Raw genomic sequence first — 57671 nt, forward strand, 5'->3', positions numbered from 1 at the left:
GACGGCGGTCGGCCAGCCGCCCCAGCGGCAGCGCCACCAGCATCGGCACCAGCGCGAAGGCGCCGGTCAGCAGGCCGACCGCCAGCGCTCCCGCCCCGAGGTCGATCGCGCGGTAGGTGGTGACCGGTCGGGCCACCGCGATCCCGGCCTGGACGAGCACCATGACGGCGAGGAGCTGGGACAGCCAGCGCGGGGCCCCGTCCCGGCCGGGCGAGCAGGTCATGGGATCGCAGCCCCGCTCCGGGCCTGCACGTGACGGGCAGCACGGCGGCCCCCCTGCAGGGGCCCGTCGGGAGCCTGCGGGTGGCGGGAGGCCGTGAGGTCCTTCCTCAGTGCGGGAGTCGCAGGCCGGTGCTGGTGGAGAAGACGTGCTCCTCGCCGCTCCGGATGGTCAGGCGCACCTGCTCCCCCTTGGTCGGGGGGCGTCGCCCGTCCACGCGCGCGACGATCTGCTCGGTGTCACCGCCGTGCAGGTGCTCGGCCAGGTCCTCGTCCAGGAGGGACGCGAAGACGTAGGCGTCCGAGCCCAGCTCCTCGACGAGGTCGATGCGGGCCGCGAAGCCCTCACCGGTCGGCGAGACCTCCAGCGCCTCCGGCCGGAAGCCCAGCGTCAGGGTGCGGTCCCCCGCCGCGGCCGACAGCGTCTCGCGGGACAGCGGCACGAGCGTGTTCCCCAACCGCACGCCCCCGTCGGTGATCGGCACCTCCGCGAGGTTCATCGCTGGCGAGCCGATGAAGCCGGCCACGAACACGTTGCGGGGACGGTCGTACATCTCCCGCGGGCTGGCGACCTGCTGGAGCACGCCGTCCTTGAGCACCGCGACCCGGTCGCCCATGGTCATGGCCTCGACCTGGTCGTGGGTGACGTAGACGGTCGTGACGCCGAGCCTGCGCTGCAGGGAGGCGATCTGCGTGCGGGTCTGCACCCGGAGCTTGGCGTCGAGGTTCGACAGCGGCTCGTCCATGAGGAACACCTGCGGCTGGCGCACGATCGCCCGCCCCATCGCGACGCGCTGCCGCTGGCCACCGGAGAGCGCCTTGGGCTTGCGGTCCAGGTACGGCGAGAGGTCGAGCAGCGTGGCGGCCTCCTCGACCCGCCTGCGCCGCTCGTCCCTGCCCACGCCGGCGATCTTCAGCGCGAAGCCCATGTTGTCCGCGACGCTCATGTGGGGGTAGAGCGCGTAGTTCTGGAAGACCATCGCGATGTCGCGGTCCTTGGGCGGGGCGTCGCTGACGTCGCGGTCCCCGATGCGGATGGCGCCGCCGTCGACGTCCTCCAGGCCGGCGAGCATCCGCAGCGAGGTGGACTTCCCGCAGCCGGACGGGCCGACGAGCACCAGGAACTCGCCGTCCTCGATCTCGAGGTCGAGCTGGTCGACGGCCGGCGTGTCGCTGCCGGGATAGAGCCGGGTCGCCTGGTCGTAGGTGACCGATGCCATGTGAGCTCCCTTGATCCGGTGCCGGGCGTGCCGGCCCCTGTGACTGGCCCCACAGTAGGGCAAGCGCTTTCCGAGGGTCAACGTCCGGGCGGGCTCAGTCCATCTCCTGGAGGCGGTCGGTGGCGAAGGCCAGGCCGTGGCCCGGCCCGGTCTCCGCCCGCAGCACCCCGTCGGCGATGGTGACCCCGCTGGACGAGGCCAGTGCGCCCAGCGCGGCGAACGAGGCGTCCTCGACGTCCTCGACCATCGTCGCGTCCGGCAGGCACAGCGCGAGCTGCCCGGAGAGGTCGGGCAGGAGGTGCGGAGCCACCGGCACGCTCGATGCGCGGGCGAGCTGCGCGATCCGGAGGAACGGCGTGATGCCACCGACCCTGACGGCGTTGGGCTGCACGACGTCGGCGGCGCCCGAGGCGAGCAGCTGCCGGTACTGGAAGGCGGTGTAGACGTTCTCCCCCACCGCGATCGGCACGCCCAGCCCGGCGTCGTGCAGCCGGGACAGCGCCGGCAGGTCGTCGGCGACCAGCGGCTCCTCGACCCAGGACAGGTCGAACCGCGACAGTGCCCGGACCGCGCGCATCGCCGTAGGCAGGTCCCACCGCTGGTTGGCGTCGACCATCAGTCGCCGGTGCGGACCGATCACCTCACGGACGGCGGCGACCCGCTCGACGTCCTCGGCGAGGTCGGGCCGTCCCACCTTGATCTTCACACCGGCGCATCCCGCGGCGACCCAGCGGCGGGCCTGCTCGCGCAGCTCGTCGAGCGGGTAGTGGAGGTTCACTCCGCTGCCGTAGACGGCGACGTGGTCCCGCCGGCGACCCAGGTGGTCCACCAGGCTCTGCCCGGCCGACCTCGCCGCGAGGTCCCACAGCGCGATGTCGACCGCGGCGATCGCCATGGTGGTGAGCCCGCCACCGCCCGCCTCGTGCAGGTGCCACCACAGCCGGTCCCAGACGACGCCCGGGTTCGTCGGCCCGCCGACGACGACCGGCGCGACGTCGTGGTCGACCAGCGCCCGCACCGCGCGGGCGCCGATGGACGGCGTCCAGCTGAACCCGGTGCCGGTGCGGCCGTCGTCGGTGGTGAGCTCGGTGACCAGCAGGTGCAGCGCCGGGACGTCCTCGCCCCACGGCCGCGACAGCGGCAGCCGGAACAGTCGGCTGGTCAGCTGCTCCACCACGGGCGGCCGGGTGCCCACGGTCAGCGTGGTCACCGCAGCTCCGTGCGCCAGCTGCGTGACGCCGCCCAACCGAGCAGCTTCTCGGCCTTGGCGGTGCTGAACGCCGGCGCCGTCCCGGTGAGGCCCGCGGCCACCTCCGGCTCGACCCCGGAGTACCGGGGCAGGAGCTCCGCCAGCGGGGCGTCGGCCAGCGCGTCCTGGGCGCCGACGAAGAAGACCTCCCCGTTGGGGACGTCGCCCGCCTTGCGGAGCAGGGTGTCGAGGAAGTCCGCGGCGTCCCGGGCGTCGACGTAGTTGAACAGCGCGACGGCGCCGTGCCGCGGGTCGGCGATGCGCTCGCGGACAGTGTGGCCCTGCTGGGTCGGCGCGCCGTCCCACTCCTCCGGCGCGATGACGAAGCACGGCCGGAAGGCGGCCAGCCGCACCGCGTCCCCGTACCGGGCGGCGAACATCCGCATGGTCTGCTCGGCGGCCAGCTTGGACAGCCCGTAGGCGTTCCACGGCCGGGGCGGGTGGTCCTCGTCCAGGGGCAGGTGGGCCGGCGCCCAGCCGGCCGGGCTGCCGTAGCCCATGACGGTGGGACTGCTCGCGGTCACCACCGTGCCGACGCCCAGGTCGACGGCGGCCTGCAGGACGTTGTAGGCCAGCGTGGTGTTGGTGACGTGGATGACCGACTCGGGTCGGCTGAACGGGACGGCGATGGCGGCCAGGTGCACCACGGCGTCCGGGCGGTACCTCGCGACCACGCCGTAGGCCTGACCGAGGTCGGTGAGGTCGGCGGGGAAGGTCGCCTCCGCCCTGTCCTGCGGCGCCGTGACGACGTCGACCGAGACGACCTCGTGGCCGGCGTCGGCGAGGCCGTCGACGACGCTGCGGCCCAGCCGCCCGGCGCCTCCGGTGACGAGGACCCTCATCCCGGCACCACCACGGCGAGGTAGCGCTGCTTCACCGTCTCCACGACCTGGGCCTTCGGCTCGGCCCAGACGTCGGCGTTGAAGATCTCGACCTCGACCTCGCCACGCCAGCCGGCGGCCTCGACCGCGGCCACGAACGGCGGGAAGTCGATCACGCCGTCCCCCATGTAGCCGCGGGCCAGCAGCACGTCGGCCGGGATCGGCATGAGGAAGTCGCACACCTGGAACGAGGCGATCCGGTCACCGGCCCGGTCGATGGACCGCCACACCTCGGGGTCCCACCAGACGTGGAAGGTGTCGACCACGACGCCCACCTGCTCGACCGGAAACGGCTCGGCCAGGTCCAGCGCCTGCCCGAGGGTGGAGATGACCGCCCGGTCGGCGACGTACATCGGGTGCAGCGCCTCCAGGGCCAGCCGCACGCCACGCTCGCCGGCGTACGGAGCCAGCTCGGCCAGTGCGTCGGCCACCCGTTCCCGGGCACCGACCAGGTCACGCGAGCCGTCGGGCAGCCCGCCGGCGACGATCACCAGCGTCGGCGCGCCCAGCGTGGCGGTCTCGTCGATCGCCCGGCGGTTGTCCTCGATCGCCGCGGCGCGGGCCGCCGGGTCGGTCGCGGTGAGGAAGCCGCCGCGGCAGTGCGAGGTGACCCGCAGGCCGGCGTCGCGCACCAGTTTCGCCGCCCGGTCCAGTCCGTACTCGGCCACCGGCTCCCGCCAGGTGCCGATGGCCTGCAGCCCCGCGGCGGCGACGCCGTCCACGAGCTCCGGCATCGACCAGCCGTCGACCGTCTTGTGGTTGATCGACAGCGCCGCCAGCCGCGGGTCCACGCTCACTGGTCCACCCCGGCGGTCCGCAGGTAGGTCCGCATCCGCTCGGCGGCCAGCTCCGGGTCCGGCAGCAGCCCGGCCGCGTCGGCCAGCCGGAACACCTCGGCCAGGTGCTGCGGGCTGCGGGCGCTCTCCAGCCCGCCGACCATCCGGAAGCCGCGCTGGTGGCCGGCCAGCCAGGCGAGGAAGACGATCCCGGTCTTGTAGTAGTAGGTCGGCGTGCCGAACAGGTGCCGGGACAGCGCCACGGTCGGCTCGAGCAGCCGGTCGTAGGTCTCCAGGTCACCCCGGTCCAGCGCCTGCAGCGCGGTGGAGGCGGCCGGCGCGATCGCGTCGAAGATGCCCAGCAGGGCGTGCGAGTGCGAGTCGCCGTCCCCGCGCACCAGCGTCGGGTAGTTGAAGTCGTCGCCGGTGTAGAGCCGGACGCCGTCCGGCAGCCGGCGGCGCATGTCCACCTCGTGCGCCTCGTCGAGCATCGACACCTTGATGCCGTCGACCCTCGCGCTGTGGTCGGCGATCACCTGCAGCACCGTGTCGGTGGCCTCGGCCAGCTGTGCCGAGCCCCAGTAGCCGGCCAGCGCCGGGTCGAACATGGGGCCGAGCCAGTGCAGGATGACCGGCCGGGACACCTGCTCCAGCAGCCGGCCGTAGACCTTCGCGTAGTCCTCGGGACTGCGGGCCACCCGGGCCAGCTGCCGGCTGGCCATGATGATCACGTTCGCGCCTGCGCCCTCGATCACCTCGATCTGCTCGAGGTAGGCGGCCAGCACCTCGTCGGTGCCGGCCGGCTCGGCCGGCGCCTGGTCGGTGCCCGCGCCACAGGCCAGCAGCCCGCCGCAGGCCTGCGCCTCGGCGGCCGACCGGCGGATCAGCTCCGCGGTGGTGCTCCACGGCAGGCCCATGCCGCGCTGGGCGGTGTCCATCGCGTCGGCGACGCCCAGGCCGTAGGACCACAGGTGCCGGCGGAAGGCGAGGGTGGCCTCCCAGTCGACGTCCACCGGGGCACCCGGGGTGTTGTCGCCGAACGGGTCGGCGACGACGTGCGCCGCGGCGTAGGCCGTGCGGCTGGTGATCGGCCCGTCGGGTCGGGGGAAGGCGCCGGGCTCGCCGAGCCGGTGCTCGGCGACGGTGCCGTCGGGGCGTGGGAGCCGGACGGTCGTCACACCGTCACCTCGGGGATCTCGATGCGACGCCCCTCCTCGGAGGAGCGCAGCCCGAGCTCTGCCACCTGCACGCCGCGCGCGCCGGCGAGGAAGTCGTAGGGGTGCGGGGCGTCCTCGAGCACGTGCCGGAGGAACTGCTCCCACTGCGCCCGGAACCCGTTGTCCAGGTCGGCGTTGTCCGGCACGACCTGCCACTGGTCACGGAACCGCTCGGTCACCGGCAGGTCGGGGTTCCACACCGGCTTCGGCGTGGTCGCCCGGTGCTGGATGCGGCACTCGCGCAGGCCGGCGACGGCGCTGCCCTCGGTGCCGTCGACCTGGAACTCGACGAGCTCGTCACGGAACACCCGCACCGCCCAGGAGGAGTTGATCTGGGCCACCACACCACCGGGCAGCTCGAAGATGCCGTAGGCGGCGTCGTCGGCGGTCGCGGTGTAGCGCTGGCCGTGCTCGTCGATGCGTGTGGGGATGTGGGTGACCGCCTTGGCGGTCACGGCCTCCGGCCGGCCGAAGAGGTTCTCCAGCACGTAGGACCAGTGGCAGAACATGTCGACGACGATGCCGCCGCCGTCCTCCTTGCGGTAGTTCCAGCTGGGCCGCTGGGCCTCCTGCCAGTCCCCCTCGAACACCCAGTAGCCGAACTCGCCGCGCACCGACAGGATCCGGCCGAAGAAGCCGCCGTCGATCAGCCGCTTCAGCTTGACCAGGCCCGGCAGGTAGAGCTTGTCGTGGACGACGCCGTTCTTGACGCCGGCCTCCGTGGCGAGCCTGGCCAGGTCGAGGGCGCCGTCCAGCGACTCCGCCGTCGGCTTCTCGGTGTACACGTGCTTCCCGGCGGCGATCGCGGCCTTGATGGCCTTCTCCCGCGCCTGGGTCACCTGGGCGTCGAAGTAGATCGGCGCGGAGTCGTCCCGGAGCGCCTCGTCGAGGTCCGTCGTCCAGTGCTCGACGCCGTGCTGGGCGGCGAGGTCGGCGAGCTTGCGCTCGTTCCGGCCCACCAAGATCGGCCGGGGCACGATGCGACGGCCGTCGGAGAGCTCCAGGCCGCCGGAGTCGCGGATGGCCAGGATGGAGCGGACCAGGTGCTGGCGATACCCCATCCGTCCGGTGACGCCGTTCATGATGATGCCGAGCGGGGTGGACACGGTGTTCTCCTCCGAGAGGGTCATCGGGCGCTCCCGGCGGGAGCGGGGACGGGCGCGGCGCCCAGGGGGACGCCGAAGTCGGCGAGGTGGACGGCCTGGCCGGTGGCCAGGGAACGGTTGGCGGCGGCGCCGACGAGCACGCTGCGCACGCCGTCGAGCCAGCCGGCGGCCTGCCCGAGGGGGTCGGGCCGCCTGCCCGGGCGGAACACGTCGTCGAGCAGCAGCGCGTCGCCGCCGCCGTGGGCGCCGGGGCCGTCGGCGATCGGCACCCGCTGGGCGACCTCCCACCGGCGCTGCAGGACCAGCTCGGTGCCCTCGGTACGCGCGCCGGAGGCGGCGGCGACCGCCTCGGGAGTGGCGCTGGGGTCGACGGCGACCCCGAAGCCGCGGATGACGTCGTCGGAGGCGAGGACCGCGGCCCGCTCGACGACGGACAGCTCGATCCGGCCCTCGGTGCCGTTGATGCTCACCCGATAGCCCTCCCAGGGGCCGTGGGCGTTGAGCGAGTAGCTGAGCATCGCGCCGCCGCCGTAGCGCAGCAGCAGCGCCATGTTGTCCTCGATGGTGATGCCGGGAGCGAACACGTCCTGGTCGCGGATGTAGCCGTCCTCGGCCTCCGCCTCCAGGTAGAGCCGGCGCAGCCGGTCGTCGCCGGCCAGGTCGAGGGCGAACGGGTCACGGCCCAGGTCGGGCGAGCCGTGGCTGCGCGCCGGGCGCTCCCCCAGCCCGCGCTCCTCGGCGTTCACGTCGCCGTAGAAGCGCAGGTCGCCGAGGGCGAAGACGGTCTCCGGGACCTCCCCGGTCCACCAGTTGACCAGGTCGAAGTGGTGGGTGGCCTTGTGCACGAACAGCCCGCCGGAGCGCGACTTGTCGCGGTGCCAGCGGCGGAAGTAGTCGGCGCCGTGCACCGAGTCGAGCACCCACTCGAAGTGGACGCCGGTCACCTGGCCGATGGCGCCGTCGGCGATCAGCTGCCGCACGGCGGCGTTCCGCGGCGAGTACCGGTAGTTGAAGGTGACGACGAGGTCGCGGGCGGTCTCGTCGACGGCGTCGACGACGGTGCGGCAGCCCTCGGCGTCGATGGTGAGCGGCTTCTCGGTGACCACGTCCCGGCCAGCGCGCATCGCGCGGGAGACGTACTCGGCGTGGGTGGAGTCGACGCTGGCGACGATGACGACGTCGGGCTGCTCCCGGTCGAGCATCGTGTCGAAGTCCTCGGTGCCGTAGGCCGGCAGCGGCGCGGCGCCGGGGTGGGTCTCGGCGTACTGGCGCTGGTAGTAGGCCATCCGGGTGCGGTTGGGGTCGCAGAGCGCGACGAGCTCGCCGACGTCGGCGTGCGTGCGCAGCAGGGCGGCGATGTACATCTCCGCGCGGTGGCCGGTGCCGACGACCGCGTAGCGGCGGCGGGGCGCGGACGGGTCGGTGGAGGTCACGACTCCCTCTCCGGTGGTGAGGCGTGGTGGCGCAGCAGGAGGCAGGGCCAGGGGGCGGCCGGCGGACGCGCCGCCCCCTGGCCTGCGGTCACGCGATCGCGGACTGGACCTCGGACATGAACTGCGAGGCCGCGTCCTCCACCGAGATCTGGTCGAACAGGATCTGCTCGGTGTAGCGCTGCATGATCGCCTGCACCTCGCCGGCACCCTGCGGCGGCAGCGCCGGCGGGTCCTGCAGGTCCGGGGTGATCTCCTCGACGAAGGCCACGGCTGCCTGGCCCGGTGCGTCCAGGGTCGGGGCGATCTGCTCACGCAGCTCGGTGTTCACCGGCAGCCCGCGGTCGGCCTTGACGATCTCGACCGCGTCCTCGGAGTTGATCAGCCAGTTGATGAGCAGCGCGGCCTCCTTCGGGCTCTCGCAGTCGCTGCTGATCGCCCAGAACATGGCCGGCTTCAGGTACATGCCGGTCTCGCCGTTCCCCTCCTCGGTGGGGAACTGCATGAACTGCAGCTCACGACCGGCTCCGGCGGTCAGCGCCGGCAGCTCGTTGGTCCACCAGAAGCCCGAGGCGCCCCGGCCGGTGGCGACGAGCGCCTGGTCGACGCCACCGTTGAAGACCTCGACCGTGGTGGACGGCTCCGGCTCGGCGCCGGACTCCGACGCCTCCTTCTCGATGTTCCACCAGTCGACGAGCGTCTCCTCGGTGAAGCCGATCTGGCCGTCCTCGTCGAACAGCGCCTCACCGTGCTCGCGGGCGTAGACCTCGAAGTTGGTGTCACCGCCGTTGAGGCCCATCGCCTGCATCCCGTAGACCTGGCCGCCGGTCGCCTGCGTGACCTGCGCCGCGGTCTGGACCATCTCGTCCCAGGTCCACGAGGAGTCGTCGGGCACCGGGACCCCGGCGGCGGCGTAGGCCTGCGGGTCGACGACCAGGGTGAACGCGTTGACGCCCGTCGGGATGGCGTACGTGGCGTCCTCGACCTGGCCGGTGGTGGCGACCGCCTCGTCGAGGTTGCTGGTGTCGATGGTGCCGTCCTCGATGTACGGCGTCAGGTCCAGCAGGGCGTTGCGGTCGGCGTACTCGCGGACGTAACGGGTGTCCTGCTGCTGCACGCAGGGACCGTCGCCGCCGGCCGTGCTGGTGGCCAGCCGGTCGAAGTAGTCGGCGAACCCCGTGAAGTCGCCCTCGACGGTGACGCCCTCGTTCTGGGACTGGTACAGCTCGATGAGCTGCTGGGTGGCCGCATGCCGCGTGTCGCTGCCCCACCAGGACATGCGCAGGGCGACCGGCCCGTCCTCGCGGGTGGTCCCCTCCTCGGCGGCCTGTCCGCCGCCGCCGCCGCCGCTGTCGCCGCCGCACGCCGCGGTGGTCAGCAGCAGGCCGAGCACGCCGCCGGCCACGCCCACGCGGGTGGGCAGGCTGCGGCGCACCCCGCTCCTCCGGATCGTTCGCACGTTCGGTACCTCCTTGTTGGTGGTGGTCACTCGGGCGTTGCTGGTGGTCACTTGAGCCCCGTGGTGGCGATGCCCCGGACCAGGTAGCGCTGGCCTGCCAGGAAGAAGCCGAAGACCGGCGCCAGGGCGACGATCGACATGGCGAAGACCGGACCCCACGGCGTCTGGCTCGTCGCGTCGACGAAGGTCCGCAGGGCGACCGGGACGGTGTACATGTCCGGGTCGGTCAGGAAGATCAGCTGGCTGAAGAAGTCGTTCCAGGTCCAGATGAAGGTGAAGATCGCCGTGGTGGCCAGGGCGGGCACCGACAGCGGGATGATGATCCGCCAGAAGATGGACCAGTGACCGCAGCCGTCGATGCGTGCGGCCTCGTCGAGTTCCTTCGGGATGCCCCTGATGAACTGCACCATCAGGAAGACGAAGAAGCCGTCGGTGGCCAGCAGTTTCGGCACGATCAGCGGCCAGTACGTGTTGATCCAGTCGAGCTGCTGGAACAGGATGTACTGCGGGACGATCACCACGTGGATCGGCAGCATCATCGTGCCGAGCATCACCGCGAACCAGAACTTCTTGAACCTGAACTCGAGCCGCGCGAATGCGTAGGCGGCCAGGGAGCAGGCCAGGAGGTTGCCGATGATGGATCCGGCGACGATGACCGTCGAGTTCAGGATGTAGTGCCCGAAGTCGTGAGGCAGTGCCGTCCACCCGTCGGGGTAGTTCTGCCCGGTGACGCGCTCGGGGACCAGCCCGGTCTGACTGAAGATGTCCTCGGTGAACTTGAACGAGCTCGAGATCATCCACAGCAGCGGGTAGAGCATCAGGACGGCGCCCAGGATGAGCACGGTGTGCGCCAGCCACCGGGGCCGCTGCTTCTTCTGACGGCGGGCGGGGAGCTTCTCCGTGGCGGCCAGCGGCTCGGCCACGGTCAGGTCAGTCGCCATAGAACACCCAGTACTTCGAGGCGATGAAGTTGACCGCGGTCAACCCACCGACGATGAGCAGGAGGACCCAGGCCAGCGCCGACGCGTATCCCATGTCGAAGTTGCCGAAGCCGCGCTGGTAGAGATAGAGCGTGTAGAAGAGCGTCGAATCCGCGGGGCCACCCGTTCCGCCACTGACGATGAACGCCTGCGTGAACGACTGGAATGCGTGGATGATCTGCAGGACCAGGTTGAAGAAGATGATCGGCGAGAGCAGCGGCAGGGTGACCTTGAGGAACTGGCGCACCTTTCCCGCACCGTCCAGAGACGCCGCCTCGTAGTACATCGTCGGGATCTGCCGCAGGCCGGCCAGGAAGATCACCATCGGCGCGCCGAACGTCCAGACGTTGAGGATGATCAGCGTGCCCAGCGCGTAGCTGGGGTCGGAAACCCAACCCGGCGGGTTGTCCGCACCCAGGAAGCGCAGGACGCCGTTGAGCAGGCCCTCCGCACCGAAGATCTGCCGCCACAGGATGGCGATCGCGACGCTGCCACCGATGAGCGAGGGCAGGTAGTAGATCGACCGGTACAGCGCGAGGCCGCGCAGCCCCCGGTCGAGGATCATCGCCAGGAACAGGGCGAAGGCCAGCTGCAGCGGGACCGAGACGCCGACGTAGATGAACGTGACCTTGAGCGACTGGTAGAAGCGTGGGTCGTCGAACATCCGCCGGAAGTTGTCCAAGCCCGTCCACTCCGGCGAGCCGATCAGGCTGTAGTCGGTGAAGGCCAGGTACGCCGAGGCCGCGATGGGGCCGGCGGTGATGAGGAGCAGCCCGATGAACCAGGGGGCCAGGAACAGGTAGGCCACGTAGCGGCCGGAGTCCTTCTTCTTGCGCCTCGCGCGGGGGACCGGCTGGCCGGCCCCTCGTGGAGCCTCGTCGTGCGAACGTGCGCGCGACGAGACGTCGAGCGTTGACGACACGGGCTCACCTCTCTGTGGAGCTCGTCGAACGGGCTCGTCGGGGTCGGCGGGTGTGCAAGCGGTCACATCCCGGCAAGCGCTTTCTAGTTGCCGGGTGGAGGCCCTGTCAACGATGTGTTGTGGGCTCCTGGACGACGTTCTCGACCTGTGCGCTGCACCACAATGGGCAAGCGCTTTCTACGCCGGGCGACCGACGCCTGTCAACGATGGATCCGCCGCCCGTCCGGCCCTGCTGCTCCCGCGGACGCCGGATGAGGCCTCTGACCTCGCGTTTGACCCGTCGACACGACGCAGTCGACGGTCCGGTCGCCCCCCGGTGGGCAGGGCGTGTTCGGCAAGCACTTTCCAGGACGGGCCGTCTCCGGATACCCTCCCCGTGGCTGCGACCTCCCGGGCGGCGCGGCCGGACGGCGCGGACCCGGGCGAGGGGGGATCGGTGTCGGACACGCCGGAACTGAGCGGACGCGTCGTGCTCGTGGGCGCCCACGGCCACGGTCGCTGGCACCTGCAGAACCTGCGCCGGCTGGCCGCCACCACCGGTGTCCGGCTGGTCGGCGTCTGCGACCGGCGCGCCCTGCACGGCGACCTGCTCGACCTCGCCGGCGACGTGCCCGTCTCGCCCTCGCTGCCGGACCTGGTCGCCGAGACGGCTCCCGACGTCACCATCGTCTGCACGCCGATCCACACCCACACCGACCTGGCGCTGGCGGCGGTGGGCGCCGGCAGCCACGTGCTGCTGGAGAAGCCACCGGCCCCGACCCTGGCCGAGTACCGGCGCCTCGTGTCCGGGATCGACGCCTCCGGGATGGCCTGCCAGATCGGCTTCCAGAGCCTCGGGTCCGAGGCGATCGACCGGGTACGGGCCCTGGTGGCCGACGGCGCGATCGGTGACGTCCGCGGCATCGGGGGTGCCTGCGCCTGGGTCCGGGACGCGAGCTACTACGGGCGTGCCACGTGGGCCGGCCGGCGCACGATGGACGGCGTACCCGTCGTCGACGGTGCGCTGACCAACCCGTTCGCGCACGCGGTCGCCACGGCGCTCGCCCTCGCGGGAGCCAGCGGGCCGGGTTCGCTCCGCTCGGTGGAGGTGGAGCTGTACCGCGCCAACCCCATCGAGGCCGACGACACCTCCTGCCTGCGGCTGCGCACCGCCGACGACGTCGTCATCACGATCGCGGCGACGCTGGCCGCCGAACGCCCCCGCACCCCCCGGCTGGTCGTCCACGGCAGCGCCGGGCGCATCTCCCTGGACTACAAGACCGGCACGGTCCGGCTGCAGGCCGGCGACGTCGACGAGACGACCGTCCACCCGAGCACCGACCTGCTCGAGAACCTGCTCGCGCACGTCCGCGACCCCGGGGTCGGGCTGCTCGTGCCGCCACGCGCGACGCACTCCTTCATGGAGGTCGTCGAGGCGGTCCGCTGCGCCCCCGATCCCGCCGAGATCACCGCGGGACACCGTCACGCCGAGGGCGACGGGGACACCGCCCGCCAGGTCGTGCCGGGGATCGACGACCTGGTCGACGACGCCGCGGAGACCCTGCGGCTGTTCTCCGAGCTGGCCGCGCCGTGGGCGCGGAGCGGCACGACCCGGCTCACCGACGCTGCGGGAGCGAGGTGACCGTGGCGCTCAAGGAGGAGCACCGCGGGCACGTCCCGGAGGACGCCGTCGCACCGGGGTCGACCATCGCGACCCTGACCGTGGACGGCGTCGTCGTGGCCTCCTACTGCGACGGCGCCGGTCTCCCGCCCGTGCTGGCCCCCCGGCCCTTCCTGCACCCGGTCACGACCCTGGCCGGGACCCCCGTCACCGACGCCCAGCCCGAGGACCACCGCTGGCACCTCGGGGTGTCGGTGACCCTGCAGGACGTCGGCGGCGCGAACGTCTGGGGCGGCCGGACCTACGTCCGCGGTGAGGGGTACACCTGGCTCGGCGACCACGGCCGGCAGGTCCACACCGGGTGGCGCTCGCGAGCGGACTCCGGCTTCCGCGAGACGGTGCGATGGGAGGGGCCCGACGGGCGCCCGCTGCTCAGCGAGGGGAGGGAGGTGCGCGCCGCCCGCTCGGAGCTGCCCGGCGCGTGGGCCCTGGATCTCGACACGTCCCTGCGCAACGTCACCGGAGCGCCGCTGAGCCTGGGCAGCCCCGCCAGCAACGGCCGCGCCGGCGCCGGTTACGGCGGCCTGTTCTGGCGTCTGCCCGTCGCCGATGCCCCGCGCGTCTTCACCGCGGCCGCCGAGGGTGAGGACGCCGTCCACGGCTCCGTGAGCCCGTGGGTCGCCGTCACCTCCGGCGGGCACTCCCCCGCCACCGTCGTGCTGGCCGGACGGGACGCCGCGACCCGCCGCGACCCGTGGTTCGTCCGCGTGTCCGACTACCCGGGCCTCGGTGCGCAGCTGGCCGCCGAGCAGCCCGTCCGCCTGACGCCCGGGAACTCGGTCACCCGCAGGTTCCGGGCCCTCGTGGTGGACGGCGCACCCGACCCCGACGAGATCGACCGTGCACTCTCCTCCTCGACCGCCGGCAACGGGAGCAGACCGTGACCATCGACCCCGGGACGATCCCCAGCCGGAAGCCCGGGGAGGACGCCGAGGACGGGGAGGGAGCCCGCCGGGACGGTCCGGTGCTGCTGTCGGAGGTGGCCGCCCGGGCGGGGGTCTCCCTCGCCACGGCCTCCCGGGTGCTCAGCGGCCGCCGCTCGGTCGGGGAGCCCTACCGCGGCCGGGTGCTCGCCGCCGCACGGGACCTGCGGTACACGCCCAACGCGCAGGCGCAGGCCGTGGCGCGGGGGGCCAGCAACGTCGTGGGACTGCTCATCCACGACGTCCTGGACCCGTACTTCTCCAGCATCGCCAGCGGGGTCATGCGGCACGTCGAGGAACGCGACCTCGTCGTCTTCCTGGCCTCCACCCACAGCGACCCGGACCGGGAGCTGGAGTACGTCGCGACCATGCGCTCGCACCGTGCCCGCGGACTCATCATCTGCGGCAGCCGGACCACCGACCGACTGCACACCGAGCGGCTGGTCAAGGAGCTGGAGGGCTTCCGGGCCGCCGGCGGACGGGCGGCGGTGATCAGCCAGAACAGGCTGGGCACGCACGCCGTCGTCCCGCAGAACCGCGCCGGGGCGCGCAGGCTCGCCCGCGAGCTGTGCCGGCTCGGGCACCGGCAGTTCGCCGTGCTCGCCGGCCCCGTGCACGTGCTGGCGTCCCGGGACCGGGTCACCGGCTTCCGCGAGGGACTCGCCGACGAGGGGTGCGACCCCGAGGGCGTGACGGTGCTCCACGGCCGGTTCACCCGCGAGGGCGGCGAGCAGCTGGCCAGCGAGCTCGTGGCCGCCGGGCTGCGGGCCACCTGTGTCTTCGCGGTGAACGACGTGATGGCCCTCGGTGCGCTCTCGGCGCTCCGCCGCGAGGGCGTCCGGGTGCCCGACGACGTGTCCCTGGCCGGCTTCGACGACATCACCACGCTGCGCGACGTCGTCCCGGCGCTGACCACGGTCCGCCTGCCCCTCGAGGAGATGGGCGCGCGGGCCGCGCAGCTCGCGCTGGACTCCGACCCGGCCTCCCCTCCCCGCGCGGTGAAGGTGCACGCCGACGTCGTGCTGCGCGAGAGCACCCGTCCCCTCGTCTGAGCCCGCAGGAGGAGCACGTGCCCGAGGTCCCGGCACCGCCCACGGGCGACCGCGCGCAGAAGCGGGAGCGGGTGCTGGACCTGCTGCACACCACCGGGCGGGAGCGCCTCGTGCTCAGCGGCGTCGGGACCCTCTCCTGGTACCTGGACGGCGCCCGCGCGGCGGTCCGGCTGTCCGCCGAGCGCGGGGTGGTCGCGGTGGTGGTGGCTCCGGACGGCGACACCGTCGTCGTGCCGGCCAACGAGGTGGACCGGCTGCGGGCCGAGGAGCTGCCCGGTGACGTCGCCGTCCGGGTCACCGACTGGTGGGCGCCGTTGCTCGGGACCGACCTGGCCCCCGGCACCCCGGGCGTGCTCCACGAGGACGAGCCGGCGGCGGCCGAGGGACTGCGGGCCGCCCGTGCTGCGCTGTTGCCGGGCGAGCGTGCGCGGTACCGCAGCCTCGGCCGGGACACCGCCGAGGCCCTGACCGCGACGGCGCTCACCCTGCAGCCGGGGACGACCGAGCGGCAGGCCGCGGCCCGCCTGGGTGGTGAGCTGATGGCCCGCGGCGCCGATCCGGTCGTCGTCCTCGTGGCCGGGGAGGAGCGGCTGGCCTTCCGGCACGCGCTGCCCACCGCAGGACCCCTCGGCCGGCAGGTCATGTTGGTCGTGTGCGCCCGGCGCCACGGGCTGATCGCCAACGCGACGCGGTGGGTGTCCTTCGCCCCGCTCGACCCGGTGCAGGCCGACGCCGTCGCGCGGATCCGCGCGGTGGAGACGACCTTCCTGTCGGCCACCCAACCCGGACGGACCCTGGGTGAGGTCTTCGCGGACGGGGTCCGCGCCTACGGCGAGCAGGGCTTCGCGGTCGACGAGTGGACCCGGCACCACCAGGGCGGGCCGACCGGGTACGCCGGGCGTGACCCGGTCGCGACGCCGGACAGCCGGGTGCCTGTCGTCGCGGGACAGGCGTTCGCCTGGAACCCGTCCGCGCCGGGGGTGAAGGCGGAGGACACGGTGCTGCTGGGCGACGGCGGGCCGGCCGTGCTCACCAGCGACGGCGTGTGGCCCACGACGCCCGACGACCTGGGGCTCCCCCGGCCGGACGTCCTCGTCCGCTGATCCCGGCGGCCTACGAGGCGCCCCCGCCGTCCTCGGGGCGGCGGGGGCTCGACCGTCTGCGGGAGGGCCACCACCGCGAGCGTCGCGTACGGTCCGTCAGGCCCCGGTGGCCGGGCGCGTCCGCGCCCAGTGGCGGACCGCCTCGGCGGTCGTCAGCGTGAGCAGCTCCCCCGCCCTGCGCACGGCGTCCTCGATCCCGCTCGCCCGGTCGGCCAGGGCGTGGGCCGCCCCCACGCCGGCCGCTGCGAGCGCCTCGGGGCCCGCGCTCACCTGGCCGGCGACGGCCACGACGTCCGCACCGTGCCGCCGGGCCATCCGGGCGACTCCCAGCGGGGCCTTCCCGGCGAGGCTCTGCTCGTCCAGGTGCCCCTCCCCGATGACCACCAGGTCCGCGTCGGCCAGCGCCCCGGGCAGGCCGAGCAGGTCGAGCAGGAGGTCGATGCCGGAGGTAGCGCGCGCGCCGAGGAAGGCCATCGCGCCGGCGCCCAGCCCCCCGGCCGCTCCGGCACCCGGTCGCTCCGCGACGGCGGTGCCGAGGCACGCGGCCAGCCGCCGCCCGTAGTGGGCCAGTGCGGCGTCCAGTTCGGCCACCGTCGCGGCGTCGGCGCCCTTCTGCGGGCCGAACACCGGCGCCGCCCCCCGCGGCCCGGCCAGCGGGTTGTCCACGTCGCAGGCCAGCACGACCTCGGCCTCGCGGAGGCGGGGGTCGAGGCCGGCCACGTCCACGGTCTGCAGCCGGACCAGCCCGGCACCGCCGGCCGGCACGTCGCGACCGGCGTCGTCGAGCAGCCGGGCACCGAGGGCCTCCGCCATGCCCGCTCCCCCGTCCGTCGTGGCGCTGCCGCCGAGGCCGAGGACGAGCCGGCGGTGCCCGAGGTCGAGCGCGGCGCGGACCAGTTCACCGACGCCGTACGTGGTGGCCGCCCGGGCCGTTCCCGGGTCCGGTGCCGGGACGTACCGCAGTCCGCACGCCTGCGCCGTCTCGACGTACACCGTGTCCCCGAGCACGGCGAGGGAGGCCACCACCGGTCCGCCCAGGGGTCCGGTGACCATGCGCTCGATCCGGGTGCCACCGGCCTCCAGCAGGACGTCCACCGTCCCGTCACCGCCGTCGGCGACCGGGACCGCGGTGACGCGACAGCCGGGCAGCGCCGCCCGGCAGCCGTCGGCCATCGCCGACGCCGCGGCGGCGGCCGTGAGGCTGCCCTTGAACTTGTCGGGAGCGACGACGATCGAGGCCGTGGTCACGGCCGGCGCCGGGTCAGGCACCGGGCAGCTGGAGCACGCCGTCGACCCGGCGCGGGATGCCGCGGAAGTCGTCGGTCAGTTCGGCCGGCAGGACCTCGGCCGGTGCGCCCTGCCAGGTCACCGGCCGCAGGAACCGGCGGACGGCCGTCGTCCCCACCGAGGTGTGCTGGGAGTTGGTCGACGGCCACGGGCCGCCGTGGTGCTGCGCCCACGAGACGGCCACGCCCGTCGGGTAGGCGTCGTAGACGAGCCGGCCGGCCCGCGTGCGCAGCTGCTCCGAGACCGCCAGCGGCAGCTGGGTCTCACCGGCGCCACGGAGCACCGTGGCGGTGAGGGACGACGGCATCTCCTCCAGCGCCGAGAACAGCTCCGCCTCGCCCTCGTAGCGGGCCACCACCGACACCGGCCCGAAGCACTCCTCGGTGACCGCCTCCGGCAACTCGGCGGCGGACGTCCCGAGCAGCAGGGGCGCGACGGCGAAACCCGCCCCCTCCGGCTCGGCGCCGCGGGCGAGCACCTCGACCCCGGGCGCCCCGGTCAGGTCGCCCGAGACGCGGTCGTAGGAGGCGGCGATGCCCTCGTTGAGCAGGACCGGGGCGCCGGCAGCGCGCACGGCCCCGGCCATGGCGTCGACGACGGCGTCACCCTCGGGCCCGGCCGGCACGAAGGCGAGCCCGGGCTTGGTGCAGAACTGGCCGCCGCCGAGGGTGAAGGAGCCGACCAGCTCGGCGCCGATCGTCGATCCGCGCTCGGCCGCGGCCCGGGGCGTGACGACGACCGGGTTGAGGCTGGACAGCTCACCGAAGAACGGCACCGGGTCGGGACGCCGCTCGATGATCTCCAGCAGCGCGCGACCGCCGTTCACCGAGCCGGTGAAGCCGACGGCGCGGATCGCCGGGTGCGCGACCAGGTCGGCGCCGGCCCGGAGGCCGTGCACGATGCCCAGCGTGCCGTCGGGCGCCCCCGCCTTGCGGGCCGCGGCGTCCAGGACGTCGAAGACGAGCTGCGAGGTCGCCGGGTGGGAGCCGTGCGCCTTCACGACGACGGGGCAGCCGGCAGCCAGCGCCGAGGCGGTGTCGCCGCCGGGCACCGAGAAGGCCAGCGGGAAGTTGCTCGCACCGAAGACGGCGACCGGCCCGATCGGCAGCAGCATCCGGCGCAGGTCCGGGCGCGGACCCATCGGGGTGTCGCCCGCGTGGTCGATGGCGGCCTCGAGGTAGCTGCCCTCGTCGAGGACCTCGGCGAACAGCCGCAGCTGGTAACAGGTGCGGGTGAGCTCGCCGCCCAGCCGGGCCGCACCGAGTGCGGTCTCCCGGTCCGCGACGGCAACCACGTCCTCCCGCCGGGCCTCGAGGGCGTCGGCGAGGGCGCGCAGCAGCGTCGCGCGCCCGGCGCGGCCGAGCCGGTCGAGGCCGGGGGCCGCGGCGAGCGCGGCGGCGCAGAGCCGGTCGACCTCCGCGGTGGTGGTCTCCCGGGAGACCACCTCGACGATCTCGCCGGTGCGCGGGTCGGTGCTGACGACGTCGGTCATGGGCGGTTCTCCTCCGCGGGGCGAGGGGTCCGGCGGGCGGCCGGGTGGACGGCAGCGGGTCAGGACGGCTCGCCGACGATTCGCAGGCCGGTGGTGAGCAGCGCCTGGAGCTCCCGCGTCTCGGCGTCCGTCGGGTCGGTGAGCGGGGCCCGCACGGGGCCCACCGACTGCCCGCGGAGCCGGGCGGCGGCCTTCACCAGCGAGACGGCGTAACCGGTGCCCCGGTCCCGCAGCTCCACCAGCGGCCAATAGAACTCCCGCAGCAGCCGGTCGATGGTGGCGTCGTCGTCGGCGTGCAGGGCGGCGTAGAACGCACGCGCGATCTCCGGCGCGAACGCGTGGACGGCCGAGGAGTAGGCGGGGATGCCGATGGCGCGGTAGGCGCGGGCCTGCATCTCGGCGGTGGCCGCCCCGTTGAAGAACAGTAGGTCCGGCGGGGCCACCAGGCGCAGCCGCTGCAGCTGGTCGAGGTCGCTGTGCCCGTCCTTCACCCCGATGACGGTGGGCGACCCGGCGATCCGGGCGAGGGTCCGGGCGGAGAACTTCACCTGGCCCCGCTGGTACACGATGAGCGGCAGCTCGGTCCGCGCGGCCACCTCCTCCACCTGGCGGGCCAGCCCCTCCTGGGACGCCGCGACGAGGTAGTGCGGCAGGAGCAGACCCGCCGACGCACCGGCGCGGACCGCGGCCTCGGCGAACTGCACCGCCTGGGCCCAGCCGTACCCCACCCCGGACACGACCGGCAGCCCGCCGGCCTCCTCGACCGCGACCCGGACGACGGACTCGTACTCCGCGAGGGACAGGCTGAAGAACTCGCCCGTGCCGCACGCCGGGAAGATCGCGGCCGGGCCGGCGGCGACCTGGGCGCGGACGTGGCCGCGGGTCCCGTCCAGGTCCAGCTCCCCGTCCGCGGTGAAGGCGGTGAGCGGGAAGGACAGCACGCCCTGCGCCATGCGGGCACGCAGGTCGGCCGCGACGCCTGCGGCGCGCTGCGTACGGGCGCCGCCGTCGAGTCGGTCCACCGGAAGGGTCGAGGTCATCAGATCGTCTCCATCTGTAGACGTCGTCTCGTATGCTGTCTGCCAAACTACGGATTGGTGGCGAGGCCGTCAATGCGACGACCCGAGGTCCGAGGAGGCAGGTCGTGACAGGAGCGGTCCCGGCGGACGACGCCTCGCCGGCCGGCGTCCGCGACGTCAAGAGCGCCGTCCGGACGGTCGAGGTGCTCGAGTTCCTGGCGGGTCGGCAGAACCGACCCGCGCGCCTGCGAGAGATCAGCGAGGCGCTGCAGGTGCCCAAGAGCAGCCTGTACGCCCTCCTGCGCACCCTGGGGAAGCAGGGCTGGGTCCGCACGGACGCCTCCGGCACCCTGTACGGCATCGGCATCCGCGCCCTCCTCGCGGGCACCAGCTACCTCGACACCGACCCCTACGTCCGGCTCGCCCAGCAGCACCTGGACACCCTGCGGGCGACCGTCGAGGAGACCGTGCACTTCGGCCGGCTCGAGGGCGCCTCCATCGTCTACCTGGCGACCAAGGAGTCCGGGCACGCGCACCGGCCCTACAGCCGGGTGGGCCGGCAGCTGCCGGCCTACTCCACCGCGCTGGGCAAGGCACTGCTGGCCGAGCGCGGCGCCGACGAGCTCCCCCGGCACCTCCCGCCGGACCTGAGGCCGCTCACCGAGCACACCCTGACCTCCCGCGAGCTCCTGCTGGCCGACCTCGCGGAGGTGCGCGAGCGCGGATACGCCGTCGACCGGCAGGAGAACACCCCCGGCGTGCGCTGCTTCGGGTTCGCCCTGCGGTACGCCACCCCGGCGGTCGACGCGATCAGCTGCTCGGTGCCCCTGTCCCGGCTCACCCCCGAGCACGAGGAGCAGATCGTCCGGGCGATGGCCGACGTCCGGACGGTGCTCGAGCGCACGGCCCCCCGCGCCGGCGACGGCCTCCTGTAGCGCCCGGCGACGCATGCCGCCCACGGCCGGGAACCGTCGGCCCGCGGGCCGAAGGACCGTGGTCCGGCGTCCCGCGAGGGAGGACGCTCGGTCGGTGCGGCGGTGCCGCAGGGGCGTCGCCGCCGGTCCGAGAGGAGGCGTCATGTACGCCCGATCCACCACCATCACCTGCGACCCCGGCTCGCTCGACGACGCCATCGCCTACATGCGGGACGAGGTCTGGCCGGCACTGCGCGACACGGACGGCTGCGTCGGCCTGTCGATGGCGTGCGACCGCGGGACGGGCCGGTGCATCGCGACCTCGGCCTGGGACGACCGGGAGGCGATGCGGGCCAGCACCGCGCGCGTCGAACCGATGCGCCGCCACATGGTGGACCGCTTCGGGGCCGGTGGAGACCTCGAGGTGCAGGAGTGGGAGATCGCCGTCCTGCACCGCGCGCACACCGCCGGGGATGGCGCCTGCGCACGCATGACGTGGACCCGCGGCGACCCGGCCCGGGCCGACCAGCTGCTCGACGCCTACCGCACCAGCCTGATGCCGCGGATCCAGGAGATGCCCGGCTTCTGCAGCCTCAGCATGTTCGTCGACCGGGACAGCGGCCGCGCCGTCGGCACGGTCGTCTTCGACGGACCCGCCCACCTCGAGGAGTCACGGGAGCAGGCGCGCATGCTGCGGGAGGAGAGCGTGCAGATCATGGGCATCGACGTCCTCGACGTCGCCGAGATGGACCTCGTCCTCGCCCACCTCCGGGTACCCGAGACCGTCTGACGACCGCGAGGACCCAGGGCTGCTCCGGTGCTCCCGGAGCGGCCCTGCCGTGCTCCGCTCAGGTCGGGCGGCCCACCTTCGCCAGGTGGAGCCAGGTGTCCACCACGGTGTCGGGGTTGAGCGACATCGACCCGATCCCCTGCGCGACGAGCCACTCGGCCAGGTCCGGGTGGTCGCTGGGCCCCTGACCGCAGATCCCGACGTACTTGCCGCGTTCCAGGCACGCCCGGATCGCCATCTCGAGCAGGGCCAGCACCGCCGGGTCGCGCTCGTCGAAGCCCGCCGCGACCAGCGCGGAGTCACGGTCGAGTCCCAGCGTCAGCTGGGTCATGTCGTTGGAGCCGATGGAGAACCCGTCGACGTGGTCGAGGAAGGCGTGGGCCAGCAGCGCGTTCGACGGCAGCTCGCACATCATCACCACGGAGAGGTCGTTCTCCCCGCGGCGCAGGCCGTGCTCGCCCAGCAGGCGCACGACGCCCTCGATCTCCCTGACCGTCCGGACGAACGGGATCATGATCTTGACGTTGGTCAGGCCCATCTCGTCGCGGACGTAGCGCAACGCCTCGCACTCCATCGCGAAGCACTCGGCGAAGTCGGCCGACAGGTACCGGGAGGCCCCGCGGTAGCCGATCATCGGGTTCTCCTCGTGCGGCTCGTAGAGCTCGCCGCCGAGGAGGTTGGCGTACTCGTTGGACTTGAAGTCGCTCATCCGCACGATCACCGGCTCGGGGGCGAACGCCGCGGCGATCATCGAGACCCCCTCGGCCACCCGCTGCACGAAGAAGTCCCGCGCCGAGGGGTAGGCCACGATGCGCTCCTCGACCCGGGCCCGCAGCGGCGCGTCGAGCTCCTCGATGTCCAGGAGCGCCCGGGGGTGGATGCCGATCTGCCGGTTGATGACGAACTCCAGCCGGGCCAGGCCGACGCCGGCGTGCGGCAGCCGGGAGAAGGCGAAGGCCTGCTCGGGGGTGCCGACGTTCATCATGATCTTGGTGGGGATCTCCGGCATGGCGTCCAGGCGGGTCTCCTCCACCTCGAAGCCCACCTCCCCGGCGTAGACGACGCCGGTGTCGCCCTCGGCGCACGAGACGGTGACCGGGTCGCCGTCGGTCAGCACCCGGGTGGCGGTCCCGGTGCCGACGACGGCGGGGATCCCGAGCTCGCGGGCGATGATCGCCGCGTGGCAGGTCCGCCCGCCGCGGTTGGTCACGATGGCCGAGGCGCGCTTCATGATCGGCTCCCAGTCGGGGTCGGTCATGTCGGCGACCAGCACGTCGCCGGCGGTGAAGGCGTCCATCTCCTCGACGTCGGAGAGCACCCGGACGGGGCCGGCGCCGATCTTCTGCCCGATCGCCCGCCCCTCGACCAGGGCCGTCCCCGAACCGGTCAGCCGGTAGCGCTCGGTGCTGTTGCCCGAGCGCGACTGCACCGTCTCCGGTCGCGCCTGCAGGATGAACAGCTTCCCCGTCAGCCCGTCCTTGCCCCACTCGATGTCCATGGGCCGGCCGTAGTGCTCCTCGATCCGGAGCGCCTGCCGCGCGAGTTCGGTGACCTCGTCGTCGGTGAGGGACAGCCGCCGCCGCTCGGCGGGGTCCACGTCGACGAACGCCGTCGTCCGGCCGACCTCGGCGTGCTCGGTGTAGACCATCTTGGTGGCCTTCTCCCCCACACCCCGCTTGAGGATCGCCGGGCGGCCGGCCCGCAGGGCGGGCTTGTAGACGTAGAACTCGTCGGGGTTGACCGCGCCCTGCACGACGCCCTCGCCCAGGCCGTAGGCCGACGTCACGAACACGGCGTCGCGGAAGCCGGACTCGGTGTCCATGGTGAACAGCACCCCCGACGCCCCGACGTCGGAGCGCACCATCCGCTGCACGCCGGCCGACAGCGACACCGCCTCGTGGTCGAAGCCGTGGTGCACCCGGTAGGCGATGGCCCGGTCGTTGTAGAGCGAGGCGTAGACCTCGCGGACGGCCTGCAGCACCGCGTCGATCCCCCGCACGTTGAGGAACGTCTCCTGCTGCCCGGCGAAGGAGGCGTCGGGCAGGTCCTCGGCCGTGGCGCTGGAGCGCACCGCGAACGAGGCCCCCGCGTCGTCGCCGGCCAGCCGCTCGTACGCGGTGCGGATGTCGGCCTCCAGGGCCGGCGGAAAGGGCTGCTCGACGACCTCCCGGCGGATCTCCCGGCCGGCGGCGGCCAGCGCGCGGACGTCGTCGGTGTCCAGCGTCCGCAGCCGCTCGGCGATCCGCTGCGCCAGGCCGGTGTCGCCGAGGAAGCGCTGGTAGGCCGCCGCGGTGGTGGCGAAGCCGTCGGGGACGCTCACCCCGGCGTCGGCCAGGTTCGAGATCATCTCGCCGAGGGAGGCGTTCTTGCCGCCGACCACCTCCAGGTCGCCCAGCCCCAGCTCGGCGAACCACCGGACGTTGTCGGTCACGTCGATCGCCCCGTCTCCTGCGGCGTTGCCGGCCGGTACCTCGGGTGCGGTGTCGGTGTTCATGAGCGGGGGGTCCTTCCTCGCCGGAGGTCGCGGCCGGAGGGGAGGCGGCCACCGGAGCCGCGCCGTCGCCGGGCCAGGGTCTGGATCACCACGGTGGCGATCTCCTCGACGGAGGCCGCCGAGGTGTCCACCGTGGGCAGGTCGTGAGCCTCGTACATCGCCGTCGCCCGGCGCAGCTCGAAGCGGCACTGCTCCTCCGAGGAGTACCGGGAGTCCGGGCGGCGCTCCTGCCGGACCCGGCTGAGCCGCGCCACCGTGGTGGTCAGCCCGAAGCAGCGGTCCGCGAGGTCGCGGACCGGGCCGGGCAGGTCCGTGGTCTCCAGGTCCTCGTCGACCAGCGGGTAGTTCGCCACGAACAGGCCGTGCTGCAGCGCGAGGTACATCGCCGTCGGAGTCTTGCCGCAGCGGGAGGGCGCCAGCAGGACGACGTCGGCGCGGTCGAGCCCGCGGGAGCCGAGGCCGTCGTCGTGCTCGATGGCGAACTCGATCGCCGCCATCCGGTCGTTGTAGCGCCGGACGTCACCGACACCGTGCAGCCGCCGGGCCTCCCGGAGCCCGCGGGCCCCGAGCTGCTCCTCCACCCGGCTCATGTGCAGCCCGAAGAAGTCGATGATCGGGGCCTTCGTCCTCAGCAGCTCCTCGCGGACCTCGTCGACCGCCGCGGTGGTGAACACCAGCGGGGTCACCGGGCCCTCCATCGCCGCGTCGAGCTGGGCGACCACCTCGCGGGCCTGCTCGACCGTCGAGATGAACGGGATGAGCGTGCGCTCGAAGGACACGTCGGGGAACTGGATGAGCAGCGCGTTGCCCATCGTCTCGGCGCTGATGCCGGTGCTGTCGGACAGGAAGAAGACCGGCACGACCGCCTGCTCGTCGGAGGCCGGGTCGGCGTCCGTGGGCGGACCGGTCGACGGCGACCTCTGCACGGGGCTCTCCGATCTGTCGTGTTCCCGCGCTCGCCGGTGGCGGCGTGCTCGGCCACCGGCGAGCGCGTGGGCTCCCCGACCGCGGACGGTCAGTGGATGTGCGAGCCTCCGTTGACGTCGTAGGTGGCACCGGTGATGTAACCGGACTCCTCGCGGCAGAGGTAGGTGATGAGGTCGGCGACGTCGTGGACGTCACCCGTCCGGCCGACGGGGATCCCGGCGACGAGCTGCGCCTTGCGGTCGCCCTCGAGGGCTCCGCCGGTGATGTCGGTGTTGATCAGTCCCGGGGCGACGGCGTTGACCGTGACCCCGTTGGGTCCCAGCTCGCGGGCCAGCGCCCGGGTGAAGCCCAGCTGGCCGGCCTTGGCGGCGGAGTAGGCCACCCCGCCGAAGACGCCGCCGCCGCGCTCGGCGGACACCGAGGAGAGGAAGACGACGCGGCCGAAGCCGCGCTCGGCCATGCCGGGTGCCAGGCGCCGGGTCACGTTGAACGCACCCCGCACGTTGACGGCGAAGATGCGGTCCCACTCCTCGCCGCTGACCTCGAGGAAGGGGGTCGGCGAGGTGATGCCGGCGTTGTTGACGAGGGCCCCGACGGGAGGCAGCGAGTCCTCGAGGACGGCGAGCGCGTCCTCCACGGAGGCCTCGTGGGTGACGTCGCAGCCGACGCCGAGGGCCTGCACGCCGTGGCGTCCGGCGACCTCGTGGGCGGCGTCCTTGGCGCTGGCCTCGTCGAGGTCGAGGACGGCGATGTGCCAGCCCGCGGCGGCGAGGGCGTGGGCGGTCGCCCGGCCGATGCCGCGCGTGGAGCCGGCGCCGGTGACGACGGCGGTCTTGTCGGTGACGGACATGGTGTGTTCCTCCAGGGGTTCAAGCGGTGGCGGGGGCCGGATCGGCGGGCCACGCCGTGGGTGGGCGGTGTGGGGCGTCGGCGCCGTCGAGCTCGGCCTTGATCCGGGCGACGACGGCGTCGGTGGACAGGCCGTAGCGGTCGTGCAGGGTGGGCAGGGCACCGGCGGCGAGGAACTCGTCGGGCAGCGCGATGGGCACCACCCGGGTCCCGACACCGGCGTAGGCCAGCGTCGAGGCCACCGACTCCGCCAGCCCACCGATCACGGTGTGGTTCTCCAGGGTCACCAGCAGCCGGTCCGTCCGCGCCGCGCGCAGGATCGCCTCGGTGTCCAGCGGCTTGATCGTCGGCACGTGGAGCACGGCGACGTCGACGGAGTCGGCCTCCAGCCGGGCCGCGGCCTGCAGCGCCCGCATGGTCATGAGCCCGGTGGAGACGAGGACGACGTCGCGGCCGGTGCGGAGCTCGGCGGCCTTGCCGAGCTCGAAGCGGTAGTCGTACTCGTCGAGCACCGTGGGCACCGCACCGCGCAGCAGCCGTAGGTAGGTGGGGCCCGGTGCGGCCGCCAACGCCGGCACGGCCTGCTCGATGTCGACGGAGTCGCAGGGGTCGACGATCGTCAGGTTCGGGCAGCCGCGCAGGATCGCCAGGTCCTCGGTGGCCTGGTGGCTGGGTCCGTAGCCGGTGGTGAGTCCGGGCAGGGCCCCGACGACGTTGACGTTCAACCCGGGCTCGGCGATGTCGAGGCAGAGGAAGTCGTAGGCGCGCCGGGTGGCGAAGACCGAGTAGGTGGACGCGAACGGCACGAGTCCCACCTCGGCCATCCCGGCCGCCGCGCCGAGCATGACCTGCTCGGCCATGCCCATCTGGAAGAAGCGGTCCGGGTGGGCGTCGCGGAACACGTGCATGTCGGTGTACTTGGCCAGGTCCGCCGACAGCCCGACGATCTCGGGCCGCTCCTCGGCCAGGCGGTTGAGCGCGTGCCCGAACGGGGCGCTCGTCGTGCGCTGACCGGGGTCGGCGAAGGAGGCGATCATCGCCGAGGTGGTGAGCTTCTTGCGGGGGGCCGTGCTGGTCATCGGGTCAGTCCTTCCTGCAGCTGGTCGCGGGCGATCTGCCACTCGCGCTCCTCGACCCGCATGAAGTGGGCCTTCTCCCGGTTCGCGAGCAGTGGCACCCCGTGGCCGATCCGGGTGTCGCAGATGACGACCGACGGCGAGCCCCGGTGCTCGCGCACCTCGTCGAAGGCGTCGACGAGCGCGGCGACGTCGTTGCCGTCGACGCGCAGCGCGTGCCAGCCGAAGGCGCGCCACTTGTCGGTCACCGGCTCGGTGCGGAGCACGCCGGCGGTGGGGCCGTCGGCCTGCAGGGCGTTCACGTCGACGATCGCGGTGACGTTGTCCAGGCCGTGGTGGGAGCACGACATCGCCGCCTCCCAGGTGGAGCCCTCGTCCAGCTCCCCGTCGGACAGCAGGTCGTACACCCGCGCCGGGTTGCCCTGGAGCCGCAGCCCCAGGGCCATGCCGGTGGCCACCCCCAGTCCGTGACCCAGCGACCCACCGGAGATCTCCATGCCCGGCGTGTAGGACGCCATCGCCGACATCGGCAGCCGCGAGTCGTCCGACCCGTAGGTCTCCAGCTCCTCGACCGGGATGATCCCGGCCTCGGCCATCGCGGCGTACAGCGCGATCGCGTAGTGGCCGATCGACAGCAGGAACCGGTCGCGACCCGGCCAGTGCGGGTCCTCCGGGCGGAACCGCAACTGGTCGGTGTAGACGGTGGCGAGCACGTCGGCCACCCCCAGGGCCTGGCCGATGTAGCCCTGCCCCTGCACCTCCCCCATGTCCAGGGCGTTGCGCCGGATCCCATACGCGGCCTGCCGGATCCGCTCGATCCGTTCCTCCCGGTCGACCGTGCCCGCCGTGTCCGGGGCGGCCGAGCTCGTTGATGCGGTCATGCGGATGTCTCCTTTGCTCGATGTCCGGTGCTCGATCTCCGGTCAGACGACGACGCCGAGGACGAGGACAGCGCCCAGTCCGACGAAGGACAACAGGCCCTGGGCGACCGTGTAGACCTGGAAGGTGCCGCGGACGGACAGGCCCAGCAGCGTCTTGAAGATCCAGAAGGTGTTGTCGGTGACGTGCCCGCCGAAGGCGGCCCCGGACGCGGCAGCCAGCCAGATCAGCACCGCGGGGAGCCCCAGGTCCGAGACGACCGGCGCCAGCAGGGCCGCCGCCGTGATCGCGGCCACCGACCCGGAGCCCTGGGCGAGGCGCAGCAGTGCCGCGACCAGCCAGGCCAGCACGAGCGGGAAGGCCGCGTTGGCACTGAACAGGCCGGCCACCAGGTCCCCGATGTTGGTCTCGGCGATGACCTGTCCGAGCGATCCCGCGACGCCGGTGAACAGGAGGATGACGCCGCTGGTCCCTGCGGCCCGCACGACCACCTCCTCGACGCCCGTCCGTCCCAGTGACGGCACGGCGAGAGCGGTGCCCACGAGCAACCCGATGAGGAGTGCCACCACGGGATTGCCCAGGAAGCCGAGCACGGCGATCTCCACGCCGGCCGCACTGCTGCTGGTGTCGGCCACGATGAGGAGCACCGGGACGAGCAGCGGGAGGAGGGCGACCAGCAAGGGCAGCTGCCTCCCCGGCCCCCTGCCACCTGCGCCGGCAGGGGCGGTGCCGCGCTGCGGGTCCTGCGTGACGGCCGTCGCTCCACCGCCGCGATCGATCTGCGGGGCTCGCTGGCCGGTCGCGGTGGCTGCGGGAGCATCGGGGGGGCCATCGGCGGCTGGTGCGCCGTATCCGGCGATCTCACCGGTGTGCTCCGGGTCGGTCAGCGGGTCGTCGTCCTTGTCGTCACTCCAGGTGAACCGCATGAGCAGGCTGTGCAGCAGGATCGAGACGACGATGACCACGATCCCGAACGGGATCCCCCACAGGAGCATGGTGCCGAGCGGGATGTCTAGGGCGGCCGCGATGGCCAGCGCTGCCGCACCGGGCGGGACCATCAGCAGCGCCACCTCGAGGCCGATGGCCAGGGCGCCGGCCAGCGGAGCGATGCTGAGTCCGGTCCGCAGGGCGATCGAGCGGGCCATCGGTCCGAGGATCACCAGCGCGACGTCGAAGTAGATCGCGGGGAAGACCACCCCCGAGGCCAGGCCGATGACGTAGGGGGACCGGTTGACCCCGAAGAGCCGCAGCATCCCGTCCACCACGCGGTGGAGCGTCCCCATGGCCGACAACAGCGTCCCCAGCATCACGCCGAAGCCGATGATGAGGCCCACCTCGGCCATCAGGAGGCCGAAGCCCTCAGTGACGGCCGTCGTCGTCCCCTCGTAGCCGAGCCCTGCGGCGATGCCGAGGTAGAGGGCCCCGAGCACCAGCGAGATGACCGGGTTGATCTTCGCGAAGACGATGAGCCCGACGACGATCGCGACCGTGATCGCGGTGTGCAGCAGCAGGAGCGTGGTGTCGGCCATGTCAGTTCCCCTTCGGCCTGCGGGAGCCGGTGGAGGAGGTCCCGTTCGTCGTCCCGACGGAGCACCCGTCGGCGACGCCCTCGTCGGCCGGGGGCCAGGCGGTGACGTCCTCGAGACGTGAGGCGCGGACGGGTGGGTGTCGCTCGGTCATGGTCATCTCCGGTGGACGCTGGACGCCTGAGCCCCGTTGACAGTTGACTGTTAACAGTCGACTAGTGACGAGAGTGAGTGGTGCGGGTCACGGTGTCAAGGGTCACTTCTGGGCGGCGGCATCCGCGCAGGTGACAGCGCGGACGAGGGCGGTCCCGTCCAGGGCCCCGCCCCCGACGTGCGAGGTGCGGGAGAACAGCGTTCCTTCTCAGGCGGACCCGGTGGCCTCGGCGAAGTACTCGGCGGCGGAGGTCATGTGCTCGTCGACGATCCGCAGTGCCGCGGCGACGTCGGCCTCCTCGATCGCATCGACGATCGGCGCGTGCCGGTCGCGCGCCATCATCGGCGCCTGCCACGCGGCTCCGTTGAGGATCGCGACCCGCATGCGGCCCTCGAGATGCCGCCACGACTCGACCAGCATGGAGTTCCCCGACAGCCGGCACAGCTGGAGGTGGAAGGCCAGGTCGGCGGCGATGCGCGCGGGGAAGTCCTCGGCCTCCTCGGAGAGGTGCTCGAGCGCCGCACGCAGCGCGCCGACCGCGTCCTGCCGCCGCGGCGAGGCGATGATCTGGCGGACCGCCATGCCCTCGAGGGCCGCGCGGACCTGGAACAGCTCGCGGACCTCGACCGGCGTCAGGCTGCTGACCCGGAGCATCCCGCGGTTCCCGGCGGAGACCAGCCCCTCCTGCTGGAGGTGCCGCAGGGCCTCGCGGACCGTGCCGCGGCTGACCCCGAGGGAGCCGGCCAGCTCGACCTCGCTGAGGTGGTCACCCGGGCGGTACTGGCCCGAGATGATCGCCGACCGCACCGAGTCCAGGGCCCGTTCGCGCAGCGTGCTGCGGTCCAGGCTGGCCAGGGGCTCGATGCTCACGTCAGACCTCCTCGTTCGCGGGCAGCATAGCCCGGCGTTGTCGACGTCCCGATTGTCGACACTCGGCGCAGCGGACGACCAGCGGCACCGGGCCGCCGGAGGAGCGGAGCCGCTCGCGGAACGCTGCGGCGAGCCACTCCGACGCCGCCCGGTGCGCACCTCGGCCGGGCTCGAGCAGCCAGCCGTGGAGCGCCGCGTCCGGGACCGGGACGACGCCGGCCTTGCCCTGCTCGGGGCCACCGTCCAGCATCGGGTACCGCGCCACCTGCGGCGGTCGCGGCTCCCGGCCGGCATCCGCGCCGAGTCGCCCACGGACAGGAGAACCCCATGACCAGCGGTCCCAACCTCCCGAAGCCGGAGTTCGACATCGAGGCGACCGTCGAGCGCGCGATGGCGCTGATCAACCGGACCCTCCAACCCTCCCTCGAGGACGCTCGGAAGGCCGTCGACAAGGCCCGCGCGAGCCGGCCCCTGGTCGCGCCGGGAGACCTGGTCAGCCCGGTGACCCGGGGGAACCGGATGAGGGCGGCGCGCGCGGTCTCCTACTCCCTGCCGTCGATCCTCCCGGGTTTCGGAACGGCGATCTCGGCTGCCGCGCTCCCGGTCGCGTTGCGGGAGGTCCTCAAGGAGGCGGTGAGTGCGGCGATCAAGGTGGGACTGCTGCACGACAGGGACCTCGACGACCCGGAGCTCACCCGCATCGCCGTCCTCCTGGTCCTCACGGAGGGGGCGGTCAAGCTCGACAAGACCGGGAGGATCCGTCCCGGCGCGATCCTGGGACGCCACGCGTCGCTGCTGGGACAGCCCGCCTCCTACGACGCCCTCGCGGCCCTCACGGCGGAGGAGCGGCAGGAGATCGCCGCCTCGCAGTCGGAGATCATCCGGGCATGGGCGCTGGCGGTCGGACCGCCCCTCCTGGCCGGGCTGCTGCCCTTCGGCGTCGGGCCCATGGCCGCCGCGAACTACGTGCAGTACGTCCTGAGGAACACGATCACGGCCGCCACGGGGGTCTTCGGACCCGCTGCACCCGTGGCGGTGACCGTCGAGACGATCCCCGGATCCGAGGTGCAGCAGGACGGTCCCGAGTCCTGAAGCGGATCCCCTGGACCTCGCACTCGTGGCGCCCGGCCGACGCCCTCCCCTCGCCGGTGCCCGAGGGGTCGACCGGGCGCCCGGTGTCCACGTCGGCGACACCTCGATGGCTCCTGCACGGAGGGTGCGTCCGCACCGCGACGGCGTGGTGCGGGCCCGTCGCAGGTGAACTCATCCCGCCGTGATCCCCGCGGTAGCGGGACCAGCCGATCACCCGTCGCCGCTCGGCGCCGCGACCGGTCCCGTCGCCGTCCGGGCAGGTGCAGGCGCGGACGAGGAACACCGGGCACGGACCGGTGGACGCGGCCGGCCCCGGGCGAGTAGACCGGACGCCTCACTCGAGCGGAGGAGAGGGACATGACCACTGGTAGCGGCCAGGAGAGCGGACAGGTCACCGGCACCCAGGACAAGGACTACAACCTCATCTGGTTCACCGAGCAGTGCCTGAGCAACGCGCTCCGGCTCCAGACCTACGTCCAGGACGCCGAGCGCGACGGCGACGGTGAACTCGCCGACCTCTTCCGCAAGGCGCAGACGGAGAGCCGCAAGGGCGCTGAGCAGGGCAAGCAGTTGCTCAAGGCCCGGCTCGCCGGCTGATCGAGCCAGCGGGACGAACCCTGGGAGGGATGCGCACGTCCATCGGCTGACAGGACGACCGCGGACCGGGGCGGACGACTCCGCACGGGCAGCGGTGGAGGTCGGGATGCTGGTCGGGTTCGCCACCGTCAGACGGGTCGAGCGAGCTCGGCCAGGGCCTGACCCATGAGCCGTCCCGGCAGGGACGGGTCTGCCGGCGGGCGTTGCCCGCACTCCCCCAGCCGCACCGAGGTCTCGACCACCAGTCGGCAACGGTCGAACCGCCGGGCGCCGGAGCGGCGCAGTGCGCCGGGCACGTCGTCGTCCGCCAGCACCTCGGCGAGCACGACCGCGTCCTCGATGGCCAGGCCGACGCCGTACGCCATCTGCGGGGTGGTCGTGTGGGCGGCGTCCCCGATGGCCACCGTCCGGCCGCGGGACCACGGCGGCGGGAGGAGCAGCGACTGCAGGGAGCGCACGTCCACCTCCGCGGTCACCGACGCGACGACGGCGGGCACGGGCCCGCCGAAGGGGCGCAGCCGCTCGCGGAGGACGTCGGGCAGCCGCTCCGGTGGCGGCCGCTCCGCACCGCGGTCGGGTTCGAGCAGCCAGACGTCGAGCCCCGTCCGCGACACCGGGACGACGCCGACCTTCCCGAGCTCCGGGCCGCCGTCCAGCATCGAGTACCGCATCACCTGCGGCGGCCGCGGCGCGGGCGCCCGCCGGATCAGCTGGCCGGTCGCGCGCGGCTGCGGCGCGTCCGGCAGGACCAGCCCCCGGGTGTGCGAGTGCAGCCCGTCGGCCCCCACGACCAGGTCGACGGTCCCGGCTCCGCCGTCGGACAGGCGCACCTCCACCCGGTCGTCGCGCCCGGGCCGGAGGGGCGGATCTCGTCGTCGGCCCCCACCAGCACCACCCCGTGCCCGCGACGCACCCCGGACGGGCGGTGGAGCTCAGTCGGGCTGGGGCACGACGTCCGGGCTGTCGGGGACGTCGGCCGGGATGCGGTTGGGGCCGGCCTCGGCGGGTCGCGGCCGGTCCTGCCGGTGCAGGCGCACGGCGACCAGGGCGACGTCGTCGTCGGATCCGCCCTCCAGCATCCGGGTGAGGAGCTCGTCGCACAGGCCGTCGAGGTCGCGGCCGGCCAGCTCCCCGAGCGCCTGGTGCAGGCGCTCGAGGCCGTGGTCGAGGTCCTGGTCCCGGCGCTCGATCAGGCCGTCGGTGTAGAGGACCAGCGTCGCGTCCCGGTCGAGGGTGACCTCGAACTCGCGGCGCCGCGCGGTGTCGTCGACGCCGAGGAGCAGCTCCGGGCGCAGACCGGTCAACGGCAGCACCGTGCCGTCCGGGTTGACGACCATCGGCGGCGGGTGCCCGGCGTTGGACCAGCGGACCCTCGTGACGCCGCGCGCGGCCTCACCGCCGGTCTGCTCCAGGCGGACGACCACCGCGGTGGCGGTGGTGTCCACCTGCAGCGTGGTCATCGCCTCGTCGACGCGTCGCAGGATCTCCGCGGGACCGGCTCCGGTCGTCACCGCGATGGCCCGCAGCATCGACCGGATCTGTCCCATCGCGGCCGCCGCCTCGGTGTTGTGCCCGAGGACGTCGCCGACCGTGACGATCGTGCTCCCGTCGGGCTGGAGGAAGGCGTCGTACCAGTCACCACCGACCTGCGCGGTCTCCGCCGCCGGCGTGTAGCGGACGACGACCTGCACGTGGTCCGGCTGCGCCGGTGCCGTGAGCAGGGACCGCTGCAGGCCCTCGGCCAGCTGGCGCTGCTGGCGGTAGAGGCGCGCGTTGTCCAGCGCCAGACCGGCCCGGGCCGCGATGTCGGAGACGGTGGTCAGGGCGTCGGCGGTGATCGCCCCCCGGGCCGGGCCGTTGAACAGGCTGAGCAGCCCGACCGTCCGTCCGCGTCCCTGCAGGGGGACGACGGCGAACGACTCCGGCGACAGTCGCTCGAGCAGGTCGTGTGCGGGCCCGGGGACGAGGACCTCGCGGATCCGCGCGGTGGCCGAGCGCTCGACCACGACCGGCCGGCCGGTGGTCAGGGCCCGGGCGACGAAGGACGTGTCCATGAGGGCGGGGATGCGCTCGCGGGCGTAGGCCTCGACGACCGGGACCAGGCCGGGATCGGTGTGCCCCCAGCCGACGTCCCGCAGGCCCCGGCGGGAGCCGTGCTGGGCCTCGTCCCCGACCAGGGTCACCAGACACCAGTCGGCGAGCTCGGGCACCGCCAGACGCGCCAGGCGGGCGACCGCGTCCTCCGCGTCCAGCGTGCCGGTCAGCTCGCCGGCCACCTGCTGCAGCAGCTCGCTGCGCCGCTGCAGCCTCACGCGCTGGGTGATGTCGAGGAAGTAGAGGGCGAGCCCGTGCGGCCCGGGGACCGCACGGACCTCCACCCAGACGTCCAGCGGCGCGGGGTAGTAGGCGTCGAAGACGACCGGCCGGCCGGTGGCTACCGCCCGGCGGTAGCTCTCCTCGAACTCGGTCCCCACCGTCGCCGGGAAGGCCTCCCACAGGGAGCGGCCCAGCAGCCGGGCGCGGTCCTGGCCGCTGATCCGCTCCGCCTCGGTGTTGACGTGGGTCATCACCCAGTCGGGATCCATCGCGATGAACGCGACGGCCAGCCCCTCCAGCAGCTCGGCCGTCCGCTGCATCGGCTCCCGCTGCACCGTGGTGTCGTGCGCGACGCCGATCAGGCGCCGCGACCCGCCGTCGTCGACGACCCGGCCCCGGGCGGCGAGCCAGCGGTGCGAGCCGTCGGCGAGGACGATGCGGTACTCGGCCTCGTAGGAGCCGGCCGTGGCGAGGGCCCGCTCGACACGGGCGACGACGTCACCGACGTCGTCGGGGTGGACGTGGGCGTACACGTCCTCGGCCCGTCCTCCGAACGTGTCCCGGTCCAGGCCGGACAGCTGCACCATCCGGTCGTCGAGGACCAGGTCGCCCGTCGTGGGGTCCAGGTCGAAGGTCCCCACCCCGCCGGCCGCGGCAGCGAGGTCCCACCGCGCCCGGTCGGCGCGGCTCTCGGCGCTCCGCGCCGCCAGCTCCAGCTCGGAGACGACCGCCCGGGCCAGCTGCTCGAGCACCCCCACGTCCGACGGCGACCACGGCCGCGGAGCGCCGTCGAAGACGCACAGGGCACCGAACGGCCGGCCGTCCTCCCCCGACAGCGGGACGCCGAGGTAGGACCCGACGGCGCCCGAGGTGACCGGTGGCAGGTCCCGGACCCTGTCGTCGCCGGCGGCGTCGGGTACCACCAGGGGCCCACCGAGATCGGCGGTGACGGTGCACAGGGAGTCCTCCAGCGGGCCCTGGCTGCCCACCGCGGACGGCGCCAGGCCGGCGCCCCCGGCGATCGTCTGGACGTCGGACAGCAGCGACACCTGGGACGCCGACGTCCCCAGCAGGTGGGCGGCCAGCTCGGTGATCCGGTCGAGCGCAGCGGTGCCGGCGACCCGGGACCACACGGAGCGCGCGGGCGCCGGGCCACGGCCGGACGCGGCTCCGGGCAACGGCGAGCGGAGGGCGCCGGCCGGAGTCGGAGGAGGAGCCGGGTCGGGTCGGGCACTCACCACCGGGCACACCTCCCCGTTCCCACCGGCCGCCGAGCCATCGCCCCACGGTAGTGCCGGCGGCCGGTGGCGCTCCCGCGGTCCGGGGACGGCCGCGCCGCGACGGACCTCGTTGCCCCGCGCGTCCCGGCGTGCTGCGCTGGGCGACGACGCCCGGCCCGGCGCCGGCGCGGAGGGGGAAGACGATGCCCGACAAGCCGACCGCCCTGCCGCGACTGCTGCCGGCGACCGATCCCGGGGACCGGGTGGAGGTGCAGCAGACGGCCTTCAGCCACGACGTCCTCGGGCGCTTCGTGTGCAACGACTGGGACGAGGTGGCGGCGGGCCTCGCCGACGGCGGGTTCCCCTTCGACGTCATCGTCGTCGGCGCGGGGATGTTCGGCGCCTACTGCGCGGAGAAGCTGTACCGGCTGGGCGCGGCCTCCGGCCTCCGCGTCCTGGTCCTGGACGCCGGGGCGATGCTCCTCCCGGTGCACGTCCAGAACCTGCCGCAACGGCTGGGCGGGTCCCTGGGTGGACCCCGGTACCACCGGACGCGCGAGGACGGCACGGGCGTGCACAACGTGGTGTGGGGCCTGCCGTGGATCAGCAACGAACCCTCACCGGGACTGGCCTACTGCCTCGGCGGGCGCTCGATCTTCTGGGGCGGCTGGTCCCCCCGGCTCACCGGCGCCGACCTCGAGCAGTGGCCGGCCGAGGTGCGGCGGTACCTGACGGAACCCGGCGGGTACGACCGCACCGAGGTCGAGATCGGCACCGTGCCCACCTGTGACTACATGCTGGCCACGAGCTTCCACGACGACCTCCTCGCCGCGCTCCGGGAGGCGGTCCGGGACGTGCCGGGCCTGGAGACCGTGGAGGAGGCGCCGCTGGCCGTCGTCGGCTCCGCACCGGCCTCCGGCCTGTTCGCCTACGACAAGTTCTCGTCGGCGCCCTTCCTCGTCGACGCGGTCCGCAACGACGCCGCCGAGAACACCGGGCAGGGCGACGTCTCCCGGAGGCTGTTCGTCGTGCCGCGCGCCCGCGTGCTCCGGCTCCACCGCACCGGCGGGACCGTCACGGGCCTGGACGTGGCGTTCGAGGGGCGCCCGGGACCGGTCCTGCTGCCGGTGCCGGCCGGCGCCGCGGTCGTCCTCGCCAACGGCAGCGTGGAGGCCACCCGGCTGGCCCTGGACTCCCTCGGTGCCGGCGACCGGACGACGAACCCCGGCTCGCCGAGGCTCGGCAACCTGACCGTGCACCTGCGGAGCAACATCACCGTGCGCATCCGCCGGTCGGCCCTCGGCCTGCCGCCCGGACCACCCCCGGACGTCGAGACGACCGCGTTCCTCGTCCGCGGCCAGGGGTCCGGGGGCCGCCGGTTCCACCTGCAGATCTCCGCCGCGGCCGTCGGGGGCATCGACCCCGAGCGCGACATGTGGCAGCAGGTCCCCGACATCGACACGCTCGCGCACATCCGCGCGGGCCAGGACCCGGACTGGATCACCATCGTGCTCCGGGGCATGGGCGAGATGCAGGGCGACCCGGGGGTCCCGCCCGACCCGGCGAGGAGCTGGATCGACCTCAGCGCCGAGGTCGACGAGCACGGACAGCGCCGGGCCTACGTCCACCTCACGACGACGGCGGCGGACGAGACGCTCTGGCAGGAGATGGACCGGGCCGCGTTCGACCTCGCCGCCGACCTCGCCGGGGGGCCGCCGCCGGCCGGCCGGCCGGCGGACCTCCAGTACCTGCAGAGCCGCAGCGGCCCGTTCGCCGACGCCCGGCCGGAGCCGGCGGCCACCGGGCGCAGCTGGTGGCAGGACGGCCTCGGGTCGACCCACCACGAGGCCGGCACGCTGTCGATGGGCGATCCGGGTGCGTCGGTCACCGACGCGCGGGGCCGCTTCCACGACCTGTCGAACGCCTACGTCGTCGGCCCCGCGGTCTTCCCCACGCTCGGCTCGGCCAACCCCGCCCTGACCGCCCTCGCGCTCGCCCGGCGCACGGCCGAGCTCCTCGTGGCGGAGCGGACCGCGACCCCGCCGCCCGGGTTCGTCCCGCTGTCGCACGACCCCGCCGACTGGACGCTGGTGGGACGTCCCGGGAGCTCCCCCACCATGTGGCGTCCGGGGGCGCTGCTGGAGACCGGGGACGGGTACGGCCTCTACTACTACGTCGCGGAGGAGTTCGCCGACGCCGCCTTCTGGATCGAGTGGCGCGAGCGGTCCGCCGGTGACAACTCCGGGGTCTACGTCCGCACACCCGGGCCGGCGGGGCCCGACCCGCTGGGCCGGGCGGACGAGCAGGGGCACGAGATCCAGATCGACGCCCTCGCCGCGGGCTCCCCACCCGGACAGGGCGTGCACGCCACGGGGGCGGTCTACGGGCTGCAGGCCCCGACGGGGTCCCCGGCCTCCACGCCGGGCCGGTGGAACACGTTCCTCATCGAGACCTCGGGACCCAGGATCGAGGTCACCCTCAACGGGGAGCCGGTCAACGACTACACCAGCACCAGGCGACGGCAGGGGTTCCTCGCGCTCCAGGTCCACGGCGGGCCCGGCAGGGTCCAGTTCCGCAACCTGCACGTGCGACGCGGCCGGGCGGCCTGAACCGCACCCGCAGCACCCGTGGACCAGCACCGCCGCGCTGCGGGCAGGACGTCGCCGCCGTGCCGCGCCGGGCACCCCGGACCTCCGAGGGCCTCGTGGCCCGCGCTGCGGCGGCGGGGACGAGCTCGGCCTCGGTCAGGGTGCTGCACCGGCGAGGGCGGACACCGGCGTCAGGTCCCGGTGCCGCCGGGCGCCGTCGCCGGGACCGGTCCCCGACCGGCCAGCGCCTCGAGGGTGGCCCGGGCCCCGCGCTCGTGCAGCGAGGTGAGCGCCTCCAGGTAGTGCCCGGTGAACCGCTCGTCCTCGACCAGGTCGCCGAACAGGTCGCGGTCGGCGAGGAAGACGAGCGGCTCCTCCCGCTGGCGGCGGGCCCGCTCCGTCAGCGGGTCGCGCCTGCGGTCGGCGATCTCGATCGGGTCCCCCTGCTCGTCCACGCCCTCGGAGTACCGCGCCCAGCCGGCGACGATCGCGGCCGACCGGCGCACCTCGCCCCCGGCGGCGAGGTTGTCCCGGACGACCGGGAGCAGCCACTTGGTCAGCCGCTCGGAGCCGTCGAAGGCCAGCCGCGCCAGGGTGTCCCGGACGGCGGGGTTGGAGAACCGGGCGATCAGCTCGTGCCGGTAGGCGTCGAGGTCGATGCCGGGCACCGGCAGCAGGGTCGGGGTCGCCTCCTCCTCCATGTAGCCGAGCAGGAACGCCCGGAACAGCGGGTCCTGCGCCGCGTCGTGGACCAGCCGGTGGCCGGCGAGGCGGCCGAGGTAGGCCAGCGCCTGGTGTCCGGCGTTGAGCAGCCGCAGCTTCATCCGCTCGTAGGGGTCGACGTCGTCGACGACCTGCACGCCGGCGTCCTCCAGCGGCGGGCGCCCGAGGGGGAAGCGGTCCTCGAGGACCCACTGGTCGAAGGGCTCGCAGACCACCGGCCACCCGTCGTCGACCCCGAAGCGGCGGGCCACCTCGGCGCGGTCGTCGTCGGTGGTGGCGGGGGTGATCCGGTCGACCATGGAGTTCGGGAAGGGCACCTCCCGCCCGACCCACGCGCCGAGCTCCGGGTCGCGCAGGGCGGCGAAGGCGGCGAAGCTGCGGCGCGCCACGCCGCCGTTGTGCTGGACGTTGTCGCAGGACACCACCGTGAAGGGGGCGAGCCCGCGCTCACGGCGGCGCACCAGCGCGGCGGCGAGGAGGCCGAACCACGTCGTCGGCGTCCCCCCGTGCTCCAGGTCCCCGGCGACGCCGGGGTCGGTGGGGTTGAACTCCCCCGTGACCGGGTCGAGGGCGTACCCGCCCTCGGTGACCGTCAGCGACACGATCCGCGTCGTCTCGGCCGCCATCTTCTCCACGACAGCCTCGGGGTCGTCCGGTGCGAGCAGGTACTCGACGACCGAGCCCACGACGCGGGCCTCGAGGGTGCCGTCGGCGTGCTTGGCGACGAGCGTGTAGAGGCAGTCCTGCGCGGCCATCACCTCGGCCATCCGGCGGTCGGAGGGCAGCACGCCGACGCCGCAGATGCCCCAGTCCCGCGCCCGCCCCTGCTCCAGGAGCCGGTCGACGTACATGGCCTGGTGCGAGCGGTGGAACGCGCCCACCCCCAGGTGCACGATCCCCGCCCGCACCTGCGCCCGGTCGTAGCCGGGCACCGGCAGCGAGCCGGACAGGGAGGGGAGGGTCGCGGTGCGCAGCGGGGTCGCGGTGGGCAGCGGGGTCGTGGTGCGCGGCGCGGTCACGACGGGTCGCCGGGGACGGTGGTCATCGCGGGTGTCCTCCTGTGCTCGGAGCGGGGTCAGACCTGCGGGTGGACGACGACCTTCACCGACTCCGGGTCGGTGCGGCCGGCGGTCAGGGCGGCCTCGGCCTGGTCGAGGCCGTAGGCGCCGGTGACCAGGCGGTCGAGGTCGATCCGGCCGGCCGCGACGAGCGGGATCGCCGTCGGCCAGGTGCCGGCGTAGCGGAAGGTGCCGGTGACCTCGAGCTCGCGCTCCTGCACCACCGACAGCGGCAGGGCCAGCTCGTCGCCGCCCATGCCGACCAGGACCGCCCGGCCCGCCCGGTCCAGGGCGCGGACGGCCTCACCGGTCGCCCCGGGGTGACCGGAGCACTCCAGCAGCACCTGGGGCGGGCGCGGCAGGTCGGTGACCCGGGCCGTGCGGGCATCGACGACCTCGGTGGCGCCGAGGTCGCGGGCCAGGGCCAGCCGGGCGGGGTTGACGTCGGACACGACGACCTCGGTGGCGCCGAAGGCGAGGGCCGCCTGGACGCTGACCAGCCCGATCGGCCCGGCCCCGGTGACCAGCACCCGGGAGCCGGGGCCCACCCCGCCCCTGCGGCAGGCCCAGATGCCGACCGAGAGGGGTTCGAGCAGCGCGGCGGCGTCGTCGCCGACGGTGTCGGGCACCGGGTGGGCGAAGGCCGCGTGCACGACGACGTACTCGGCGAACGCGCCGTCGATCGGCGGGGTCGCGAAGAACCGCATGCCCGGGCAGAGGTTGTACCGGCCGGCCAGGCACTGCGGGCAGGTCAGGTCCGGGACCCCCGGTTCCACCGAGACCCGCTGCCCGACCGCCGGGGAGGTGACGCCGGGGCCGAGGGCGGCCACCTCCCCCGCCGCCTCGTGCCCGAGCACCAGCGGGGACTCGACGACGAACCGGCCGATGCGCCCGTGGTCGTAGTAGTGCGTGTCCGAACCGCAGACCCCGACCGAGGAGACGCGGACCACCACCTCGCCGGGGCCCGGCCGGGGCACCGCCCGCTCTTCCACCACCACGTCCCCGGGCCCGCGCAGCACGGCGGCCCGCATCGTGGCCGGCATCGTGGCCGGCATCGTGGCCGGGACCGTGGCCGGCACCGTGGCGCCCTGCTGCCCGCCGTCCGGCGCGAGGACCGCGGGCCGGCTCACTTGACCGCGCCCAGCGACAGCCCCTGCACCAGCTTGTCCTGGGCGGCGAAGCCGGCGATGAGCACGGGCAGCGACACGACGAAGGCGGCCGCGCAGACCTGGGCCAGGAACAGCCCCTGACTGGTGACGAAGCCGGTCAGGTAGACGGGCGCGGTCTGCGCCACGGTGCCGGTCAGCGTCCGGGCCAGGAGCAGTTCGTTCCAGCTGAAGATGAAGCAGATCAGCGACGTGGCGGCGATGCCCGGCAGGACGACGGGCGCCACCACCGAGCGGAGCGTGCGCACCAGGGACGCGCCGTCCATGGACGCCGCCTCCAGCATCTCCACCGGCACCTCGGCGAGGAACGACCGCATCATCCAGACCGCGATCGGCAGGTTCATCGCCGTGTACAGGACGATCAACAGCCAGATGTTGTCCAGCAGCCCGGTGAACTGGGCGAACAGGTAGATGGGCAGCAGCCCGGCCACGATCGGCAGCATGCGCGTGGACAGGAAGAAGAACATCACGTCGGTCCACTTGCGCACCGGCTTGATCGACAGCGCGTAGGCGGCCGGGATGGCCAGGAGCAGCACGATGACCGTGGAGACCACGCTGGCGGTCATCGAGTTCGCCAGCGACGGCCACGGGTTGGTGCCGGTGCCGACCCCGAAGAACTCCCGGTAGCCGTCGACGGTCAGCGGCGCGAACAGCGACGGCGGGTTGGTCGCGGCGTCCTCCTCGCTGTGGAACGACGTCAGCACCATCCAGAGGACCGGGACGACGAAGAGGAACCCGATCAGCCAGGCGGCCACCCCGAGGAGGGCGCCGGAGCGCGGCTTGCGCGCGCGGCGCGGCTCGCCCTGCGCCGTGCGGGTGGCAGGGACCGGTGCCACGTCGGTGATCGAGCTCATCGCGCGTTCTCCTCCTGGAACAGCGTCGACACCGTCCGCAGCGCCAGCGTGGCGATGGCGATCGTGCCGATGACGACGACGACGCCCGCGGCGGACGCCCGGCCGTAGTCGTGGGCCTGGTAGAAGGTCTGGTAGATCACGTAGGGCAGGTTCGCCGTGCCCAGGCCGCCCGAGGTGATCGTGAAGACGGCGTCGAAGTTCTGGACGATGTAGATCGACCCCAGCAGGCCGCCGAGCTCCAGGTAGCGGCGCAGGTGCGGGAAGGTCATGTAGCGGAAGATCTGCCACGTGCTGGCACCGTCGATGCGGGCGGCCTCGATGACGTCCAGCGGCCGGCTCTGCAGCCCTGCCAGCAGGATCAGCATCATGAACGGCGTCCACTGCCAGATCAGCGCGACCTCGACCGCGACCAGCGGGGCCGCGGTGATCCAGTCCGGCTGCGGCGCGTTGTCGGAGCCGAACAGCCGCCAGATCCCGGTGAGGGTGCCGTTGAGCAGGCCGTACTCGGGGTTGAACAGGGCGTGCTTCCACAGCAGCGCCGCGGCCACCGGGACGACGAGGAACGGCGTGATCATCATCGTGCGGACGATGCCGCGACCCCGGAACTTCCGGTCCAGCAGCAGCGCGATGCCCAGCCCCAGCAGCAGGCTGACCAGCACGACGACCACGGTGAGGATGACGGTGACGAGGATCGCCCGGCGCATGTTGACGTCGGTCAGCACGTCCGCGTAGTTGCCGAACCCGGCGAAGCCGCGCTCGTCGGGGTAGTAGGCGTTCCAGTCCATGAACGAGACGACCAGCGTGACGACGAACGGCAGCTGGGTGACGATGATCGTGAACACCAGCGCCGGCAGCAGCGGTGCCCGCCGCGCCCAGTCCGACGTCCGGCGGAGCGCCCCACCCGAGGGTGGCGGTGGTGGCGGCGGTGGCGGCGGTTGCTGGTCGCGCCCGCGGCTGGTCTGGAGGGTGCTGGTGCTCATCCCGCTGCCTTCCCCTGGTGTGGTCCTGCCGGCCCGGTCAACCCGAATCCCGCTCCCGGTAGCGCTCGGCGACGTCCGAGGCGAGCTCCTGCCCCCGTTGCAGTGCCTCGTCCACCGTCATCTGGCCGGCGATGGCGGAGCTGACGTCCTGGGACACCTGGGTGGCCAGGTCCGGGAACTCCGGGATGCCCACGAACTGGATGCCGGGGGCGGGGCGGGGCTGCACGCCGGGGTCGTTCGGGTCGGCGGCCTCGATGGCCGCCAGCGTGGGCTCGGCGAACGCGGAGGCCTCGGCGAGGTAGTCGGGGTTCTCGTAGGTCGACGCGCGCTTGCCGGCGGGGACGCGTGACCAGCCGAGCTCCTCGCCGACCAGCTGCTCGTACTCCGCGCTGGAGGCCCAGGAGATGAACTCCCAGGCGGCGTCCTTCTTCGCGCTCGCCTGCTGGATGCTCCACGACCAGGCGTACAGCCAGCCGGAGCTGTCGGTCTCGACCACCGGCGCCGGCGCGTAGCCCATCAGGCCCCGCACCGGGGAGTCGGCGGACTCCAGCGACCCGGCCGCCGACGTCGCGTCGTACCACATCGCCGCGTTGCCCTGGACCACGTTGTTGAGGCACTCGGTGAAGCCGGCCTGCGGGGCGCCGACCTCGCCGTGCTCGCGGACGAGGTCGACGTAGAAGGTGACGGCCTCGCGGAACTCCGCGCTGTCGACCCGGGGCTCCCAGTCCTCGGTGAACCAGGTGCCGCCGAAGGTGTTGACCACGGTGGTCAGCGGGGCGAAGACCTGGCCCCAGCCGGGCTGGCCGCGCAGGCAGATGCCGGCCATCCCCGGCTCGACGCCGTCGACGGCCGCCGCGATGTCGGCGACCTCCTGCCACGTCGGGGCGGCGGGCATCTCGATCCCCGCGGCCTCCAGGACGTCCCGGCGGTACATGAGGAACGAGGACTCGCCGTAGAACGGCTCCCCGTAGAGCCGGCCGTCGTCACCGGACAGCGACGCCGTCAGCGGGGCGAGGACGTCGTCCTGGTCGAACTCCGCATCGGCCTCGACGTACTCGTCCAGCGGGGCGATCCACTCGCTGCGGGCGTAGATGGGGATCTCGAAGTTGCTCAGCGTCGCGACGTCGTACTGGCCGGCCTGACTGGAAAACTCCTGGCTGATCTTGTCCCGGACGTCGTTCTCCGGCAGCGTCGTGAAGTTGACCGTGATCCCGGTCTCCGCGGTGAAGTGCTCCGCGGTGAGCTGCTGCAGGTCGACCATCTGCGGGTTGTTGACCATCAGCACGTCGATGGTGTCCGGTCCGCCGCCGCTGGGCCCTCCGCCCCAGCCGGCGCACCCGGTGAGCACGAGGGTTACGGCGGTCGACACGGTCACGGCGGGTGCGAGGCGGGTGCGTCTGTGCACGGTCCGGTCCTATCCCGAGGCAGCCATCGATGGGCGTGCTCATCTGAGCACCGGTCCCCTCAGATGTGAGTGACGTGAGTCTCATACGTCCGGCTGACGGCGTCAAGGCTCGTGGGATAGTGAGCCTCTGCGCGCTCAGATGAGCAGGAGGGGTTCCGTGGCAGGAGAGCCGGGTGGCCCGGCGCAGGTGGTCCTCACGGCGACGATCGCCCGCCGCTACTACCTCGACGGCCGGTCGAAGGTCGAGATCGCCGACGAGTTCGGCCTGAGCCGCTTCAAGGTCGCCCGCATCCTCGACACCGCGCGTCAGAGCGGACTGGTCCGCATCGAGATCCGGCACGAGGGGGAGATCGACGTCGACCTCTCGGCGCGCCTGCGGGACCGCTTCGGGCTCCAGCACGCCATCGTCCTGGACACCCCCGACGACGACGCGGCGTCGCTCCGCGACCACCTCGGGCGGGCGGCGGCGCAGCTGCTCGCCGAGGTGATCACACCGCAGGACGTGCTCGGCCTGGCCTGGGCCCGGGCGGTCAGCGCGATGGCCCGCGCCCTGCCGCCGCTGCCCGGGACGCCGGTCGTCCAGCTCACCGGCGCCATGTCCCTGCCCGGCGGGCCCGACACCTCCGTCGACGTCGTGCGTGAGGTGGCCAGCGCGTCGGGCGGTGCGGCGCACGTCTTCTACGCGCCCTTCACGGTCCCCGACGCCGCCACCGCGCGCGCCCTGCGCCAGCAGCCCGAGGTGGCCCGGGCGTTCGCGCACCTGCCGGCGGTGACCAAGGCGGTGGCGGGGGTCGGCCTGTGGGCGCCGGGCCTCTCGGTCCTCCACGACGCCCTGCCCGAGGACGACCGCGCCGCCCTCGTGCGGCTCGGGGTCTGCGCGGACGTGTCGGGGGTGTTCCTGTCGGCCGACGGCGAGCCGGTCACCACGCAGCTGTCCGAGCGCATGATCGGGATCAGCGCGGAGGAGATGCGGGCCATCCCCGAGGTCATCACCATCCCCTACGGCGTGGCGAAGGCCCTGGCCGTCCGCGCCTCCCTCCTCAGCGGCCTGGTCGGTGGCATCGTGACCCACGCGGCCCTCGCTTCCGCCGTGCTCGAGGAGTGAGGACCCGCGGACGCCGGCGACCACCGCCCGGAGGAGGCCCATGCGCGAGGTGACCGGGACCGCGGGGACCGCCGACGAGGTCCCCCTCGTCGGGGGCACCGCCAACCGCGGGCAGGTGGTGCGCGTCGGGGACACCGTCCGCCGGCCCCGCCGCGACACCACCGCGGCCACGCACGCCCTGCTGCGACACCTCGCCGACGTCGGCTTCACCGGCGCCCCACGGGTCCTCGGCGTGGACGGCCGGGGCCGGGAGGTCCTCTCCTACGTCCCCGGCACCGCCGTGACGCCGCCCTACCCGGCCTGGGCCCTCACCGACGACGCGCTGGTCAGCGTCGCCCACCTGCTGCGCGACTACCACCGGGCGGTGAGCACCTTCGACCCGGCGGGACACGTGTGGCCGCCGCACCCCCCGTCCCCCTTCAGCGGCGAGCTCGTGACCCACAACGACGTCAACCTCGACAACGTCGTCTTCCGGGACGGACGGGCCGCCGCCCTCATCGACTTCGACCTGGCCAGCCCCGGCAGCCGGGTCTGGGACGTCGCCGGCGCCGCACGGCTGTGGGCACCGCTGCGGCCGGACCGGCACATCGGCGACGCCCGGCGCGGGCGGGCGCTCGGCCGCTTCCGGCTGTTCGCCGACGCATACGGGCTGACCGCCGCGGACCGCGAGCAGGTGGTCACCGCGGTCCTGCACAACCACGACTGGTCCTACGACATCGTCGGCACGGCCGCCGCGGGGGGCCACGCCGCCTTCTCCGACTACTGGGCGAACGGGGCGATGGTGCGGGCCCGGGAGACGCGCCAGTGGTACGTCGAGAACGGCGACGCGCTGCGCAGGGCGCTGACCTGATCCCGTGCCTCAGGGCGTGACCGGTCGACCGCCGGCGCCCCTGCACCCCGCCCGACGCCGGCGGACGGGACCGGTCAGTCGGACCCCGCAGCCGGGACCGGCCGGAGCTCCCGACCGTCCTCACCCCGACCCGGCTCCTGCTCCTGTCCCGACGATGCCGGGGCGAGGTCCTGGGGCCGTCGGACGGCGTAGCGCAGCAGGACGACCCCGTTGCCGAACCGCCGGTTCTCCACCAGCTCGAGGTCGGTCGGCTCGTCGGCGGTCTCGAACAGCCGTCGACCGCGGCCGACGACGACCGGGTTGACGTAGAGCCGGTACTCGTCGACCAGGTCCAGCCGGCGGAAGGTCTCGACCAGGTCGACCCCGCCGAGCGTCATGTCCCCGCCGGGCTGCTGCTTCAGCGCGCGGATCTCGCCGGGGTCCACCTCCGCCCGCAGCGAGGCGTTGGGGCCGACCTCCCGCAGCGTGCGGGAGTACACGATCTTCGGCACCGCCCGCCAGATGCCGGCGAACTCGTGCATCACGGGCGGGAGGTCCGGGTCCTGGTCGGCCGTCGGCCAGAACGCCTCCATGAGCTCGTAGGTGACCCGGCCCTCGACGAAGGCGCTCGCGGTCGCGAGCTGCTCGTTGAAGTGCGCGTGCAGCTCCTCGTCGACGCGGTGCCAGCTCAGGTCGTGGTCCGGCCCCTCGAAGCAGCCGTCCAGCGACAGCATCATGTGCACGACGATCTTCCGCATGCGTCCTCCTGGTCGACGACCCGGTCCGGGAGCTCGGACCGGCGCGCGCGGGGGATCTCATCGGTCCCGCCGGCTCCGCTGGGCACGGCCGGTCGGGGTTGCGCCGATCCGCACACCGGCCCCGCCGGGCTGCCCTCGGTCGCCGCCGACAACCTGCAGGGCGCCCGGCTCGCGTGCAGCACCTCATCGGGCTGGGGCGCACCCGCATCGGCATGGTCACGGGACGCTCGGACCTGCTGTCCGCGCAGCAGCGGGAGCAGGGCTACTGCGAGGCGCTCGTCGCCGCGGGGCTGCCCGTGGACGAGGACCTGGTGCGGTCCGGCGGCTTCGAGCCGGAGATCGCGCGCGAGGCGGCCCGCGACCTGCTCTCGCGCCCGTCCCCGCCGACCGCGGTGTTCGCGGCCGACGACCTCTCGGCGCTGGTGACGGTGGAGGTCGCGGCCGAGCTCGGGCTCGACGTGCCGCGTCAGCTCTCGGTGGTCGGCTTCGACGACATCCCGGAGTCCGCTGTCGCCGACCCCCCGCTGACCACGGTGCAGCAGCCGATCCGGCGGATGGGCAAGGAGGCCGCCGACATGCTCCTGGCCCTCATCGCCGGCGAGGGCGTGGCCGACCTCCACCGCACCCAGGCCACCTCGCTCGTCCACCGCGCCCCCGGGGCCGGGCCTCGCGGGCTGAGCCGCACGGTCGCCGCCGTCGTCGGCCGGACCCCGACGACGCCCTGACCCGCGACGCCCTGACCCGCGACGCCCTGACCCGCGCCGCCCGCTCCCCCGTCCTCCGGGGCGTGGAATGGCCGACGACCGGTGATGCTTGTCCTCTGCAACGACAGTCGACACGGGGCGCTGCCGCGCGCCCAGGGGGACTAACGGTGACCGCCACCCAGGACCGCAGCACCGCCGTGCGCGAGGACGTCCCCGCGCCGCGCCGGGCGCTGCTGGCACTCGTCCTCGGCGCCTTCGTCGCCGTCGGCGCGTTCACCATCGACATGTACCTGCCGGCGCTGCCCGCCATCGCCACCGACCTGCGCACCAGCTCCCCGATGGTCCAGCTGACGCTGACCGGCACGCTGGTCGGGCTCGCCCTGGGGCAGCTGGTCATCGGGCCGCTCTCCGACGCGCTCGGCCGGCGCCGTCCGCTGCTGGCGGGGACCGCGCTGCACGTGGTGGCCTCGCTGCTCGTCCTGGTCGCACCGACCGTGGAGGTGCTCGGCGTCCTCCGCGTCCTGCAGGGCGTGGGCAGCGCCGCCGGTGGGGTGGTCGCCATGGCCATCGTCCGGGACCTGTTCGAGGGGCGGGCGGCCGCGACCATGCTGTCCCGGCTGTTCCTGGTCATGGGCGCCGCTCCCGTGCTGGCCCCCACGGTCGGCGGGGAGCTGCTGCGGATCACCTCCTGGCGCGGCGTGTTCGCCGTCCTGGCGCTCTACGGCCTGCTGCTGCTCGTCGTCGGCGCGCTCGCCGTCCCCGAGACCCTGCCGCCGGGCCGCCGCGTGACCGGTGGGATCGCCGGGACCCTGCGCACCTACCGGGGGCTGCTCCGGGACCGGGTCTACGTCGGGCTGGTCCTGGTGGCCGGGCTGACGATGGCCGGGCTGTTCAGCTACGTGTCGGGGTCCTCCTTCGTCTACCAGCGCCAGTTCGGCCTCGACGAGCAGCAGTTCGGCATGCTGTTCGGCGCCGGCGCCTTCTTCCTCATCGGCACGACCCAGCTCAACCCGGTCCTGCTGCGCCGCTGGTCCCCCGCGCAGGTGCTGTCGGTCGCCATGCTGGGCGGGACCATCGCGGGGCTGGTCCTGCTGGGCCTGGCGGCCGGCGGATGGGGCGGGCTCGCCGGCGTCGTCGTCCCGCTGTGGGCGGTGCTCGCCGCCGTCGGGCTCGCGCTGCCCAACGCCCCGGCGCTGGCGCTGGCCGCACACGGCGAGACCGCGGGCTCCGCGGCCGCCCTCCTGGGCGCCGTGCAGTTCGGCATCGGCGCCGCGGTCTCCCCGCTCGTCGGCGTGCTGGGCAACGACGCCACGGCGATGGCGCTCACCATGGGGGCCGGGCTGGCGCTGGGCGTGCTGGTGCTGGTCACCGTCGTCCGGCCGTGGCAGCTGTCCGACCTGCCCGACGCGCCGGCCGTCGGGCAGGTCGCCCACTGAGACGCGACGGCCAGCGCTCGGGCGGTGACCGGGTCGCAGCCCTCGGCGGTGACCCGGACGGTGGTCCCCCAGGCCGGTCGGCCGGACGACCGGGAGGGCTCGGCCGTCGAAGGCGTCGGTGGCCGTGGCCTCGGGGCCTCCTCCGTCTGACAGCCGTCGGGCACCATCCGGCCGTGGATCCCGAACTGCTGCTGCGGACGGCGGCCGACCGGCTGGATGCACTGGCCGCCCGGACGACCCATGGCGACTGGCGGACCCGCGGACTGCTGGCGACCCGCCCGGAGGTGGTCGCGCACCTCCCCGGCGGGAACACCGAGCACGTGGCCGAGGCACGGGCTGGGACCGGTGCGTGGATCGCCGCCCTCTCCCCCGCGCTCGCCGCGCCTCTGGCGAGCTGGCTGCGCGCCGCGGCGGCGCACGAGCCGGTGGACCCGGCGGCCGAGGTGTTCGCCCGGGCGCTGCTCCCGCGGCTGCCCTGACCGAACGGGTCGCCGCAGGCACGCCGGGGCTGCCAGCCGCGCCGCGACGAGGAGCCCCGTTCTGCACGCCCGCTGCCGGCAGGACGTCCTGAGCGGCCGAACCACGCACCGGTCGTGGAGAGCCACGAGCAGCCGAAGCCATCGCCTCGTGCAGCCGCACGAGACGCTGCCGGAGTCCGGTGAGGTGCCCACCCGCCAGCGTGGTGCTCACCTCCGGCGTCCCGCTCGGGGTGGTGCCGGACATACTCGGCCACTCCCCGATCGCGATCACCGGCGACGTCGACGGGCACGTCTCACCCGACGTCTCGCGCGAGGCCGCGGACATCCTCGGCGCCGTCCTCGGCGGATGACGACGGGGAACTCGGTGGAGACGGGCGCTGAGCCGGACCGGTGGACGTCGCGTCGGTGATCGACCCCGAGGACGACGACCTCACGCGGTTCTTCCACGACCCGGTACAGCCCGCGGTAGGTCCCGCGGCGAGTTGGCCAGATCCCGGCCGGCTCGCCGCGGAGCGGCATTCCGGCCCTCCGCGGGCTCATGACGAGCGTCGTGGTGACGAAGTCGATGACCGCTGCCGCGACCGCCTCGGGCAACCTCTCGGCAAGGGCTCGCCTCGCCGGCGGCGTGAGGACCCGCTCGTGGGGCGGCCCGTCGCTCACGGCCGCAGCCGACGGACCGCCTCGACACCACGTGTCACGTCGCCCCGTGCGCGAGCAGCATGCGCCTCACGGATGTGGCAGGCGCCTCCGTGTCATCGACGACCGACAGCGTCTCCTCGAGGGCATCCAGGCCCGACGATCCACGACGGAGAGCGTCCGTGCTCGCGAGCCCCTGGTGCGCAGGTCGTAGACGAGTCCTCGCGTGACGATGGGTCGGCAGGAATCGCGCCATAGCCTGGAGGCGTGCCCGCCTGGCCTCCGAACCACCGCATGCCGCACGCGCGTTTCCCCGAGCGGGCATGGCGGGCGATCGCGGGGACCAGCCCGCCGACCGCGCCGATCGGCCTGCGGGCCCAGTCCAGCCGGATGGACGACCTCACAGCACACGCCGCCCTGGGCCTGGCCCTGCGCATCGGAGCGTCGATGCTGGCCGTCGGGGCCCCCTCTGCCGACGTGACCGCCACGGTGCTGCGGGTCGCCGCCGCCTACGGGCTGACCAGCTGCCAGGTCGACATCACGTTCACTTCCATCACGGTCAGCTTCGATCGGGAGGACGCAGTTCCGCTCACCGCGATGCGGATCGTGAGCATGAGCCGGACCGACTACACCCGCCTGCAGGGGATCACCGATCTGGCCCGTGCGATCGGCGCAGGCGACCTCGACGTCCAGGAGGCACACCGCCGGCTGGACCGGGTGGTCTCGGCGCCCGTCACCTACCGCCGGATCGTGACCACGCTGGCCTGGGCCGGCGTGGCCGGTTGCTTCGGGCTCGTCCTCGGCGGTGGGTGGCTGGAAGCCCTCGTCGCCGCGCTCACCACCGCCCTCATCGAGCAGGTGATCCGGGTGCTCAACCGGCAGAGCCTGCCGGTCTTCTTCCAGCAGGTGGCCGGGGCCGCGCTCGCCACGGGGGTCGCCGTCCTCCTGGCCGTCTCGGACGTCGACGTCCGGACCTCCCTGGTCGTCGCGGCCGGCATCGTCGTCCTCCTCGCCGGACTGTCCCTGGTCAGCTCGGCCCAGGACGCCATCAGCGGCTTCCCGGTGACCGCCGGGGCGCGGGCCTTCGAGGTGGTGACCCTGACGGCCGGCATCGTCGTGGGCATCGCCGGTGTCCTCGACCTGGCCCAGCGCGCCCAGCTCCCGCTGACCGTCGTCGACACCTCACCCTCCCCGGTGTCCTTTCCCGTCGCGCTGGCCGCGTCGGCCGGGATCGCCGGGTTCTGGGCCCTCGCCGGCCACGCCCGCCCGCGCGCCGTCGGCCTCGCCGCGATCGCCGGCGCGCTGGCCTGGACGACGTTCTGGGCGGCCAGCGAACTGGGTGCCGGTCCCGCACTGGCCAGCGGGGTGGCGGCCGTGGTCATCGGGTTCTGCGGAGAGGCGCTGACCCGGCGGCTACGGGTCCCACCGCAGCTCGTCGCCGTCTGCGGCATCGTCCCGCTGCTGCCCGGGCTGGCCATCTACCACGGCCTGTTCACCATCGTCGTCGACGCCGACATCGACGGCGGACTGGCCGCCCTCGTCGGAGCCCTGGCCATCGGTCTCGCTCTCGCCGCCGGCGTCACGTTGGGCGGGTACCTCGGCAGGCCGGTCAGCGGCGAGCGGGACCGTTACGACGAGCGGGTCCGCCGGCGCGCCATGACCGCCGACTGAGCCGCCCACCGGTCGCGCGGCGGCATCCCGGACCCGTCTGCCGCGTACCCGCACCCCCACCCCGTGCGCCGGCTCGAGGTCGGCGCGGGGGCCGAGGAGACCGGTGGACCCGGTCCAGCGCGGCCCGGGGACGTGGGTTCGCCGGTGGCCGACACGGTGGCCCCCGTCCCGGTAGGCATCAGACCTCCTGCGGCCGGTTCACCGGAAGACGACCGTGCTGTGGCCGTTGAGCAGCACCCGCCGCTCGCTGTGCCAGCGCACGGCCCGGGAGAGCGCGAGGGCCTCGGCGTCCTGACCGACGGTGGCCAGTGCACGCGGATCGAAGGTGTGGTCGATGCGGATGACCTCCTGCTCGATGATCGGGCCCTCGTCCAGGTCCGGCGTCACGTAGTGCGCGGTCGCGCCGACCAGCTTCACCCCGCGGTCGAAAGCCTGGTGGTAGGGCTTGGCGCCCTTGAAGCCCGGCAGGAAGGAGTGGTGGATGTTGATGGCCCGGCCGTGCAGGGCGGCGCATGCCTCGTCGGAGAGCACCTGCATGTACCGGGCGAGCACGACCAGGTCTGCCCGGTGCTCGTCGACCAGCTCGAGCAGCCGCGCCTCGCCCTCCCGCTTGGTCGCCGGCGTCACTGGCACGTGGACGAACGGCAACCCGGCCGCCTCCGCCATCGGACGCAGGTCCTCGTGGTTGGAGACCACGGCGACGAGGTCGGCCCCCAGGTTGCCGGCACGCCAGCGGAAGATCAGGTCGTTGAGGCAGTGGCCCAGCTTGGACACCATGACGAGTACGCGCGGTGGGTGGTCGCCGGCGACCTGATAGGTCATGCCGAACTCCTGTGCCACCGCGTGGAAGTCCGCCGACAGGCGGTCGGTGTCGGTGTCCTGCGAGCAGACGAACGCCGTCCTCAGGAAGAGCTGCCCGCGGGCAGCGTCGTCGAACTGCTGGTGCTCGACGATGTCGCAACCGTGCTGGAAGAGGAACGAGCTGACCGCGTGCACGATGCCCGGACGCTCCTGACAGCTCAGCGTGAGGGTGAACGAGTGGGACACGGGTGCCTCCTCAGCACTCGACGACGTTGAGCGCAAGCCCGCCACGGGCGGTCTCCTTGTACTTGTCCTTCATGTCCGCGCCGGTCTCACGCATCGTCTTGATCGCCTTGTCCAGCGGGACGTGGTGCCGCCCGTCACCGCGGACGGCCATGCGAGCCGCGGTGATCGCCTTGACCGAGCCGACGGCGTTGCGCTCGATGCAGGGGATCTGCACCAGCCCCCCGACCGGGTCGCACGTCAGGCCGAGGTTGTGCTCGATCCCGATCTCGGCGGCGTTCTCCACCTGCTCGGGGGTCCCCCCGATGACCTCGGCGAGGCCGGCGGCGGCCATGGAGCAGGCCGAGCCGACCTCCCCCTGGCAGCCCACCTCCGCACCGGAGATCGAGGCGTTCTCCTTGAACAGCAGCCCGATCGCCGCGGCGGTGAGCAGGAACCGGACGACTCCGTCCTCGGAGTAGGAGTCGATGAAGTCGCGGTAGTAGTGCAGGACCGCCGGCACGATGCCGGCGGCGCCGTTGGTCGGCGCGGTGACCACCCGCCCGCCCGCCGCGTTCTCCTCGTTGACCGCCAGGGCGTAGAGGGTCACCCACTCCATCGCGCGGAGGGGGTCGGTCTCGTCGCGCTGACCCTCCAGCTGGGCGCGCAGCGCGGCCGCGCGCCGGCGGACCCCGAGCCCGCCGGGCAGGACGCCGGAGGTCCGGGTGCCGCGCTCCACGCACTCCTGCATCACCGACCAGACGTGCAGCAGACCTGCGCGGACCTCGGCCTCCGTCCGCCAGCACCGCTCGTTGGCCAGCATCACGTCACTGATGCGCAACCCGGTCTCCCCGGTGTGCGCCAGCAGCTCCTCGCCGGTGCGGAAGGGGTACCGCACCGGCGTGCTGTCCTCGACGATCACCGGGTTGCCGGCCTCGTCCTGGTCGAGGACGAAGCCGCCGCCCACCGAGTAGTACTCGCGGCGGCGGAGCTCCGACCCACCGGCGTCGAGGGCCAGGAAGCGCATCCCGTTGCTGTGGAACTCCAGCCGCTTGCGCCGGTGCAGGACGACGTCGTCGTCCACCGAGAACGCGATGGGGTGCTCGCCGGCCAGCCGGAGCTTCCCCTCGCGGCGGATGGTCTCGACCCGCGGCCCGGCCGCGAGCGGGTCGACGAGGTCGGGCTGCTCCCCCTCCAGCCCGAGGACGACGGCCGTCACGCTGCCGTGGCCGTGCCCGGTGGCGCCGAGCGATCCGAACAGCTCGCACCGCACGCCGGCCACCTGCCCGAGCACTCCCTCCTCGGACAGGCGCGAGGTGAAGGCCCAGGCGGCCCGCATGGGACCGACCGTGTGCGAACTGGACGGGCCGACCCCCACCGTGAACAGGTCGAAGGCGCTGATGGTCACCCGTGCCTCCCTCTCCCTGTCGGTGGTCGCGACACCACCACCGCCGAACAGCGACACTTTTGGTATATCAGTTGTACAGTTAAGGTATGTCGGTCCCCCGAATGAGGCAAGACCCGTTGGCCGACAACCTCTACGATCTGCTCGTGACCGTCGCACCGCTGGAGCTGGACCCGTCGGCTGCCACATCCCTGGCGGACAAGGCCTACGTGGCGATCCGAGACCGGCTGATCATGCTCGACATCCGCCCGGGCGATCCCATCGACGACGACGAGCTGGCCAAGGACCTCGGCGTGGGTCGGACCCCGGTCCGCGAGGCGCTGAAGCGCCTCGAGGGCGACCGGCTCGTGGTGTCCTACCCGCGGCGGGGGACGTTTGCGACGGGCATGGACATCTCCGACCTGGCGCACATCTCCGACATCCGCGCGCAGCTCGAGCCGTTGGCCGCCCGTCGAGCCGCCGAGCGAGCCGTCCGCACCGCACATGCCGAGCTCGACGAGCTGGCCTCGCACATCCAGCAGCTCGACATCGCCCAGCTCGACCGGACGGAGCTCATGCGCTGGGACCTCGCGGTGCACCGCGCCATCTACCGGGCGGCCGGCAATCCTCACCTGGAGGACGTCCTGATCCGCTATGACAACCTTGCGACGCGGATCTTCTGCCTGTTCCTCGACCGGCTGCCCACGGTGGACGAGCACGTCGGGGAGCACGTGGAGCTGCTCCGCTCGATCGCCGCCGGCGACGCCGATCGGGCTGACGACCTCGCCCGTGAGCACGTCCTGGGCTTCGAACGGGCGATCCGCGCGGTGATCTGACCGGGGACCTCCTGCCCCGCACCACCAGCCATGCTGGGATGCGCCCCCACGGCCTGGTCAGCCGCGGAGCCGGGTCATGTCCGGGTCGACGAGCGGCTCGGCGGCGATGGTGGCTGCGATCCGGGTGCCGAAGTACTCGATCTCGACGCTCGTCCCGACGGTCGTCGAGCCCGGCAACCAGGCATAGGCGATCGGCCGGCCGACGGTGTGCCCGAAGGCCGCGCTGGTCACGTACCCGACCGGTCGGCCGTCGAGGAACACCGGCTCGTGGCCGAGGACGACGCTGCGGCCGTCGTCGACGGTCAGGCATGACAGGCGGCGGCTCACCGTGTCGTCGCTGAGCTCGGCGACGGCCTGCCGGCCCACGAAGTCGGCCTTCTTCTGCTTGCGCACGGCGAAGCCGAGACCGGCCTCGTAGGGGTCGTGCTCGGTGGTCATGTCGTGGCCCCAGGCGCGGTAGCCCTTCTCCAACCGGAGGCTGCTGAACGCGGCCCGGCCCGCGGCGATCACGCCGAGGTCCTGCCCGGCACGCCACAACACGTCCCACAGCCGCTGACCGTTGTCGGCGCTGGTGTATAGCTCCCAGCCGAGCTCGCCGACGTAGGACAGCCGCATCGCCGTCACGGGCACTCCGCCGATCCGGGCGCGCTTGGCCCGGAAGTACTTCAGCCCGTCGTTCGAGAAGTCGTCGGAGCTGAGCCGCTGGACCAGGTCACGGGCCCGGGGGCCCCACAGGCCGATGCAGCACGTGCCTCCGGTGGTGTCCCGGATCTGGACGGTGCCGTCGTCGGGCGCCTGGCGCTGGAGGTGGTCGTGGTCGAGCGGACCGTTGGCCCCCACCTGGAACAGCTGGTCGCCCAGCCGGGCGACGGTGAGGTCGCTGCGGATGCCGCCGGCCTCGTCGAGAGCGAGTGCGTAGGTCACCGCCCCGACCGACCTGTCCATCTCACCGGTCGTCAGCCGCTGCAGGAGGTCGAGCGCGCCGGGGCCGCTGACCTCGAGCCGCTTGAGCGGCGTCATGTCGTACATCGCCACGGCAGTGCGGGTCTTCCACGCCTCCGCCGCTGCGATCGGGGACCAGAACTGCCCCGCCCACGCGTCGCGCTCCGGCGGCACCCACTCCGTCGGCAGCTCGGCCACCAGGTCCGCGTTGGCCTCGTACCAGTGCGGCCGCTCCCAGCCGCCGGCCTCGAGGAAGACGGCGTCGAGTTCCTGCTGGCGGGCGTGGAACGGGCTCACCCGCAGGTCGCGCGGGGACGACCGCGGCTGCAGCGGGTGGATGACGTCGTAGACCTCCACGAAGTTCTGCTGGGAGGTCTCGCTGACGTACTCCGGGCCGAGCTGGACGTCCTCGAAGCGGTGCACGTCGCAGCCGTGCAGGTCGATCTCGCTGCGCCCGTCCACCAGCAGCTGGGCCACCGCCCGGGCGACCCCGGCGGAGTGGGTCACCCAGACCGCCTCGGCGATCCAGAAGCCGGCGACGTCCGATGACTCCCCGATCAGCGGGCCACCGTCCGGCGTGAACGAGAAGATGCCGTTGAAACCGGTGTCGATCTTCGAGGAGCGCAACGAGGGCAGCAGCAGCTGGCTCTGCTCCCAGACCGGGGCGAAGTCCTCCTCGGTGAAGGGCAGCATCGAGGGCATCGACATCGAGGGCATCGACGACCCCCGGACGTCCGTGTCATCGCTGCCCTGGGGCAGCTCACGCAGGTCGACGGGCATCGGCCGGTGGGCGTAGGACCCGATGCCCAGGCAGTCGACCCGCTCCCGGTAGTAGAGGTCCTGGTCCTGGTGGCGCAGGATCGGCAGGCTCGCCTCGCTGAGCTCGTCGTTGCGGCCGACCAGGTCCGGCACCTGGCCGGTCCAGGCGAACTGGTGGGCCAACGGCAGCAGCGGCACGTCCATCCCGACCATGGCCCCGAGCTCCTGGCCCCAGAAACCGGCGCAGGAGACCACGACGTCGGCGGGGATGACCCCGTCCGGGGTCCGGACGCCGGTCACCCGCCCGCCGACCTGCTCGATACCCGTCACCCGGGTCGAGCCCTGGAAGCGGGCGCCCCGGGCCTCCGCGCGGCGGGCCAGCGCGACGACCGCCCGGGAAGCCCTGGCCAGGCCGTCGGTGGGGATGTGCAGGCCGCCGAGGATGCGGTCGCGGTCGACCAGCGGGTGCAGCCGCACGCACTCGTCCGCGTCGACCACCTGGGACTCCACGCCCCAGGAGGTGGCCCAACCCTGCTTGCGGTGCAGGTCGGTGAGCCGCTCCGGGGTGGTGGCGACCTCGAGGCCGCCGACCTGGTTGAAGCACCAGGCGCCGTCGACGTCGATGCTCGTGAACTT

50 protein-coding genes (2 of these 50 cut by a window edge) are annotated in these 57671 nt (G+C 73.5%); 17 read left to right on the forward strand and 33 right to left on the reverse strand.

Features of this window, described 5'->3' with window-relative positions; genetic code table 11:
• From BM165_RS03055 to BM165_RS03105, 11 genes are all read right to left on the reverse strand, one after another.
• On the reverse strand, nt 1-223 hold the start of the coding sequence (locus BM165_RS03055) for an MFS transporter (protein WP_075011988.1). Its footprint begins 959 nt before the window's first position; the window shows 223 of its 1182 coding nt (coding positions 1-223); the start codon lies at nt 221-223; its stop codon lies off the left edge, out of view.
• 106 nt (nt 224-329) lie between these two features.
• Entirely contained in the window at nt 330-1439 is a 1110-nt protein-coding gene (locus BM165_RS03060) for an ABC transporter ATP-binding protein (protein WP_075011989.1), read from the reverse strand.
• Nucleotides 1440-1533: 94 nt separating this feature from the next.
• Nucleotides 1534-2649 carry a mandelate racemase/muconate lactonizing enzyme family protein gene (locus BM165_RS03065; protein WP_208976612.1) on the reverse strand — a complete coding sequence of 372 codons (1116 nt, stop codon included), beginning with the start codon at nt 2647-2649 and terminating at the stop codon, nt 1534-1536.
• Entirely contained in the window at nt 2646-3530 is an 885-nt protein-coding gene (locus tag BM165_RS03070; RefSeq protein WP_075011990.1) for an NAD-dependent epimerase/dehydratase family protein, read from the reverse strand. The genes BM165_RS03065 and BM165_RS03070 overlap by 4 nt, the downstream gene beginning before the upstream one ends.
• Nucleotides 3527-4366, reverse strand: a complete 840-nt coding sequence (locus tag BM165_RS03075) for a sugar phosphate isomerase/epimerase family protein (protein ID WP_075011991.1) — start codon at nt 4364-4366, stop codon at nt 3527-3529. Before BM165_RS03075 ends, BM165_RS03070 begins: the two co-directional genes overlap by 4 nt.
• Nucleotides 4363-5523, reverse strand: coding sequence for a dihydrodipicolinate synthase family protein (locus tag BM165_RS03080; RefSeq protein ID WP_075011992.1), 1161 nt, complete (start codon nt 5521-5523; stop codon nt 4363-4365). Before BM165_RS03080 ends, BM165_RS03075 begins: the two co-directional genes overlap by 4 nt.
• Nucleotides 5520-6692 (reverse strand): Gfo/Idh/MocA family protein, encoded by a 1173-nt coding sequence (locus BM165_RS03085; RefSeq protein WP_075011993.1) that lies wholly within the window; start codon nt 6690-6692, stop codon nt 5520-5522. The genes BM165_RS03080 and BM165_RS03085 overlap by 4 nt, the downstream gene beginning before the upstream one ends.
• Nucleotides 6689-8101, reverse strand: a complete 1413-nt coding sequence (locus tag BM165_RS03090) for a Gfo/Idh/MocA family protein (RefSeq protein WP_075011994.1) — start codon at nt 8099-8101, stop codon at nt 6689-6691. The genes BM165_RS03085 and BM165_RS03090 overlap by 4 nt, the downstream gene beginning before the upstream one ends.
• Before the next feature lie 88 nt (nt 8102-8189).
• Nucleotides 8190-9533 carry an ABC transporter substrate-binding protein gene (locus tag BM165_RS03095; protein WP_083426970.1) on the reverse strand — a complete coding sequence of 448 codons (1344 nt, stop codon included), beginning with the start codon at nt 9531-9533 and terminating at the stop codon, nt 8190-8192.
• 71 nt (nt 9534-9604) lie between these two features.
• Nucleotides 9605-10498, reverse strand: coding sequence for a carbohydrate ABC transporter permease (locus BM165_RS03100; protein ID WP_083426971.1), 894 nt, complete (start codon nt 10496-10498; stop codon nt 9605-9607).
• Entirely contained in the window at nt 10488-11459 is a 972-nt protein-coding gene (locus BM165_RS03105; RefSeq protein ID WP_075011995.1) for a carbohydrate ABC transporter permease, read from the reverse strand. Before BM165_RS03105 ends, BM165_RS03100 begins: the two co-directional genes overlap by 11 nt.
• A gap of 376 nt (nt 11460-11835) precedes the next feature.
• Here BM165_RS03105 and BM165_RS03110 point away from each other — a divergent pair, with 376 nt between their 5' ends.
• Genes BM165_RS03110 through BM165_RS03125 form a run of 4 tightly spaced genes read left to right on the forward strand, consistent with a single transcriptional unit; the run spans nt 11836 to nt 16197 of the window.
• Nucleotides 11836-13080 (forward strand): Gfo/Idh/MocA family protein, encoded by a 1245-nt coding sequence (locus tag BM165_RS03110; protein WP_244273978.1) that lies wholly within the window; start codon nt 11836-11838, stop codon nt 13078-13080.
• A complete protein-coding gene (locus tag BM165_RS03115; protein WP_177225073.1) occupies nt 13077-14003 on the forward strand; it encodes a DUF6807 domain-containing protein in 927 nt (308 codons plus the stop codon). The genes BM165_RS03110 and BM165_RS03115 overlap by 4 nt, the downstream gene beginning before the upstream one ends.
• Nucleotides 14000-15094, forward strand: coding sequence for a LacI family DNA-binding transcriptional regulator (locus BM165_RS03120; protein WP_208976613.1), 1095 nt, complete (start codon nt 14000-14002; stop codon nt 15092-15094). Before BM165_RS03115 ends, BM165_RS03120 begins: the two co-directional genes overlap by 4 nt.
• Nucleotides 15095-15111: 17 nt before the next feature.
• Nucleotides 15112-16197 carry a M24 family metallopeptidase gene (locus BM165_RS03125; protein WP_208976614.1) on the forward strand — a complete coding sequence of 362 codons (1086 nt, stop codon included), beginning with the start codon at nt 15112-15114 and terminating at the stop codon, nt 16195-16197.
• Between the two features lie 96 nt (nt 16198-16293).
• On the opposite strand, the gene BM165_RS03130 is transcribed toward BM165_RS03125, so the two are convergent.
• The 3 genes from BM165_RS03130 to BM165_RS03140 are packed head-to-tail and all read right to left on the reverse strand — an operon-like array spanning nt 16294 to nt 20016.
• Nucleotides 16294-17445, reverse strand: coding sequence for a glycerate kinase (locus BM165_RS03130; RefSeq protein WP_075012141.1), 1152 nt, complete (start codon nt 17443-17445; stop codon nt 16294-16296).
• Between the two features lie 13 nt (nt 17446-17458).
• Nucleotides 17459-18976 (reverse strand): aldehyde dehydrogenase (NADP(+)), encoded by a 1518-nt coding sequence (locus BM165_RS03135; protein ID WP_075011996.1) that lies wholly within the window; start codon nt 18974-18976, stop codon nt 17459-17461.
• A 59-nt stretch (nt 18977-19035) separates the two neighbouring features.
• Complete coding sequence (locus tag BM165_RS03140; RefSeq protein WP_083426973.1) at nt 19036-20016, reverse strand: 5-dehydro-4-deoxyglucarate dehydratase; 981 nt, start codon at nt 20014-20016, stop codon at nt 19036-19038.
• 104 nt (nt 20017-20120) lie between these two features.
• On the opposite strand from BM165_RS03140, the gene BM165_RS03145 reads away from it, so the two are divergent.
• On the forward strand, nt 20121-20930 hold the full coding sequence (locus BM165_RS03145; protein WP_075011998.1) for an IclR family transcriptional regulator: 810 nt from the start codon (nt 20121-20123) through the stop codon (nt 20928-20930).
• A gap of 142 nt (nt 20931-21072) precedes the next feature.
• A complete protein-coding gene (locus BM165_RS03150) occupies nt 21073-21699 on the forward strand; it encodes a hypothetical protein (RefSeq protein WP_075011999.1) in 627 nt (208 codons plus the stop codon).
• 58 nt (nt 21700-21757) lie between these two features.
• Here BM165_RS03150 and ppsA read toward each other — a convergent pair whose 3' ends face one another.
• The 8 genes from ppsA to BM165_RS03190 all read right to left on the reverse strand — a co-directional run bounded on the left by ppsA (nt 21758) and on the right by BM165_RS03190 (nt 30724).
• Complete coding sequence (gene ppsA / locus BM165_RS03155; RefSeq protein WP_208976615.1) at nt 21758-24193, reverse strand: phosphoenolpyruvate synthase; 2436 nt, start codon at nt 24191-24193, stop codon at nt 21758-21760.
• A complete protein-coding gene (locus tag BM165_RS03160) occupies nt 24190-25119 on the reverse strand; it encodes a pyruvate, water dikinase regulatory protein (protein WP_075012000.1) in 930 nt (309 codons plus the stop codon). The genes ppsA and BM165_RS03160 overlap by 4 nt, the downstream gene beginning before the upstream one ends.
• Before the next feature lie 89 nt (nt 25120-25208).
• Complete coding sequence (locus tag BM165_RS03165) at nt 25209-25970, reverse strand: SDR family NAD(P)-dependent oxidoreductase (protein WP_075012001.1); 762 nt, start codon at nt 25968-25970, stop codon at nt 25209-25211.
• Nucleotides 25971-25989: 19 nt separating this feature from the next.
• Entirely contained in the window at nt 25990-27048 is a 1059-nt protein-coding gene (locus BM165_RS03170; protein WP_075012002.1) for a transketolase family protein, read from the reverse strand.
• A complete protein-coding gene (locus tag BM165_RS03175; protein WP_075012003.1) occupies nt 27045-27926 on the reverse strand; it encodes a transketolase in 882 nt (293 codons plus the stop codon). Before BM165_RS03175 ends, BM165_RS03170 begins: the two co-directional genes overlap by 4 nt.
• A 42-nt stretch (nt 27927-27968) precedes the next feature.
• A complete protein-coding gene (locus BM165_RS03180) occupies nt 27969-29453 on the reverse strand; it encodes a GntP family permease (protein ID WP_075012004.1) in 1485 nt (494 codons plus the stop codon).
• 358 nt (nt 29454-29811) lie between these two features.
• Nucleotides 29812-30474, reverse strand: coding sequence for a GntR family transcriptional regulator (locus BM165_RS03185; RefSeq protein ID WP_177225074.1), 663 nt, complete (start codon nt 30472-30474; stop codon nt 29812-29814).
• Nucleotide 30475: 1 nt separating this feature from the next.
• Nucleotides 30476-30724, reverse strand: coding sequence for a hypothetical protein (locus BM165_RS03190; protein WP_143107993.1), 249 nt, complete (start codon nt 30722-30724; stop codon nt 30476-30478).
• A 77-nt stretch (nt 30725-30801) separates the two neighbouring features.
• On the opposite strand from BM165_RS03190, the gene BM165_RS03195 reads away from it, so the two are divergent.
• Both BM165_RS03195 and BM165_RS03200 read left to right on the forward strand, forming a co-directional pair.
• A complete protein-coding gene (locus tag BM165_RS03195; RefSeq protein WP_075012006.1) occupies nt 30802-31566 on the forward strand; it encodes a hypothetical protein in 765 nt (254 codons plus the stop codon).
• A 357-nt stretch (nt 31567-31923) separates the two neighbouring features.
• A complete protein-coding gene (locus BM165_RS03200) occupies nt 31924-32163 on the forward strand; it encodes a hypothetical protein (RefSeq protein WP_075012007.1) in 240 nt (79 codons plus the stop codon).
• Nucleotides 32164-32291: 128 nt separating this feature from the next.
• Here BM165_RS03200 and BM165_RS03205 read toward each other — a convergent pair whose 3' ends face one another.
• Nucleotides 32292-32993 carry an FAD-dependent monooxygenase gene (locus tag BM165_RS03205; protein WP_177225075.1) on the reverse strand — a complete coding sequence of 234 codons (702 nt, stop codon included), beginning with the start codon at nt 32991-32993 and terminating at the stop codon, nt 32292-32294.
• A 102-nt stretch (nt 32994-33095) separates the two neighbouring features.
• Nucleotides 33096-35612 (reverse strand): SpoIIE family protein phosphatase, encoded by a 2517-nt coding sequence (locus tag BM165_RS03210; RefSeq protein WP_143107994.1) that lies wholly within the window; start codon nt 35610-35612, stop codon nt 33096-33098.
• A gap of 290 nt (nt 35613-35902) precedes the next feature.
• Between BM165_RS03210 and BM165_RS03215 the strand changes: the two genes are divergently transcribed.
• On the forward strand, nt 35903-38308 hold the full coding sequence (locus BM165_RS03215) for a 3-keto-alpha-glucoside-1,2-lyase-like domain-containing protein (protein ID WP_075012010.1): 2406 nt from the start codon (nt 35903-35905) through the stop codon (nt 38306-38308).
• Nucleotides 38309-38478: 170 nt separating this feature from the next.
• Here the strand turns inward: BM165_RS03215 and BM165_RS03220 are convergent, their stop codons facing one another.
• From BM165_RS03220 to BM165_RS03240, 5 genes are read right to left on the reverse strand one after another with little or no spacing between them, the layout of a single operon-like run.
• Nucleotides 38479-40029: a mannitol dehydrogenase family protein gene (locus tag BM165_RS03220; RefSeq protein WP_244273979.1), complete on the reverse strand. Its 1551-nt coding sequence runs from the start codon at nt 40027-40029 to the stop codon at nt 38479-38481.
• A 56-nt stretch (nt 40030-40085) separates the two neighbouring features.
• Nucleotides 40086-41198, reverse strand: coding sequence for an NAD(P)-dependent alcohol dehydrogenase (locus BM165_RS03225; protein ID WP_244273981.1), 1113 nt, complete (start codon nt 41196-41198; stop codon nt 40086-40088).
• Nucleotides 41195-42088: a carbohydrate ABC transporter permease gene (locus BM165_RS03230; RefSeq protein ID WP_075012011.1), complete on the reverse strand. Its 894-nt coding sequence runs from the start codon at nt 42086-42088 to the stop codon at nt 41195-41197. Before BM165_RS03230 ends, BM165_RS03225 begins: the two co-directional genes overlap by 4 nt.
• Complete coding sequence (locus BM165_RS03235; protein ID WP_075012012.1) at nt 42085-43068, reverse strand: carbohydrate ABC transporter permease; 984 nt, start codon at nt 43066-43068, stop codon at nt 42085-42087. The genes BM165_RS03230 and BM165_RS03235 overlap by 4 nt, the downstream gene beginning before the upstream one ends.
• 37 nt (nt 43069-43105) lie before the next feature.
• The gene (locus tag BM165_RS03240) at nt 43106-44437 is read right to left on the reverse strand and encodes an ABC transporter substrate-binding protein (RefSeq protein WP_244273983.1); all 1332 of its coding nucleotides are present in this window, start codon (nt 44435-44437) and stop codon (nt 43106-43108) included.
• Between the two features lie 193 nt (nt 44438-44630).
• Here BM165_RS03240 and BM165_RS03245 point away from each other — a divergent pair, with 193 nt between their 5' ends.
• Nucleotides 44631-45578 (forward strand): sugar-binding transcriptional regulator, encoded by a 948-nt coding sequence (locus BM165_RS03245; RefSeq protein WP_208976616.1) that lies wholly within the window; start codon nt 44631-44633, stop codon nt 45576-45578.
• Between the two features lie 40 nt (nt 45579-45618).
• A complete protein-coding gene (locus BM165_RS03250; RefSeq protein ID WP_075012015.1) occupies nt 45619-46428 on the forward strand; it encodes a phosphotransferase in 810 nt (269 codons plus the stop codon).
• A gap of 74 nt (nt 46429-46502) precedes the next feature.
• Here the strand turns inward: BM165_RS03250 and BM165_RS03255 are convergent, their stop codons facing one another.
• Nucleotides 46503-47165 carry a dihydrofolate reductase family protein gene (locus tag BM165_RS03255; RefSeq protein ID WP_083426976.1) on the reverse strand — a complete coding sequence of 221 codons (663 nt, stop codon included), beginning with the start codon at nt 47163-47165 and terminating at the stop codon, nt 46503-46505.
• A gap of 173 nt (nt 47166-47338) precedes the next feature.
• Between BM165_RS03255 and BM165_RS03260 the strand changes: the two genes are divergently transcribed.
• From BM165_RS03260 to BM165_RS03275, 5 genes are all read left to right on the forward strand, one after another.
• Entirely contained in the window at nt 47339-47890 is a 552-nt protein-coding gene (locus tag BM165_RS03260) for a substrate-binding domain-containing protein (protein WP_075012016.1), read from the forward strand.
• Nucleotides 47891-48036: 146 nt separating this feature from the next.
• Nucleotides 48037-49305: a multidrug effflux MFS transporter gene (locus tag BM165_RS03265; protein ID WP_075012017.1), complete on the forward strand. Its 1269-nt coding sequence runs from the start codon at nt 48037-48039 to the stop codon at nt 49303-49305.
• A 173-nt stretch (nt 49306-49478) separates the two neighbouring features.
• Nucleotides 49479-49784, forward strand: a complete 306-nt coding sequence (locus BM165_RS03270) for a hypothetical protein (protein WP_075012018.1) — start codon at nt 49479-49481, stop codon at nt 49782-49784.
• Between the two features lie 200 nt (nt 49785-49984).
• Nucleotides 49985-50134 carry a hypothetical protein gene (locus tag BM165_RS24620; protein ID WP_177225076.1) on the forward strand — a complete coding sequence of 50 codons (150 nt, stop codon included), beginning with the start codon at nt 49985-49987 and terminating at the stop codon, nt 50132-50134.
• Between the two features lie 553 nt (nt 50135-50687).
• Nucleotides 50688-52091, forward strand: coding sequence for a threonine/serine exporter family protein (locus BM165_RS03275; protein ID WP_075012019.1), 1404 nt, complete (start codon nt 50688-50690; stop codon nt 52089-52091).
• Between the two features lie 198 nt (nt 52092-52289).
• On the opposite strand, the gene purU is transcribed toward BM165_RS03275, so the two are convergent.
• On the reverse strand, nt 52290-53138 hold the full coding sequence (gene purU, locus BM165_RS03280) for a formyltetrahydrofolate deformylase (RefSeq protein WP_075012020.1): 849 nt from the start codon (nt 53136-53138) through the stop codon (nt 52290-52292).
• Between the two features lie 10 nt (nt 53139-53148).
• Nucleotides 53149-54522, reverse strand: a complete 1374-nt coding sequence (locus BM165_RS03285; protein ID WP_075012021.1) for an L-serine ammonia-lyase — start codon at nt 54520-54522, stop codon at nt 53149-53151.
• A gap of 143 nt (nt 54523-54665) precedes the next feature.
• On the opposite strand from BM165_RS03285, the gene BM165_RS03290 reads away from it, so the two are divergent.
• Entirely contained in the window at nt 54666-55334 is a 669-nt protein-coding gene (locus tag BM165_RS03290) for a GntR family transcriptional regulator (RefSeq protein ID WP_208976617.1), read from the forward strand.
• Nucleotides 55335-55391: 57 nt separating this feature from the next.
• Here BM165_RS03290 and BM165_RS03295 read toward each other — a convergent pair whose 3' ends face one another.
• Nucleotides 55392-57671, reverse strand: the 3' portion of a protein-coding gene (locus BM165_RS03295; protein WP_075012023.1) for a GcvT family protein. 213 nt of this gene lie beyond the right edge of the window; 2280 of the gene's 2493 nt are visible here — the last part of the coding sequence; its start codon lies beyond the right edge, outside the window; the stop codon is at nt 55392-55394.

The organism is Geodermatophilus obscurus, assembly GCF_900115395.1.
Classification (GTDB): domain Bacteria; phylum Actinomycetota; class Actinomycetes; order Mycobacteriales; family Geodermatophilaceae; genus Geodermatophilus; species Geodermatophilus obscurus_B.

Excerpts from the sequence above, each read along its gene's own strand:
- BM165_RS03060 (WP_075011989.1), bottom strand. The coding sequence starts at position 1,439 with ATGGCATCGGTCACCTACGACCAGGCGACCCGGCTCTATCCCGGCAGC.
- BM165_RS03070 (WP_075011990.1), bottom strand. The coding sequence starts at position 3,530 with ATGAGGGTCCTCGTCACCGGAGGCGCCGGGCGGCTGGGCCGCAGCGTC.
- BM165_RS03085 (WP_075011993.1), bottom strand. The coding sequence starts at position 6,692 with ATGACCCTCTCGGAGGAGAACACCGTGTCCACCCCGCTCGGCATCATC.
- BM165_RS03100 (WP_083426971.1), bottom strand. The coding sequence starts at position 10,498 with ATGGCGACTGACCTGACCGTGGCCGAGCCGCTGGCCGCCACGGAGAAG.
- BM165_RS03135 (WP_075011996.1), bottom strand. The coding sequence starts at position 18,976 with ATGACCGACGTCGTCAGCACCGACCCGCGCACCGGCGAGATCGTCGAG.
- BM165_RS03140 (WP_083426973.1), bottom strand. The coding sequence starts at position 20,016 with ATGACCTCGACCCTTCCGGTGGACCGACTCGACGGCGGCGCCCGTACG.
- BM165_RS03150 (WP_075011999.1), top strand. The coding sequence starts at position 21,073 with ATGTACGCCCGATCCACCACCATCACCTGCGACCCCGGCTCGCTCGAC.
- ppsA (WP_208976615.1), bottom strand. The coding sequence starts at position 24,193 with ATGAACACCGACACCGCACCCGAGGTACCGGCCGGCAACGCCGCAGGA.
- BM165_RS03165 (WP_075012001.1), bottom strand. The coding sequence starts at position 25,970 with ATGTCCGTCACCGACAAGACCGCCGTCGTCACCGGCGCCGGCTCCACG.
- BM165_RS03170 (WP_075012002.1), bottom strand. The coding sequence starts at position 27,048 with ATGACCAGCACGGCCCCCCGCAAGAAGCTCACCACCTCGGCGATGATC.
- BM165_RS03175 (WP_075012003.1), bottom strand. The coding sequence starts at position 27,926 with ATGACCGCATCAACGAGCTCGGCCGCCCCGGACACGGCGGGCACGGTC.
- BM165_RS03180 (WP_075012004.1), bottom strand. The coding sequence starts at position 29,453 with ATGGCCGACACCACGCTCCTGCTGCTGCACACCGCGATCACGGTCGCG.
- BM165_RS03190 (WP_143107993.1), bottom strand. The coding sequence starts at position 30,724 with ATGCTGGACGGTGGCCCCGAGCAGGGCAAGGCCGGCGTCGTCCCGGTC.
- BM165_RS03195 (WP_075012006.1), top strand. The coding sequence starts at position 30,802 with ATGACCAGCGGTCCCAACCTCCCGAAGCCGGAGTTCGACATCGAGGCG.
- BM165_RS03200 (WP_075012007.1), top strand. The coding sequence starts at position 31,924 with ATGACCACTGGTAGCGGCCAGGAGAGCGGACAGGTCACCGGCACCCAG.
- BM165_RS03215 (WP_075012010.1), top strand. The coding sequence starts at position 35,903 with ATGCCCGACAAGCCGACCGCCCTGCCGCGACTGCTGCCGGCGACCGAT.
- BM165_RS03230 (WP_075012011.1), bottom strand. The coding sequence starts at position 42,088 with ATGAGCTCGATCACCGACGTGGCACCGGTCCCTGCCACCCGCACGGCG.
- BM165_RS03235 (WP_075012012.1), bottom strand. The coding sequence starts at position 43,068 with ATGAGCACCAGCACCCTCCAGACCAGCCGCGGGCGCGACCAGCAACCG.
- BM165_RS03250 (WP_075012015.1), top strand. The coding sequence starts at position 45,619 with ATGCGCGAGGTGACCGGGACCGCGGGGACCGCCGACGAGGTCCCCCTC.
- BM165_RS03255 (WP_083426976.1), bottom strand. The coding sequence starts at position 47,165 with ATGCGGAAGATCGTCGTGCACATGATGCTGTCGCTGGACGGCTGCTTC.